This is a genomic window from Kitasatospora sp. NPDC004723 (genome assembly GCF_040609255.1).
In the GTDB taxonomy this organism is placed as follows: domain Bacteria; phylum Actinomycetota; class Actinomycetes; order Streptomycetales; family Streptomycetaceae; genus Kitasatospora.
The window spans coordinates 1-57,671 of the sequence record NZ_JBEXJT010000025.1 but is presented as its reverse complement, the minus strand read 5'-3'; the positions used below and the strand labels follow the sequence as shown (position 1 = coordinate 57,671).

General features: G+C 74.5%; 44 protein-coding genes (1 of these 44 running past the window's edge). 24 read left to right on the top strand and 20 right to left on the bottom strand.

Going from position 1 to position 57,671, the window contains the following annotated elements:
- A protein-coding gene (locus tag ABZW10_RS23115; protein WP_355368928.1) for an MFS transporter crosses the window boundary here: on the top strand, window positions 1–1,299 show its 3' portion. Its footprint begins 84 nt before the window's first position; only the last 1,299 of its 1,383 coding nucleotides appear in the window; its start codon lies beyond the left edge, outside the window; the stop codon is at window positions 1,297–1,299.
- A gap of 174 nt (window positions 1,300–1,473) precedes the next feature.
- Here the strand turns inward: ABZW10_RS23115 and ABZW10_RS23110 are convergent, their stop codons facing one another.
- Together ABZW10_RS23110 and ABZW10_RS23105 are read right to left on the bottom strand one after the other, a co-directional pair.
- Window positions 1,474–2,178, bottom strand: coding sequence for a DUF6629 family protein (locus ABZW10_RS23110; protein ID WP_355368926.1), 705 nt, complete (start codon window positions 2,176–2,178; stop codon window positions 1,474–1,476).
- An 18-nt stretch (window positions 2,179–2,196) separates the two neighbouring features.
- Window positions 2,197–3,171 (bottom strand): DMT family transporter, encoded by a 975-nt coding sequence (locus ABZW10_RS23105; RefSeq protein WP_355368924.1) that lies wholly within the window; start codon window positions 3,169–3,171, stop codon window positions 2,197–2,199.
- A 384-nt stretch (window positions 3,172–3,555) separates the two neighbouring features.
- Between ABZW10_RS23105 and ABZW10_RS23100 the strand changes: the two genes are divergently transcribed.
- On the top strand, window positions 3,556–3,819 hold the full coding sequence (locus ABZW10_RS23100; RefSeq protein WP_355368922.1) for a dsRBD fold-containing protein: 264 nt from the start codon (window positions 3,556–3,558) through the stop codon (window positions 3,817–3,819).
- On the opposite strand, the gene ABZW10_RS23095 is transcribed toward ABZW10_RS23100, so the two are convergent.
- Window positions 3,813–5,303, bottom strand: coding sequence for an MFS transporter (locus tag ABZW10_RS23095; protein ID WP_355368920.1), 1,491 nt, complete (start codon window positions 5,301–5,303; stop codon window positions 3,813–3,815). The two genes, ABZW10_RS23100 and ABZW10_RS23095, sit on opposite strands and share 7 nt — an antisense overlap.
- Window positions 5,304–5,410: 107 nt before the next feature.
- Here ABZW10_RS23095 and ABZW10_RS23090 point away from each other — a divergent pair, with 107 nt between their 5' ends.
- On the top strand, window positions 5,411–6,157 hold the full coding sequence (locus ABZW10_RS23090) for a helix-turn-helix domain-containing protein (protein ID WP_355368918.1): 747 nt from the start codon (window positions 5,411–5,413) through the stop codon (window positions 6,155–6,157).
- Window positions 6,158–6,447: 290 nt separating this feature from the next.
- Here ABZW10_RS23090 and ABZW10_RS23085 read toward each other — a convergent pair whose 3' ends face one another.
- Entirely contained in the window at window positions 6,448–7,359 is a 912-nt protein-coding gene (locus ABZW10_RS23085) for an alpha/beta hydrolase (RefSeq protein WP_355368916.1), read from the bottom strand.
- Between the two features lie 132 nt (window positions 7,360–7,491).
- Between ABZW10_RS23085 and ABZW10_RS23080 the strand changes: the two genes are divergently transcribed.
- The gene (locus tag ABZW10_RS23080; RefSeq protein ID WP_355369023.1) at window positions 7,492–7,926 is read left to right on the top strand and encodes a MarR family transcriptional regulator; all 435 of its coding nucleotides are present in this window, start codon (window positions 7,492–7,494) and stop codon (window positions 7,924–7,926) included.
- Between the two features lie 132 nt (window positions 7,927–8,058).
- Window positions 8,059–8,892, top strand: coding sequence for an SDR family NAD(P)-dependent oxidoreductase (locus tag ABZW10_RS23075; RefSeq protein WP_355368914.1), 834 nt, complete (start codon window positions 8,059–8,061; stop codon window positions 8,890–8,892).
- Window positions 8,893–8,911: 19 nt separating this feature from the next.
- Here the strand turns inward: ABZW10_RS23075 and ABZW10_RS23070 are convergent, their stop codons facing one another.
- Window positions 8,912–9,931, bottom strand: a complete 1,020-nt coding sequence (locus ABZW10_RS23070; RefSeq protein ID WP_355368912.1) for a hypothetical protein — start codon at window positions 9,929–9,931, stop codon at window positions 8,912–8,914.
- 263 nt (window positions 9,932–10,194) lie between these two features.
- On the opposite strand from ABZW10_RS23070, the gene ABZW10_RS23065 reads away from it, so the two are divergent.
- From ABZW10_RS23065 to ABZW10_RS23035, 7 genes are all read left to right on the top strand, one after another.
- Entirely contained in the window at window positions 10,195–11,781 is a 1,587-nt protein-coding gene (locus ABZW10_RS23065; RefSeq protein WP_355368910.1) for a DUF3604 domain-containing protein, read from the top strand.
- Between the two features lie 79 nt (window positions 11,782–11,860).
- Complete coding sequence (locus ABZW10_RS23060; RefSeq protein WP_355368908.1) at window positions 11,861–12,664, top strand: polysaccharide lyase; 804 nt, start codon at window positions 11,861–11,863, stop codon at window positions 12,662–12,664.
- Window positions 12,665–12,721: 57 nt separating this feature from the next.
- Entirely contained in the window at window positions 12,722–14,287 is a 1,566-nt protein-coding gene (locus tag ABZW10_RS23055) for an ABC transporter substrate-binding protein (protein WP_355368906.1), read from the top strand.
- A 156-nt stretch (window positions 14,288–14,443) separates the two neighbouring features.
- Complete coding sequence (locus ABZW10_RS23050; RefSeq protein ID WP_355368904.1) at window positions 14,444–15,403, top strand: ABC transporter permease; 960 nt, start codon at window positions 14,444–14,446, stop codon at window positions 15,401–15,403.
- Window positions 15,400–16,254 (top strand): ABC transporter permease subunit, encoded by an 855-nt coding sequence (locus ABZW10_RS23045; protein WP_355368902.1) that lies wholly within the window; start codon window positions 15,400–15,402, stop codon window positions 16,252–16,254. Before ABZW10_RS23050 ends, ABZW10_RS23045 begins: the two co-directional genes overlap by 4 nt.
- A complete protein-coding gene (locus ABZW10_RS23040; RefSeq protein ID WP_355368900.1) occupies window positions 16,251–18,191 on the top strand; it encodes an ABC transporter ATP-binding protein in 1,941 nt (646 codons plus the stop codon). The genes ABZW10_RS23045 and ABZW10_RS23040 overlap by 4 nt, the downstream gene beginning before the upstream one ends.
- 28 nt (window positions 18,192–18,219) lie before the next feature.
- Window positions 18,220–20,241, top strand: coding sequence for a hypothetical protein (locus ABZW10_RS23035; RefSeq protein ID WP_355368898.1), 2,022 nt, complete (start codon window positions 18,220–18,222; stop codon window positions 20,239–20,241).
- Between the two features lie 48 nt (window positions 20,242–20,289).
- On the opposite strand, the gene ABZW10_RS23030 is transcribed toward ABZW10_RS23035, so the two are convergent.
- Window positions 20,290–21,543: a GNAT family N-acetyltransferase gene (locus ABZW10_RS23030; RefSeq protein WP_355368896.1), complete on the bottom strand. Its 1,254-nt coding sequence runs from the start codon at window positions 21,541–21,543 to the stop codon at window positions 20,290–20,292.
- Between the two features lie 105 nt (window positions 21,544–21,648).
- Window positions 21,649–22,575: an AEC family transporter gene (locus tag ABZW10_RS23025; RefSeq protein ID WP_355368894.1), complete on the bottom strand. Its 927-nt coding sequence runs from the start codon at window positions 22,573–22,575 to the stop codon at window positions 21,649–21,651.
- A 136-nt stretch (window positions 22,576–22,711) separates the two neighbouring features.
- Here ABZW10_RS23025 and ABZW10_RS23020 point away from each other — a divergent pair, with 136 nt between their 5' ends.
- Window positions 22,712–23,167, top strand: a complete 456-nt coding sequence (locus ABZW10_RS23020) for an HD domain-containing protein (protein ID WP_355368892.1) — start codon at window positions 22,712–22,714, stop codon at window positions 23,165–23,167.
- 7 nt (window positions 23,168–23,174) lie between these two features.
- On the opposite strand, the gene ABZW10_RS23015 is transcribed toward ABZW10_RS23020, so the two are convergent.
- From ABZW10_RS23015 to ABZW10_RS22980, 8 genes are all read right to left on the bottom strand, one after another.
- A complete protein-coding gene (locus ABZW10_RS23015; protein WP_355368890.1) occupies window positions 23,175–24,467 on the bottom strand; it encodes a sulfatase-like hydrolase/transferase in 1,293 nt (430 codons plus the stop codon).
- Between the two features lie 3 nt (window positions 24,468–24,470).
- The gene (locus ABZW10_RS23010) at window positions 24,471–25,496 is read right to left on the bottom strand and encodes a hydroxyacid dehydrogenase (RefSeq protein ID WP_355368888.1); all 1,026 of its coding nucleotides are present in this window, start codon (window positions 25,494–25,496) and stop codon (window positions 24,471–24,473) included.
- A gap of 70 nt (window positions 25,497–25,566) precedes the next feature.
- Window positions 25,567–26,787: an ROK family transcriptional regulator gene (locus ABZW10_RS23005; protein WP_355368886.1), complete on the bottom strand. Its 1,221-nt coding sequence runs from the start codon at window positions 26,785–26,787 to the stop codon at window positions 25,567–25,569.
- A 270-nt stretch (window positions 26,788–27,057) separates the two neighbouring features.
- Window positions 27,058–27,432: a transglycosylase SLT domain-containing protein gene (locus ABZW10_RS23000; protein WP_355368884.1), complete on the bottom strand. Its 375-nt coding sequence runs from the start codon at window positions 27,430–27,432 to the stop codon at window positions 27,058–27,060.
- A 599-nt stretch (window positions 27,433–28,031) separates the two neighbouring features.
- Entirely contained in the window at window positions 28,032–34,622 is a 6,591-nt protein-coding gene (locus tag ABZW10_RS22995) for a hypothetical protein (RefSeq protein ID WP_355368882.1), read from the bottom strand.
- A 709-nt stretch (window positions 34,623–35,331) separates the two neighbouring features.
- Complete coding sequence (locus tag ABZW10_RS22990; protein WP_355368880.1) at window positions 35,332–36,831, bottom strand: carboxyl transferase domain-containing protein; 1,500 nt, start codon at window positions 36,829–36,831, stop codon at window positions 35,332–35,334.
- A gap of 182 nt (window positions 36,832–37,013) precedes the next feature.
- Window positions 37,014–37,757, bottom strand: a complete 744-nt coding sequence (locus ABZW10_RS22985) for a CbiX/SirB N-terminal domain-containing protein (protein ID WP_355368878.1) — start codon at window positions 37,755–37,757, stop codon at window positions 37,014–37,016.
- Window positions 37,757–38,902: a uroporphyrinogen-III synthase gene (locus ABZW10_RS22980; protein ID WP_355368876.1), complete on the bottom strand. Its 1,146-nt coding sequence runs from the start codon at window positions 38,900–38,902 to the stop codon at window positions 37,757–37,759. Before ABZW10_RS22980 ends, ABZW10_RS22985 begins: the two co-directional genes overlap by 1 nt.
- Before the next feature lie 364 nt (window positions 38,903–39,266).
- On the opposite strand from ABZW10_RS22980, the gene ABZW10_RS22975 reads away from it, so the two are divergent.
- From ABZW10_RS22975 to ABZW10_RS22955, 5 genes are read left to right on the top strand one after another with little or no spacing between them, the layout of a single operon-like run.
- The gene (locus ABZW10_RS22975; protein ID WP_355368874.1) at window positions 39,267–41,468 is read left to right on the top strand and encodes a molybdopterin oxidoreductase family protein; all 2,202 of its coding nucleotides are present in this window, start codon (window positions 39,267–39,269) and stop codon (window positions 41,466–41,468) included.
- Window positions 41,468–42,712 carry an FAD-dependent oxidoreductase gene (locus ABZW10_RS22970; RefSeq protein WP_355368872.1) on the top strand — a complete coding sequence of 415 codons (1,245 nt, stop codon included), beginning with the start codon at window positions 41,468–41,470 and terminating at the stop codon, window positions 42,710–42,712. Before ABZW10_RS22975 ends, ABZW10_RS22970 begins: the two co-directional genes overlap by 1 nt.
- A 42-nt stretch (window positions 42,713–42,754) precedes the next feature.
- Window positions 42,755–45,379 (top strand): nitrite reductase large subunit NirB, encoded by a 2,625-nt coding sequence (nirB, locus tag ABZW10_RS22965; RefSeq protein ID WP_355368870.1) that lies wholly within the window; start codon window positions 42,755–42,757, stop codon window positions 45,377–45,379.
- Between the two features lie 2 nt (window positions 45,380–45,381).
- On the top strand, window positions 45,382–45,741 hold the full coding sequence (gene nirD / locus ABZW10_RS22960) for a nitrite reductase small subunit NirD (protein ID WP_355369021.1): 360 nt from the start codon (window positions 45,382–45,384) through the stop codon (window positions 45,739–45,741).
- Entirely contained in the window at window positions 45,738–47,081 is a 1,344-nt protein-coding gene (locus ABZW10_RS22955) for an MFS transporter (protein WP_355368868.1), read from the top strand. Before nirD ends, ABZW10_RS22955 begins: the two co-directional genes overlap by 4 nt.
- A 60-nt stretch (window positions 47,082–47,141) precedes the next feature.
- On the opposite strand, the gene ABZW10_RS22950 is transcribed toward ABZW10_RS22955, so the two are convergent.
- Together ABZW10_RS22950 and ABZW10_RS22945 are read right to left on the bottom strand one after the other, a co-directional pair.
- Window positions 47,142–48,188: a substrate-binding domain-containing protein gene (locus ABZW10_RS22950; RefSeq protein ID WP_355368866.1), complete on the bottom strand. Its 1,047-nt coding sequence runs from the start codon at window positions 48,186–48,188 to the stop codon at window positions 47,142–47,144.
- Window positions 48,189–48,227: 39 nt separating this feature from the next.
- Complete coding sequence (locus ABZW10_RS22945) at window positions 48,228–49,283, bottom strand: hypothetical protein (RefSeq protein ID WP_355368864.1); 1,056 nt, start codon at window positions 49,281–49,283, stop codon at window positions 48,228–48,230.
- 263 nt (window positions 49,284–49,546) lie between these two features.
- Between ABZW10_RS22945 and ABZW10_RS22940 the strand changes: the two genes are divergently transcribed.
- From ABZW10_RS22940 to ABZW10_RS22925, 4 genes are all read left to right on the top strand, one after another.
- Window positions 49,547–50,275, top strand: coding sequence for a helix-turn-helix domain-containing protein (locus ABZW10_RS22940; RefSeq protein WP_355368862.1), 729 nt, complete (start codon window positions 49,547–49,549; stop codon window positions 50,273–50,275).
- Window positions 50,276–50,399: 124 nt separating this feature from the next.
- Window positions 50,400–50,972 (top strand): universal stress protein, encoded by a 573-nt coding sequence (locus tag ABZW10_RS22935; RefSeq protein WP_355368860.1) that lies wholly within the window; start codon window positions 50,400–50,402, stop codon window positions 50,970–50,972.
- Entirely contained in the window at window positions 50,969–51,376 is a 408-nt protein-coding gene (locus ABZW10_RS22930; protein ID WP_355368858.1) for a hypothetical protein, read from the top strand. Before ABZW10_RS22935 ends, ABZW10_RS22930 begins: the two co-directional genes overlap by 4 nt.
- A 40-nt stretch (window positions 51,377–51,416) precedes the next feature.
- The gene (locus tag ABZW10_RS22925; protein WP_355368856.1) at window positions 51,417–51,698 is read left to right on the top strand and encodes a hypothetical protein; all 282 of its coding nucleotides are present in this window, start codon (window positions 51,417–51,419) and stop codon (window positions 51,696–51,698) included.
- Here the strand turns inward: ABZW10_RS22925 and ABZW10_RS22920 are convergent.
- On the bottom strand, window positions 51,695–51,817 hold the full coding sequence (locus tag ABZW10_RS22920; protein WP_355368854.1) for a hypothetical protein: 123 nt from the start codon (window positions 51,815–51,817) through the stop codon (window positions 51,695–51,697). The two genes, ABZW10_RS22925 and ABZW10_RS22920, sit on opposite strands and share 4 nt — an antisense overlap.
- Window positions 51,818–51,820: 3 nt before the next feature.
- On the opposite strand from ABZW10_RS22920, the gene ABZW10_RS22915 reads away from it, so the two are divergent.
- Complete coding sequence (locus tag ABZW10_RS22915) at window positions 51,821–52,375, top strand: caspase family protein (RefSeq protein WP_355368852.1); 555 nt, start codon at window positions 51,821–51,823, stop codon at window positions 52,373–52,375.
- A gap of 355 nt (window positions 52,376–52,730) precedes the next feature.
- Here ABZW10_RS22915 and ABZW10_RS22910 read toward each other — a convergent pair whose 3' ends face one another.
- Complete coding sequence (locus tag ABZW10_RS22910; RefSeq protein WP_355368850.1) at window positions 52,731–54,389, bottom strand: alpha/beta hydrolase; 1,659 nt, start codon at window positions 54,387–54,389, stop codon at window positions 52,731–52,733.
- Between the two features lie 499 nt (window positions 54,390–54,888).
- Entirely contained in the window at window positions 54,889–55,725 is an 837-nt protein-coding gene (locus ABZW10_RS22905; RefSeq protein WP_355368848.1) for an IclR family transcriptional regulator, read from the bottom strand.
- Window positions 55,726–56,066: 341 nt separating this feature from the next.
- On the opposite strand from ABZW10_RS22905, the gene ABZW10_RS22900 reads away from it, so the two are divergent.
- Window positions 56,067–57,377, top strand: a complete 1,311-nt coding sequence (locus tag ABZW10_RS22900) for an extracellular solute-binding protein (RefSeq protein WP_355368846.1) — start codon at window positions 56,067–56,069, stop codon at window positions 57,375–57,377.
- The last annotated feature ends 294 nt before the right edge of the window (window positions 57,378–57,671 follow it).

Here is a 57,671-nt window from a genome sequence, read left to right as displayed (position 1 = left end):
ACGGCGATGGCGATCTCGCTGACCGGCACCCGGGTGTCGGCCATCGCCCTGCCGTGGTTCGTGCTCGCCACCACCGGCAGCGCCACGATGACCGGTGTGGTCGCGTTCGTCGAACTGGCGCCGTACGTGCTGGTCAAGGCCTTCACCGGCCCGGTGATCGACCGGCTCGGTCCACGGGTCGTCTCCTGGACCACGGACGCGGTGAGCGCCGTCGCCGCCGGCCTGGTGCCCCTGCTGCACGGCCTGGGGCTGCTTCCGTTCTGGCTGCTGCTGGTCATGGTCGCGGTGATCGGCGCCGCCCGCGGCCCGGGGGACCTCGCCAAGGAGGTCATGGTTCCCGAGGCGGCCGACCGGGCCCGCGTCCCGCTGGAGCGGGCCACCGGCCTGGCCGGCGTGATCGAGCGGCTGGCCACCACACTGGGCCCGGCCGTCGGCGGCGCGCTGGTCGCCCTGCTCGGCCCGATGGCCGGTCTGACGGCCAATGCGATCGGCTTTGCGCTCGGCTCGCTCGCCATCGCCGTCGCGCTGCCGCGTGGGACCGGCCGGGCCGCCGTCGCGGCCCCGGCCCCGGCCGAGGCCGGGGAGGGCGGGCCCGCCGCCGGATACTGGCAGCTCTTCCGAGAAGGCTTCACGTTCCTGCGGCGTGAACCGCTGCTGCTGACGATCATCGTGACGATCGCACTGACCAACCTCCTGGACGCGGCGTTCCTGACGGTGCTGGTCCCGGTCTGGGCCCGGGAGTCGGGCGGCGGCCCCGCCGCGATCGGCCTGACCGGGACGGCCTGGGGGGTCGCGGCGGTGGCCGGCAGCCTGATCGCGGCGGCCGTCGCCCACCGGCTCCGACGCCGCACCGTGTTCTTCGTCGGCTTTCTGCTCTGCGGGGCCCCGCGGTTCGTCGTCCTGGCCCTGGACGTGCCGATGAGCGTGGTGGTCGCCGTCTTCGTAGTGAGCGGTTTCGGCTCCGGATTCCTCAACCCGATCCTCGGCGCCGTCCTCTTCGAGCGGGTGCCGCGCCACCTGCTGGGGCGGGTCAACGCCCTCAGCGACTCCCTCGCCTGGGCCGGGATCCCGCTCGGCGGCCTGCTGGCCGGCGCCACCGTGACGACGATGGGGCTCATACCCGTGCTGCTCGTGTGCGGCGGCCTCTACTTCGTCATCACCACCCTGTCCGGCCTCCGACCGGAGTGGCGCGAGATGGACCGCACCCGTGGCCGCACCCCGGCCGCCACCACGAGCAGCGCCCCGGAAGAGAAGCGACCCACCCCGGCGGATGCGGCGGTGGCGGTCCCGGCGGAGTGACGGAGGCGACGGGAGAGGCGCGTGCGGGAGGCTGGTCGCTGGCTTCGGTTCCGGCACAGGCACAGGCACAGGCACGGGCACAGGCGCTGGCGCTGGCCGGCCGGTTGTGGCGGGAGCGGGTCGTGGAGCAGGCCGACGGGGAGGGCGAGGCCGATCCGGAGCGGCTCGCCCGGGTCACTCCCCTGGAGTGGCGGCGCCGCCCGGTGGGCCGAGGGCTCCCCGCCGGGGGTGGGTGGCGTGGGGGGTGGACGTCCAGTGGAGGAGGAGGACGGAGGCGAGGGCGGCGAGGGCGCACCAGGTGGAGATGAAGGCCAGCCGCCAGAGGAGGGCGCAGACGAGGGCGCCGGCACCGGTGACGACGCCGAGGCGGCGCAGTCGGCGGTCGCCGCTGACAAGCAGGGCGCCGACGGTGGCGAGGAGGTAGCCGACCAGGAGGAGGGCGGGATGCGGGACGCCGATGCGGTAGTCGAGGGTGTGGGCGTGGGCGGTGGCGTCGACCGGATGGGTGGCGACGGCGTGGGCCAGCGGCACGGCGACCAGCAGACCGAGCAGGACCAGCGCCGTGAGCAGCCGCCGTCGCGAGGGGCCGGCGTCGAGCGCCGCGCGGCGGACGCCGATGGGTACCAGAAGGGGGAGCACGGGCAGGGCGATCACCGCCCAGGCGGTACGGGCCCAGGTGGCCGGGGCGGCGGGCAGGTCACCGTCGGCGCCGAACCAGACGGCCGCCTCGATCAGCTGGTGCACGCCGAGCACCAGCGGGAGCGCGGCGAGCGGCAGGCGTTCGGACCGGCCGGAACGCCGGACGCGGACCAGGCAGAGCACACCGACGGCGGTCACCGCGCCGCCGACGGCGAGGTCCGCCCGGCCACTCCAGCACATCGGGGCTCCTGCGGTCGGTCAATCGGGGTCGGTCGGGTCGGTCGGGTCGGTGGGCCGGTCGGTGGTCGGGTCGGCGTCCGGGGCCCGCGCCGGGTCGTCCACGGCGTCGTCGGGGACTTCGCCGATGGACTCCAGCGTCTCGCCGACGGTGCCGGGCAGGGCCGGGTGGCGGCCGATGACCACCACGCCGATGACGATGGCCACCAGGCCGGCCGCCTGCCAGGCCAGCGCACCGGGGGTGACCCGGAGCCGGTCGCCGAGGAACCCGACCGCGCAGGCGATCCCGGTGATCGGCTGGGCGGCGGTCAGCGCGGGCAGGGACATCCGCAGCGGCGCGGCCTCGAAGGCGCTCTGCACCAGCAGCAGCCCGACCACCCCGGCCGCCACCACCGCGTACGGCTGCCAACTGCGCAGCACGGCGTCCAGCCCCTGGTGGTCGAGCCGCTGGGTGGTGGTGCGGGTGAGCGCGTCCTGCAGCCCGTAGAGCAGGCCGGCGGCCAGGGCGAGCACCGTCGCCTCCTCGAACAGCGGCAGCCGGCGGGCCGTGGAGATCAGCAGCAGCGTCAGCCCGACCACCGTGCCGACCACCAGCCAGTGCCGCAGTTCGCTCGCCGGGGCGCCGCCGCCGGTCGGGCGGCCGGCCACGATGAAAGCCGTCACGCCGAGCGCGAGCAGCAGCACCCCGGCCCAGCCGGAGCGCCCGAGCGTCTGGCGGGTCAGCACCCGGGCGAGCGCCATCGCGAAGATGAGGTTGGTGGCGAGCAGCGGTTCGACGAGCGAGACCTCGCCCTTGTTGAGGGCGAGCGCGGAGAGGATCAGCCCGGTGACCATGAAGGCGGTGCCGAGCAGCCACTCGGGCATCCGCAACAGGTCGAGCAGCAGCCGCCAGTGCAGCAGATCGGCACGCGGGGCCCGCTGCGCCGCGTGCTGCTGGAGGACGAATCCGAGGCCCAGGAAGCAGGCGGCGCTCAGAGCCAGGACGAAGACCGCCACGGAGGGACCACCCGAGGGTTGTTGACCGCACCGCACCACCGCCCGGTTTCCGGGGCGGCTCCGCTCCGGGGTGGCTCCTCGGACGGGTGGCGGCTCGGAAGGGTCCGCCCGTGCGGCCCGGCGATCCGGAGCGGGGTGTCCCGCGGCATCGGCGCGCGTTGCGGCCAGCCTACCGCCGGGGTGGGGCGCCGACCTGCGCAGCCGCGCCGTCCGGCGGGTCGCGCTCCGTAGCAGCGGCGTACGGGGTGGCGGCGTACGGGGTGGCCCGGTGCCCGGTTGCCGCCGTCGGGCCGGGGGGCGCACGCTGGTGTGAGCGGCCCGTCGCGGGCACCGCCCGTACCGGCCCGAGCAGGCGCGACGGGGACCGGCGCCAGGAGGTGTGGCATGCACAACCAGTGGGATGTGGAGCTGAGCTTCGAGGAGGACGGCGTCCACACCGGATGCCAGGCGAGGCTGACCGGCGCCCGGGCCCCGGGCCTCACCGCGCGCGGGGAGTCGACCCGGAGCGTGGACGACCGACCGCTCGCCAGGATCGGCGAGGAGGTCGCGGCCTCACGCGCGCTGGAGGCGCTGTCCCGAAAGCTGAAGGCCCAGGCCGACGGTGAGATCGAGGACGAGGGGCACCGGCCGGGATACCTGATCTACTGACGGACCGGCGTCTGCGGGCGGGACGGAACGAAGAACAGCGCGAGCAGGGCGGCCGACCCGAGCACCCCGGCGGTGACCACGAAGGCGTGGTCGTAGCCGGCGGCGAGGGCGGCCCGCGCGGCGTCCCCGTCCGCGGCGGCCCGGCGGGTGGCGGTGACCGCGACGGTCGACAGGACGGCGAGCCCGATGCTGCCCCCGCACTGGCGGCCGGCGTTGAGCAGCCCGCTGACCAGTCCGGCCTCGCGGGGATCGACGCCGGAGGTGCCCATCGCGGTGTTGGCGACCATGCAGACGCCGACGCCCACGCTGGTCACGATGGACGGTCCGACAAAGCCGGTCAGATAGTCGGAGTCCAGGCCGAGTCCGCCGAACCAGAGGATCCCCAGCGCGGCGAGCACAAGCGCGCCGGTGAGCGTGGCCCGGCCGCCGAAGCGGGCGACGATGCGTCCCGCGACCATGCTGCCCGCCGCGGTCCCGGCGCAGAACGGCAGGAACGCGGCGCCGGCCGCCAGCGGGCCGTAGCCGAGGACGTTCTGCAGGAACAGCGAGCAGAAGTAGAAGCCGACCAGCATGCCCGCGCCGAGCAGTGTGACCAGCAGGCTCGACACCCAGGCCGTCCGGGCCCGCAGCACTCCCAGCCGGACGATCGGCGCCCGGGCGATGCGCGCCTCCCAGACCAGGAAGAGGAGGCCGAGCAAGACGGCGGCGGCGAGCGTGCCGAGCGTCCGGACCGAACCCCACGGGTGGCGGTCGGTCTCCATCAGGCCGTAGACCAGGGCGGTCATCGCGCCGGTGCCGAGAACGGCGCCGAGCACGTCCGGGCGGCCGGCGAGCGGCGGTCGGACGGCGGGCACCGAACGGAGAGCCAGCACGAGGCCGGCGAGCACGATCGGCACGTTGACGAAGAACACCCAGCGCCAGTCGAGCAGGTCCGTCAGCACTCCGCCGAGCAGGACGCCCAGCGCGCTGCCGCCCGCCGTCACCATCGACCAGATGCCGACGGCCCGCGCCCTGGCGGCACCCTCGGCGAAGGTCACCATGATCAGCGTCAGCCCGATCGGGGCCAGGACGGCGGCCGCCACGCCTTGGCCGGCCCGCGCCGCGACAAGCTGGGCGGGGGTCTGCGCGAACCCGCCGAGCACCGAGGCGAGGCCGAACAGCACCAGGCCGGAAAGGACCGCGCGGCGGTGTCCGACGAGGTCGGCGATCCGGCCGCCGAGCAGTAGCAGTCCGCCGAAGGCCAGCGCGTAGGCGTTGACCACCCAGGGCAGGGCGCTGTCGGCGAAGCCCAGGGACTCGCCCATGGCGGGGAGCGCGATGTTCACGATGCTGGCGTCGAGGGTGACCATCAGCTGGCAGACGGAGACGGTGACCAGGACCAGGCCCGCGCGGGCGGCGGTGGGCCGGACGGTGGGTCGGGGAGTGCTGGACCCGGGTGGGGCGGCGGTAGCGGCGGTGGTGCGGGACGGCGCGGGCTCGGGCATGGCGACCTCCGATGCGAACATTGTTCGCGTAAGGTAAGCCTTACCTATTGAGTGGTGCAAGTGTCCAGGTCGGAGGCGGATTGGCGCAGGCATGGCAGGATGGCGGCGTGTCAGAACGGAGCAGCCGGCCGGGCGTCGGCGAGGACGAGGCGGACGGGGCGGACGGGGCGGCCGGGCCGGTCGGCCCGGAGCCGCCGGAGGCCGGGCGCGGCAAGTACGGCCGCAAGCGGCCCCGCCCCGGGCTGACCACGGCCGGGGTGGTCGCCGCCGGGCGCCGGGTGATCGAGCGCGACGGCATCGACGTGCTCACCATGCGGGCCGTCGCCACCGAGCTCGGCACGGCGCCCGCGTCGCTGTACCGGCACGTGACCGACCGGGAAGCGCTGCTGATCGCCGTCCTGGAGCAGATCGCGGAGGGCATGCCGGTCGACGTCCCGGGCGCGGGGCCGCAGGAGCGGCTGCTGCGCCGACTGCTCGGTGCCCACGACTACCTGGCCGGCCACGCCTGGGTGGTGACCGTGCTGGTCCGGGGCGAGCTGGTCGCCCGGAACGCGCTGGCGTTCAACGACGCCTGTCTCGCCGATCTCATGGCCGCCGGGCTGTCGCCCGAGCGGGCGCTGACCGCGTTCCGCGCCTGCTGGCAGCTGGTCCTCGGAGAGTTGCTCTCCGAACACCCCGTCAGTCCGCCCCGCGAACCGAGTCAGCGGCGGACCGTCATCGAGTCCGCGGACCGCGAGCGCCTGCCCGCGCTCGGCCGGGTGCTGGCGGAGGTCGGCTTCGTGGGCGTGGGCGAGCGCTGCGGTGACCTGGAGGTGGCCCTCGGCGCACTGATCGCCGGGCTGGCGGGGCGTTAGGTCGCGTACCGGGTGGCGGCCCCGCACCCTCCGGAAGGAGTGTGCGGGGCCGGCGGGTCGGCGTGCCCCGGCCGGCGAACCGCGGGACGTGGTCGTCGCAGCCCTCGTGGACGCCGCCGTGCCACGACCTGTCGTAGCGGGGGTGGACGGTCAGGGGCAGGTCGAGGCAGTAGCCGCTCTTGTGGGTGGCGAACTGGTCCAGGGGCGGCCCGTCGATGGTGCGCCGTCCGCTCCAGGTCCCACATCCGGTTGATTGCGCTGCCGAGAGGTTGCGGTGATCCAGGGCCCGGTCAGCGGCGGTCGGGGGTCAGGAAGGTGGTGAGGTGGCGGTTCAGCTCGTCGGGGTGGGCCGTCAGCAGGGTGTGGTGGGAGGCGCCGGGCACGACGGTGACGGTCGCGTCGGGCAGGGCCCGGCGGGCGTGGGCGGCCACCGTGTGGGCCTGGTGGGTGCGGCTGCGTTCGGCGAGCAGGACGAGGGTGGGGGCGGTCAGCGTGCGCAGTTCGGCCGCGCTCGGGCGGGGACCGGTGACCGGGCGGGCGGCGGGGAAGTCCGCGAAGCCGAGGGCGTAGAGCTCGCGCCAGGCCGGGTCGAGCCCGGTGCCACCGCTCTCCCGGTCGAGGTAGGCGCGGGCCTTGGCGGCGGTGCGCGGCGGCAGGAGGAGCGGCAGGACGCTCAGCAGGTAGCCGGGCCGGAAGCCGGTGAAGCACTGGGTCGGGTCGAGCAGGGCGAGCCGGCGGACCCGGGCGGGGGCGTGCAGGGCGTACCGCAGGGCGATCCATCCGCCGTACGAGTGGCCGGCCAGGTCGGCGGCGGGCACGCCCAGCCCGTCGAGCACGGCGTCGAGCCAGCCGAGCAGGTCGGGGAGGCCGCCGAGGCGGGGGCGGTCGAGGGTGCTGCGGCCCGGGTCGCCGACGAGGTCGACGGCGAGTACCCGGTGGCCGGCTCCGGCGAGGGCGGCGGCGGTGGCGGACCAGCAGGTGGCGGTGGCGCCGCCGCCGTGCAGCAGGACGAGCGGGCGGCCCTCGCGCGGACCGCAGGCGTTGACCCGGGTGGCGCCGTACGGGGTGGGGACGGTGAGCGTCTCGACCGGGAGCGGCCAGCGGGCGAGGGCTTCGTCGTAGGCGGCGAGGAAGGTGGCGAGGCGGGCGCCGGGGGGAACAGCGGGGGAGGGGTCGGGGCGGGCGGCAGGGTGTGCGGACATAGTCTTCCCCCAGGGTTCGAGGTACTCGGGGTTCGAGGTACTCACTCGGCGAGCATGTATCTCGCTCAGCGAGAGAATACGTCCAGGGAACCCCGGAGGGAAGGAGAAGCGGTGGAGCCGGAGCGGACGCCGATGCAGCTGGTCCATCTGCTGCGCGGGCTGACCGTCGAACTCGACCTGTTCGGGGCCGAGTTCGCCGCGCGGAACGGCCTGCACCCGACCGATCTGCGGGCGCTGATCCACCTGCTGGACGCCGCGCGGGCCGGGACGGTGGTCACACCGGGGCGGCTCGGCGAGGCGCTGGGGCTGAACTCGGCCGGGACGACCGGGCTGGTCGACCGGCTGGAGCGGCTCGGGCTGATCCGGCGCGAGCGCGATCCGGGGGACCGGCGCAAGGTGCGGCTGCTGGTGGAAGAGCGTGCGATCGAACTCGGCCAGGGCTTCTTCGGCGGGCTGATCGCCGATCTGGTCGCCGCGATGGGGGTGTTCGGGGACGCGGAGCTCGCGGTGGCCCGGCGGTTCCTGACGACGATGACCGAGGTGGTGGCCGCGGCCCGGGCGGAGTGAGCGGGAGCGGGGGAAGGCCGCGCGCGGGTGGCCTCCTGATGCGGGACCGCGGGGGTTCCGGTCTGATGGATCCGCCGGGACGGGCCGTCCGCGCCCGGCCGGCGACGGCAGACGACTCCCGGAGGTCCGGCGATGACCCCACCACCCGTACCGCCCCCGGCCGGAGGCGACGCCGCCGTCCCGGGCCTGGCCGGACAGGCCGTCGTGGTCACCGGGGCCGGGCGCGGCATCGGGCTCGCGATCACCGAGGCGTTCCTCGCGGCCGGATGCCATGTCGTCGCGGGGTCCCGCAGCCGCACCGAGGCCCTCGACGCGCACGTGCGGCGGGGCGCGGACCTCACCGTCGTGGAGGTCGACCTCGCGACACCCGACGGCCCGGCCGCGCTGGTCGCCGAGGCCGTCGCGCGGCACGGCGGTGTCGACGTGCTGGTGAACAACGTCGGGGCGGTGCGCCCACGGGTGGACGGCTTCCCGAGCGTGACGGACCAGGACTGGGAGTGGACCTTGACCGTCAACCTGATGTCCGCGGTCCGCGCGACCCGGGCCGCGCTGCCGCACCTGGTCGCCTCCGGCGGGGGCCGGATCGTCACCGTCTCCTCGGTCAACGCCCGGCTGCCGGACCCGCTGGTCATCGACTACGGCGCCGCCAAGGCCGCGCTGACCAACTTCTGCAAGGCCCTGTCCAAGGAGGTGGGGCCGCACGGCGTGCGGGTGAACACGATCGGCCCCGGCCCGGTGGCGACGGCGCTGTGGCAGGGCGAGGACGGCGTCGCCGCCGCGGTCGGGCGGTCCCGTGGCGTCGACCCCGGCGACGTGGTCCGCGCCGCCGGGGCCCGGTCGGTGACCGGCCGCTTCACCCGTCCGTCGGAGGTGGCGGACCTCGTGGTCTTCCTGGCCGGTCCCGGCGCGGCGAACATCACGGGCGCCGACTTCGTCGTCGACGGGGGCCTCGTGGACAGCCTGTGACCCGCTGAGTGACCAAGGCCTAGGGGCGCAGGCCGGCGAACTCGTCGAGGACGGCGACCCGCAGCTCGTGGGCGCCGTCCGGGCGGGTCCACTCGTAGTACAGGTACCAGCGGCCCCGGGCCGCCACCACGTCGGCGTAGCGGACGTCCAGCCACGGGCCGTCCGGCGTCAGGCGCTGCCAGTGGCGCAGATCGGCGGAGGCGGCGAGCCCGCACCGCTCCTCGTAGTTGCCGTCCGCGTCGGCCGAGCCGTCGTAGAGCGCGAGCCAGCCGCCGGAGCCGTCGGGCAGCACGGCGGTGATCCGTGACTCGTAGGCATCCCAGGCGCCGGCCGGGCCGACGTCGAGGACCTCGGCGGCCCGGCCGGGCGGGGCGGTGAACCGCAGGCCGTCGGGGGAGTCGGCGAGCGCGGTGGGCTGGACGGTCAGGCCGGTGGTGTGGATGTCGGCGGTGGCGTGGGCGCGGGCGCGTTCCCCGGCGGTGAAGGCGCGGGATCGCGAGACGGTCGCGAACAGCCGGACGCCGCCGTCGTGTTCGAGCAGGTACGGGTCCTTGACGCCCTCGGTGCCGGTGCCGGCGGCGGTGAGGACCGGGGTGCGGGTGGCGAGGTCGAAGGCCTCGGGGGTGTCGGCGCGCAGCGCGTCGATCCGCCAGCGCCGGTCGACGGGGTCGACGTAGCTGAGGTGGAGCAGGTAGTCGTCGTCTCGGCGCAGCAGGGCGAAGCGCTCCATCGAGGGCGAGCCGAGGTCGGCGCGTTCCACGGACCAGAGGTCGCGGAACTCCACGCCGTCCCGGCTCTCGGCCACGGCGCAGCGCCAGCCCCGGTCCTGGTCGGCGGCCCCGCCTGCTCCGCCCGAACCACCCGAACCACCCGCGCCGCGCGGGCGGCGTTCGCGGTAGGTGAGCAGGAAGCGATCGTGGTCGGGCTCGTAGCGCACGCTCGGGCAGCCCGCCCAGTAGCCGGGCTCGGGGCGTTCGGGCGCGCGGACCAGGGCGGAGCCGGAGAGGTCGGGCGCGGTGGGCAGGGTGGTGATCGGCATCGTCGGGGTGTCGTCCTCACGGGGCGGTGGCAGGATGTCCGCCACTTTCTATCAGATCGATAGAAAGTGGCGGAGCCTCTTTCAGGTGATGGAGAGGGCGCTGGCCTGCACCGCAAGCGGCATGTCACATGGGGTGGCTCTGTGAATCACATGTTTCCCCATGTGGCGATCGGACGACGCCGCTCGGCCCGGCCTTGACCCTCCCTCGAAGATCGGGAAAGACTTCTTCTCAGAGTCGATCAAACAGAGGAAGCCCCGAACCGATGACAGCCCCCACCACCGACGCACCCGGCTACGGCGGTCTCGGCCTCTACGTCGGCGACCTCCACAACCACTGCGGGATCAGCTACGGCCACGGCTCCATCGAGGACGCCTACGCCAACGCCCGCCTCCAGCTCGACTTCGCCAGCGTCACCGGCCACGGCTGGTGGCACGACCTGCCCGAGCGCACCCCCGAGCTGGCCGGTCTGGTCGACTACCACACCGAGGGCTTCGCCCGCCTCGCCGACCGCTGGGAGCACGTCCAGGAGGTCACCGCCGCCGCCCACCAGGACGGGCGCTTCGTCACCTTCCAGTCCTTCGAGTGGCACAGCCTCGCGTACGGCGACCACTGCGTGTACTTCGACGGCCCGCGCGGCGAGATCATCCGCGCCGCCGACCTGGACGGGCTGCGCGCCCGGCTGCGCGCGCTCGCCGCCGAGGGCGTGCGGACCTGGGCGCTCCCGCACCACATCGGCTACGGCACCGGGCGGCGCGGCATCAACTGGGACGCGTACACCGAGGAGTTCGCCCCGGTGGTCGAGGTGATGTCGATGCACGGCTGCGCCGAGTCCGACGAGGCGCCGCGAAACTACCTGCACACCATGGGGCCGCGCGACACCGCCGGCACCGCCGTGCACGGGCTGCGGCTCGGCCACCGGTTCGGGCTGATCGGTTCCACCGACCACCACAGCGCCTTCCCCGGCAGTCACGGTCACGGCCGACTCGCGGTCTGGGCGCCCGAGTTGACCCGGGAAGCGGTCTGGGGCGCCGTCCAGGCGCGCCGCACCTACGCGATCACCGGTGACCGCATCCTGCTCGCCGCCTCGGTCAACGGCGTGCCGATGGGCGGCGAGGCGCCGTCCGCCGACCGCCGCCGGATCCAGGTCACCGTGCGCGGCCGGGACGCCCTCGACCACGTCGAGGTGGTCCGCAACGGCGTGCCGATCCACCGCCTCTCCCGGCCCGAGATCCTCGCCGCCGCGGGCGGGGAGAAGGGCTTCGACGGCACGCTCGGCTTCGCCGTCGGCTGGGGGCGGCGCGAGGAGGCAGTGCGCTGGGACGTCGTCCTGCGCGTCGAGGGCGGTGAACTGCTCGATGTCCAGCCCCGGTTGCGCGGCTCGGAGACGGTGGCCCCGGCGGAGGCGGAGCCCGCGAGCTACCGGCCGCACGACTGGTGGCGCACCGGGCCGGGCGAGGTGCGGCTGCGGACCGTCACCGAGGGCAACCCGAACACCGCGACCGACGCCACCCAGGGCTTCTCGCTGGCCGTCTCCGGCGACGACCGGACCAGGCTGACGGCGCTCGTCAACGGCGTCGAAACCTCCTACAGCGTCGGCGAGTTGCGAGAGGGGCCGCGGACCGGCTTCATCGGCGGCTTCGTCTCGGGCGCCTACCGCTTCGACCGGGCGGTGCCCGGCCGCGAGCTCGCCGCCGACCTCGACCTGGTCGACGAACGGCCGGGCGGGGACGGCGACTTCTACCACGTACGGGTCCGGCAGCAGAACGACCAGTGGGCCTGGTCCAGCCCGGTCTGGGTGGGCCGCGCGGGGGCCGGCGGACCGGCGGCCTCCTGTCGACGGGCCGGCTGACGCCTGCCCACCGTCGTCGGCCGGCCGCCCCGGTCACCGCCCGCTGTTCCACCGACCCGTACCGATCGAGGAGTACCCCATGTCCGCCCTCACCTCCGCGCGCCGGGCCGCCGGCACCGTGCTGGCCGCCGCCCTGCTGACCGGCACCCTCGCCGCCCCGGCGGCCGTCGCGGACGGCACCGCCGCCGTCACGGCGGCCGGCACCACGACGGCCGGCACCGTGTTCGCCGACGACTTCGAGTCCGGCACCGTCTCCCACTGGACCCGCCAGCGCATCGACGGCAACGGCGCCATCACCGTCACCGGCGCGCCCGCCGGCGGCTCCGGCCTCGCCGCCCGCTTCAGCGTCCCCAACGACGGCGTGTCCTACCGCTCCGAGGTGGCCGTGAACGCCCTCGGCTGGGGCAGCTACCGCTTCGCCCTCGCCGACTACCTGCCCGCCGACTGGGTGCAGACCTCCACCGAGACGATCGTCGCCCAGTGGCACGGCTACCCGCTCGCCGACGGCAGCGACACCAAGCCGCCCATCGCCCTCACCGTCAAGGACGGCAGCTGGCGCCTCAAGGTGCACTGGCTCACCGACCCGACCACCGTCGCCGAGGCGGTGATCCCGCTCGGCAGCGTCCAGTTCGGACACTGGAACCAGTGGGCGTTCGACGTCACCTGGTCCACCGACAGCACGCCCGGCTCGATCACGGTGTACCGCGACGGCGTGCAGGTCGGCGCGCACAGCGGGCTCAACAACTACCACCAGAACCAGGCCCCGTACTTCAAGACCGGGATCTACCGGGCGAACTGGAACCCGGCCAAGGGCATCCCGTACCCGACCGGCGGACCCGACGTGGTGCTCTACAGCGACAGCGTGGTCGTCACCCAGTACTGAGCCGGCCGCCCGGCCCGCGTCCCGCAGAACCCCCAACCACCAAGAGGTAGCAGCACCATGAGCGAAGCGGCCCGTCACCACGGCCTGCCCCGAAGAGGCTTCCTCGGCCTGAGCGCCGGAGCGGCCCTGCTGGCGGCGGGCTGCCGCTCGGCCACCGACCCGGACGCGGGCGCCGCCCCCGGCGGCACCGCCGCGGCGTCCGCGCCCGACCTGCAGATCGTCTACGGCAGCGCGCCGGACCCCACCCAGCTGCTCCACCGCGGCCCGGACACCCCGGCGTTCGTCAACCTCGTCCTGGACCGGCTGGTCGACCTCGACCCGGCGACCCTCCAGCCGGTGCCCTGGCTGGCCACCTCCTGGGAGTGGAGCGCCGACCGGCTGAAGCTGGTGCTCAAGCTGCGCGAGGACGTCACCTTCCACGACGGGCGCGCGCTGGAGGCCGACGACGTCGTCTTCTCGCTGGTCGGCGCCACCAAGACCTCCCAGGTCAAGCCGTTGCTGGAGCGCCTCGCCGATGTGAAGGCCAGCGCGAGGAACGAGGTCACCCTCACCCTCGCCAAGCCCACCAGCAACCTGTTCGACGCGCTCGCCTTCAACCCGGTGGTGGACGCGCGGACGTACGTCGAGGGCCGGGCGAGCGACACCGTCAACGGCACCGGACCCTTCACCTGGCAGTCGTTCAAGGGCGGCAACCAGCTCGACCTCGTGCGCAACGAACGCTACTGGCAGAGCGGGCGCCCGCGCTTCGAGCGGATCACCGTCCGGTCGGTGACGAGCAGTCAGGCCGCGCTCTCCGCCCTGCAGTCCGGGCAGGGGCACCTGATCGGAGCGGTCCCCGGGCGTGACCTCAAGGTACTGGCGGGCAACCCCGGCTTCACCGTGCAGTCCGCCAAGGCCTCCTACCAGCAGGCGTTCCTCGGCGTGGTCGTCACCTCCAAGCCCTTCGACGACCTCCGGGTCCGCCAGGCGCTGCAGTACGCGGTGGACCGCGAGCGGATCGTCGACCAGGTCTACGGCGGCCACGCCGAGGCGAGCAGCCTGCCCTGGCCGTCCGCCACCCCCGGCGTCACCCCGGACCAGGTCACCCGCTACAAGCACGACCCGGAGAAGGCGCGCGGGCTGCTGCGCGAGGCCGGCGCGGAGGGCGCCCGGGTGCCGCTCACCGCCGCCAACTCGCCGGTGTTCAGCTCGCTCGTCGAACTGGTGAAGTACGACCTGGAGCAGGCCGGCTTCGGCGTCGACGTGCAGCTGCTGGACAACGCCGCCCTCCAGCCGAAGATCCAGCAGGGCACCCTGGAGGGCCTGTTCGTGGCCAACCACGGCATGGTCAGCGTCTCCCCGCTCAGCGGCATCACCGTCTCCGGGCCGCTGCAGGTCGGCCGGAACACCTCGCACGTCACCGACCCGGCCTACGCCGACCTCCAGGCCCGCGCCTTCGCGGCCGCCGACGAGCGGGCCCGGGCCGACGTCAACCACGAGCTGTCCGAGTACCTGCTCGCGCAGTCCTTCCACATCACCCTCGCGCACGCCTGGGAGACCTACGCCTTCGCCTCCTCGGTGCGGGAGGTGTCCACCAGCGCGCTGGGCTATCTGAAGCTGACCGACACCCGCCGGGACGCCTGAGCGCCGGCCGACCCGCTGCCGACCGCTGACCGCTGACCGCTGACCGCTGACCGCCGACCGCCGACCGCCGACCACCGACCGCCGTCCCCGGACGACCCCCACCGCCCGGGGACGGTGACCCCCCGCACGCCGCCCCGCCCACCCCCGGAGAACCCCGTGCCGTACTGGACCAGAAAGGCCGCCGGAGCCCTGGCCACCCTCTGGCTCGCCTCGGTGGCCGTCTTCCTGCTGCTCCGCCTGGCCCCCGGCGACCCGGTCTCCGCCGCGCTCGGCGCCGAGGCCGACCAGGAGCAGCGCGACCACCTCGGCCGCCAGCTCGGCGTGGACCGACCGCTGCCCGTCCAGTACGCCACCTGGCTGGGCGGGCTGCTCCGCGGCGACCCCGGGCTCTCCTTCCACTACCGCGAACCGGTCACCCGGATGATCGGCCAGAGCCTCGGCTCCACCGTCCAACTCGCCATCGCCGCGGGCCTGCTGATGCTCGTGCTCGGCCTGCTGCTGGGCGCCGCGCTGGCCGCCGAGCGGCGCGGCCGGCTGGCCCGGGCGCTCGACCCGCTCACCACCGCCGTGCTCGCCCTGCCGGTGTACGTCACGGCGGTGCTGTTCGTCTTCGTCTTCGCCGTGCTGCTGCGCGTCCTGCCGGCCGGCGGCGAGCGGGACCTCTTCACCGCGCCGGACCTGTCCGTGCAGTACCTGGCGCTGCCCGCCGTCGCCCTCGCCCTGCCCGGCTCGGTGGTGCTCGCCCGGCTGCTCGCCACCGAGCTGCGGCGCACCCGGCAGGAGGAGTTCGTGCTCACCGCGATCGCCAAGGGCGCCCCGCCCCGGCGGATCCTGCTGCGGCACGTGCTGCCCAACAGCCTCGCGCCGTTCTGCGTCGAGTTCGGGCTCAACCTGGGGGAGCTGCTCGGCGGCGCCGTCGTCGCCGAGCAGCTGTTCGCCCGGCACGGCCTCGGACAGCTGCTGCTCGACGCGATCAACCAGCGGGACTACCCGGTCGCGCAGACCCTGATCATGCTCGCGGTCGCGGTGGCCGTCACCGTGCAGCTCGGCTCCGAGCTGCTGGTCGGCCGGCTGGACCCGCGGATCGCCCGCGCCGGCGCCGGGGAGGCCCGATGAGCACCACGACCGTTCTCGCCGCGATCCGTCGCCGCGCCCTGCCCTCCGCCGTGCCCGCGGTGCTGCGCGACCGGCGCGGGCGGACCGGTGCGGTGCTGGTCGCCCTGGTGGTGCTGCTCGGGCTGCTCGGCCCGCTGCTGCTCCCCGCCGACCCCTACCAGCAGGGCCGCGAGGCGCTGGCCGGACCGTCCTGGTCCCACCCGCTCGGCACCGACGAGGTCGGCCGCGACCTGCTGGCCCGGGCGCTGTACGGGGTCCGGATCGAGCTGCTGGTCTGCCTGCTGGCCGTCCCCGCCGCCGCCGTGCTCGGCACCCTGCTCGGGCTGCTCGGCGGCCTGAACCGGCTGCTCGGCGAGGTCGTCCAGCGCCTGTTCGACCTGCTGCTCGGCTTCCACGGGCTGCTGCTGGGCCTGGCGATCGCGCTGATCGTGCGCCCCGGCCTCGGCAGCGTCGTGGTGACCGTCGTGCTCAGCGCGCTGCCCGCCTTCGGCCGGCAGGCCCGCGCCGCCCTGCTCGCCCAGCTCGCCCGCGACCACGTGGTGGCCGCCCGGGTGCTCGGCGTGCCGAGGGCGCGCACGCTGCGCCGGTACGTGCTGCCCAACGTCACCGACGCCGCCACCGCGCTGCTGGCCGTGGCGATGGCGCACGCCGCCAAGATCGAGGGCGGCCTGAGCGTGCTCGGCTTCGGTATCCAGCCGCCCACCCCCTCGCTCGGCACGATGATCAACACCGGTAGCAAGTACCTCTTCCTGCACCCGGGTTACGCCCTAGCGCCGGTGCTGCTGCTGGGCCTGCTGGTCTTCGGACTGACCCTGCTCGCCGACTCGTTCAACCGGGAGAAGCTGCGGTGACCGCGCCGACGACGAACACCCCGACGGCCGCGACGGCCCCGACGGCCCCGACGGCCCCGCCGGCCCCGACGAGCGCATCCCCGCTGCTGGACGTGGCCGGGCTGCGCGTCGAGGCCGGACCCCACCAGGTGGTCCACGGCGTCGACTTCACCATCCGCCCCGGCGAGATCCTCGGCCTGGTCGGCGAGTCCGGATCCGGCAAGACGCTCACCGCGCTCGCCGTCAACCGGATGCTGCCGCCCGGCTGCCGGACCACCGCCGGCACCGTCCGCCTGGACGGCACCGACCTGCTCACCCTCCCCGGACCCGCCGTCCGCGCCGTCCGCGGCCGGCGGATCGGCATGGTCTTCCAGGACCCGCTCGCCTACCTCAACCCCCGGATGCCGATCGGCCGCCAGCTCGCCGAGGCCGCCCTGGTGCACGGCGCGAGCCGGACCGACGCCCGTGGCCGCGCGCTCGAACTCCTCGACCTGGTCGGCATCCCCGAGCCGGCCCGCCGCTACCGCGACCGCCCGCACGAGTTCTCCGGCGGCATGCGCCAGCGCGTGCTGATCGCCATGGCGATGGTCAACCGGCCCGACCTGCTGATCGCCGACGAACCCACCACCGCCCTCGACCCGACCACCCAGGCCGGCATCCTCGACCTGCTGGTCCGGCTCCGCGACGAGACCGGCACCGCCGTCCTGCTGATCACCCACGACCTCGGCGTGGTCGCCCGCAGCTGCGACACCGTCCAGGTCATGTACGCCGGGCGGATCGCCGAACGTGCCCCGGTCGACCGGCTGCTGGCGGCGCCGCGGCACCGCTACACGGCCGGACTGCTGGCCGCCGTGCCCCGGCTGGACGGCCCGCGTGGGCTGCCGCTCGCCGTGATCGGCGGCCGTCCGCCCGCCGCCGGGGAGCCGCTGCCGGGCTGCGCGTTCGCGCCGCGCTGCGCCGCCGCGGTGGAGCGGTGCGGGCAGGAGGCACCCGGGTGGGCGACGGAGCCGGGGACGGGCGGGGAGCGCGGGTACGCCTGCCATGTGCCGGTGGCGCCGGGGGAGTCGGCCCCGGCCGCTCCCGCGGAACCCGCGGAACCCGCGGAACCCGCGGAACCCGCGGAACCCGCGGAGCCCAAGGAACCCAAGGCGCCCGCGGAGCCCGAGGTGTCCGCGAAGGCCGCGCCCGCCGCCGAGCCGGAGCCCGCCGCCGAACCGGTGCTGGTCGCCGAGAACCTCACCGTCCGCTACGGGCGCCGCCGCCGGGGCGCGCCCGCGCTCGACGGCGTCGGTCTGACCGCCGCGCCGGGCCGGGCCGTCGGGGTGATCGGCGAGTCCGGCTCCGGCAAGTCGACACTGGCCCGCGCCCTGCTCGGGCTGCTGCGTCCGAGCTCCGGCACCGTCCGGGTCGGCGGCCGTTCCTGGGAGGGGGCCACCGCGGCCGAGGAACGCGCGCTGCGCCGCCGGATCCAGTTCGTCTTCCAGGACCCGTACGCCTCGCTCAGCCCGCGGATGACCGTGCGCGAGGCACTCACCGAGCCGCTGCTCGCCCACGGGCTGCCACTCGGGCGGGTCGAGGAACTGGTCGGACTCGTCGGCCTTCCCGCCGAGTTGCTGGACGCCCTGCCGCACCGGCTGTCCGGCGGCCAGCGCCAGCGGGTGGCCATCGCCCGGGCGCTCGCCGTCGGACCGGAGGTCCTGGTGGCCGACGAGCCCACCTCGGCGCTGGACGTCTCGGTGCAGGCGCAGATCCTCAACCTGCTGCTCGACCTGCGCCACCGCACCGGCGTCGGCCTGGTGTTCATCTCGCACGACCTCGCGCTGGTCCGCCACCTCTGCGACGAGGTGCTGGTGATGCGGCACGGCCGGGTGGTCGAACAGGCCCCCGCCGAGCGGCTGTTCACCGCCCCCGAGCATCCGTACACCCGCGAGCTGCTCGCCGCCGCCGGGCAGCACTGAACCCGATCCGACTCCTCCGAGGAACCCCATGACGCCGTCCGCTCGACCGTCCCGCCGCCAACTCCTGCGCGGCGCGGCCTCCGTGACCGCCTTGACGGCGGCCGGCGCGCTCGGCGCCGGGCCCGCCCAGGCCGCGCCGCGCCGCCCGTCCGGCACCCCCGAGGTGACCGGACTCGGCCCGGGCAACGCCGACTTCCCGCTGATGAGCGCCACCCTGATCGGTGAGACGCTGTGGATCGGCTCGCGCAACCTGGCCCCGGCCAAGGTGGTCGGCTACCACGTGCCGACCGGCCGGGTCACCGGCACCGCCGTCCTGCCGACCGGCAACTTCGTGCAGGGCTCGGCCGCCCACGCCGGCGTGCTGTACCTCGGGGTGACGGACGCGCCGAAGGCCGTCAACCTCTACCGCTTCGACCCGGCCGACGGCAGTGTGCGCGGCCTCGCCGCCGTGCCCGGCGCGGACGTGCGGGACGTCGCGGTCGCCCCCGACGGCGTGCTGTTCGCCACCGGCCGGCAGAAGGGCCGGGCGGCCGGCCCCGGGCTGTACGCCTACGACCCCGCCACGGGTGTGCTCACCGAGGTCGCCTCGCCCGCGCCGGGCGCCACCCAGGGCCGGGCCGTCGAGGCCACCGCCACCCACGCCTACCTGGGCGTCGGCAGCAACCTCGCGGGCGGCGGCGGGGCCACCCTCGCCTCGCTGTTCGCGGTCGAGCGGGCCACCGGCCGGGTCACCGACATCACCCCGCCCGAACTCGCGGCCGACACCATCGTGCGCCAGATCACCGCCCTCGGCGACGACCTGCTCGCCGTCTCCACCGAGGGCAGGCCCGCCCACGTCGCCCTGCTGGACCCGGCCACCCATGCCGTGCTGCGCTCCTTCCCGGTGCCGGGCACCAAGAGCGTCACCAACTTCCAACGCCTCGGTGACACCGTCTGGTTCACCTCCACCGAGCACGGCACCGTCTGGCGCTACCGGCTCGGCGCGGACGCTCCGGAGGCCTTCGCGGTGCCCGTCCCCGACGGAAACTCCTGGGGCCTGGGCCGGATCGGTGACACCCTGGCCGGTGTCACCGAGGGCGGCACCGCCTGGACCCTTTCCACCGCGACGGCCGCCGTCACCACCACCGACCTGGTGGCCGCCGGCGCGCCCGCCGAGGCGCAGCTCGGCATGTCGGTGGCCGCCCGGTACGGCCGGGTGTACGTCGGCGGCAACGGCTCCCTCGCGCTGCACGACCTGAACGCCGGGACGGTGCGGAAGCTCCCCGTCCCCGGCGAGGCCAAGGACACCGTGGTCCTCGACGACGGCACGCTCTACCTGGGCGTCTACTCCTCGCAGGGGATCTGGCGGTACCGGCCGTGGGCCGACGAGGTGCCGGTCCAGGAAGCGAGGCTGCCGCAGGAGCAGAACCGCCCGCAGACCGTGCGCTGGGACGACGAGCACCGCCTGCTGCTGCTCGGCGTGCAGGCCGACACCACCGGCGGCGGCTCGTTCGTCACCTACCGCCCCGGCAGCGGGCAGCCCACCGTGCACGTCGACCCGCTCGGCCCGGAGCAGCTGGTGCGCGCCGTGGCGGCCGGGCACGGGCAGGCGTTCCTCGGCGGCGACAACGCCAAGACCGCCGGCCCGCGCGGAGACCTGGCGGCCTGGGACCCGGTGGCCGGGCGCGAACTGTGGCGCACCACCACCGACTTCGGCTCGGGCATCAGCAGCCTGGAGGTGCACGGACACCGGCTGTTCGGCATCACGGTGAACGGGCAGGCCTTCGCCGCCGACCTGCGCACCGCCCGGCCGGGCCGCGCCCCGGTGATCGACGTCCGCTCCGACCTGCGGGCGGTCACCTCGGCCAACCCGCGGCTGCTGGTGGCCCGCGGCCGGCTGTACGGGATCAGCGAGAAGACGCTCCTCCGCCTGGACCCCGTGACGCTGGCCGCCACCGTCCTCGTCCAGGTGGACGCCGAGTGGTACAGCGGCGCCAGGGTCGCGGTCGACGACGCCGGCGTGCTGTACACCCTGCGCGGCCGCGAGCTGATCGCCGTCCGGGACCGCTGAGGCCGGCCGCGCCCGCCCCGGTCGGGGCCGGGGCGGGCGCTGTCACGTTCAGTAGGCCGGGAAGGCCTTCCCGGCCGGGCAGAACGGCTCGCGCGCGCCCCGGAACGCCGTGCTGCAGGCGTCCAGCGCCCCCGGGCGCAACTCCGTCACCAGGCCGGCGGCGGCGAGCGAGACCAGCGTGGTGCCGCCGAGGTAGGCCGCGCCGAGCTCGGCCGCGGACAGCCGCAGGTCGGCCGGGGCGGTGGTGGGCTCGCAGGAGACCGTGTCGCCGTCGGCCACCAGCCGGTGGTGCCCGGTGTTCCACGGGCAGAAGTCGTCCCGGACGTCGAGCACGACGTCCAGCGGCGCGCCGTACCGGCGGGCGGCGAGCGCGCGGCCGACGTCCACCAACCGGACCCAGAGCCGGTCCACCGTACTGACCCGGGCGACGCGCGGGTCGGTGAGCAGGTGCACCAGCGGTTCGTCGGGCGCGCCCTCGTACTCCAGCCGGAAGAACAGGTCGATCCCGATGAGGTGGTCCCAGAGCGCCGCGTACGCCGGGACCGTCGCGGCGGTCAGCTCGACGACCCGGACCGCGCTGTTCTCGCCGTCGTCCTTGAGCCGGTACAGCGCATAGCCGTCGGGGGTGCCGTCGGCCGAGCGATGGACGGCGTGACGCAGGGCGGTGGCGCCGCCGCGCGAGCCCGGGGCGTCCCGGAGCCGGGCGTCCCAGAACAGCTCGGCGCGGTCCGGCCAGCCGGCCCGCTCGCGGCGCACCCGGTCGTAGACGGCGGCGACCAGCGGCCGGGCGCGCCCGGCGTCCAGGAGCCGGACGGTGCCGGTGCCGAGATCGGTGCCGGGGCGCAGCCGCAGGAGGCGCTTGTCGGCGTGGAACAGCGCGCCCCGGGTGGCCGGGCCGTAGCCGAAGCGGCCGTAGATGCCGGCCTCCGAGGCGCGCAGGGCGGCGATCGGCTCGGTGCCGCGAGCGTGCAGGTCGTCGAGCTGGCGGCGCATCAGGGCGGTGAGGACGCCCCGGCGGCGGTGGGTGGGCGAGACGCCGACCCAGGTGACGCCGGCGACGGGCAGTTCGGCGCCGGGCACGGTGAGCCGGCGGATGTGCGCGGCGGCTCCGCCGACCGGCTCGCCGTCCCCGTCGAACGCGGCGAGGGAGCGGCCGAGGTCGAGGACGGCGCGCTCGGCGGCGAGTTCCGCCTCGTCCGTGTCCTCCCCGTAGGTGTTGGTGAGGACCCGGGCCCAGCTGTCGAACTCGTGGGCCTCCAGCGGACGGATGATCGGGCGGAAGATCGTGCGCGCGTCGCTCATCCGGCTTTTCTAACCCGGCGGAGGTTCGGGCGCGACCGGTTTTCGCGGGCCGGTCTCCGCGGACCGGTCCTGTCCTCTCCGGCCGGTCCTCTCCGGCCGGTTCTCTCAGCCCGGGCCGAGGGCCCAGGCGACCAGGGACAGGGTGGCCATGGAGACCAGCGTCGAGGCGAGCACGGCGTCCCGGGCGAAGGCGGCTCCGTGACCGTACTCGCGCGCGTAGGTGAACGCGTTCTGCGCCGTCGGCAGGGCGGAGAACAGCACCACGGTGAGCAGTTGGTGCGCCGGCAGGTCGAGCACCAGCGCGCCGACCGCCCAGGCCGTCAGCGGCTGGACGACGGTCTTGAGCGCGACCGCCGTCCCGACCTCCAGGGAGCGGGAGGCGCCGGTGACGGCGGGCGGGTGGCAGAGCGAGAGGCCGAGCGCCACCAGGGCGGTCGGCACGGCCGCGCCGCCGAGCAGTTCGCAGGAACGGCTCAGCTCGGCGGGCGGATGCCACCCGGTCACCGACACCACGGCGCCCAGCCCCACGGCCAGCAGGATCGGGTTGCGCAGCGGCAGCGTGAGCGCGGCCCGCAGCCCGGCGCGCCGCGAGTCGAGGACGGTCAGCACCACGGGGGTGACCACCAGGATCTGGAACAGCACCACCGGGCCCACGAAGGAGGCGTCGCCGAGCACCTGCACCGCCACCGGGATGCCCAGGTTGGCCGAGTTGACGTAGCCGGCGGCCATCGCGCCGAGCGTCCGCTCCGGCACCCCGCGCCCGAACAGCCGGTGCGAGGCGAGCAGCCCGAGCCCGCCCGCGGCCACCGTGCCCGCGACGAACGCCGCCATCGACGGATTGGCGAACCGGTCCAGCGGCGTGCGGGCGATCATCAGGAACAGCGCGGCGGGCATGGCCGCGTGGAAGACGAATCGATTCAGCACCTGCTCCGCGTGCTCGCCGAGCAGACGGCTGCGGCCGAGCAGGTAGCCGACGCCGGTCAGCGCCCAGATCGGGGCGAAACCGGACAGCAGCGGATGCAGGCTGGGCATGACTCCCTCGGCGCGGTCGCGGGCGGGGCCCGGCAGGGCCTGGTGGGCGGGACGCCGGAAGTCAATCAGGCGGGCGCACGGCCGCCACCGGCAGGCCCCCGCGCGGCCCGCAGGGCCCTGTGCCTACCATGGCGGAGTGGAGTACCTGAGCCTGGCCGAGGTCGAGCGGATCGCCCGGAACGCGCACGCGGGGCAGACCGACAAGAACGGCCACCCCTACACCGAGCACCTGGCGGCGGTCGCCCACGGCGTCGCCGAGCGCGGCGGCAGCGAGGAGCAGATCGCGGCCGGCTGGCTGCACGACGCCGTCGAGGACGACGTGCTGACGCGTGAGTGGCTGGCCGGCGCCGCCCTCGGTGACACCACCAAGGCCATCGTGGACGCGCTCACCAAACGGCCCGGCGAGCCGCTGGAGGAGTACACCGCGCGCATCCTGGCCACCCCCGGCGCCCTCGTCGTCAAGCAGGCCGACCTCGCGCACAACTCCGCGCCGGCCCGGCTGGCGAGCCTGGACCCGGCCACCGCCGAACGCCTCGCCGCCAAGTACCGCCGCACCCGCGAACTGCTCGGCCTGGACCCCGAATCCGACTGACGGACCGTCACCGTCCGTCGGTGATCGGCACGAAGCGCGCGAACGGGTCGCCGGACCGGGCGCAGTGCCCGGCGAGCAGCGCGCGGAAGCGGTCCAGCAGCGCCGAATGCCGGGCGTCCACCGCCAGGTTGACCATCTCGCCCGGATCCCCGGTGAGATCGAACAGCTGCTCCCGGTGGTCCCCCCAGGCGTAGCAGACGTACTTGTGCCGCTCGTCCCGGATCATCCGGCCGAGCGCGTTGTTGAAGCCGGGCAGCTCCCAGCGGGTCTCCACCACCACGCTCTCCCGGGGCTCCGGTGCCCGCACGCTGCGCCCCGGCAGGCCGGGCGGCGCGGGGATCCCGGCGAGGTCGCACAGTGTGGGCAGCAGGTCCGGCCCGGTCGACACCAGCCGGTCGCTGACCGCACCGGGTGCGCTGCCGGGCCCACTGACCAGGAACGGTACCCGCACCGACTCCTCGAACAGCGCCCACTTCTGGTTCCACCCGTGCGCCCCGGCGCCGTCGCCGTGGTCGGAGGTGAACACCACGACGGTCTGCCGGCCGGTCGTCCGCTCGTGCTCGCGCAGGGCGTCCAGCACCGTGCCGAGGTTCGCGTCCACCCGCTCGACCAGCGCGTAGTAGGCCTGCCGGTAGCGGCGCCAGTCGTCCTCGCGCCACTCGGCGGTGGGGTGGGTGTGCGCCCAGGCGCGCTGGGCGAGCCGGGGGAGCCGTGCCTCGTACGGCGCGGGCGGGAAGTTGGCGGGAAGCGGCGGGCACTGTGCCGCGGGCGGCGGGGCGGGCAGCGGGCCGGTCCTCGGGTGCTGGCCGCGTGCCACCTCGCAGATGCCGTGCGGCTCCAGGAAGGACACCACCAGCAGGAACGGCCGGGGGCGGGGGCGGCGGAGGAAGGCGGCGGCGGCGCGGGCGAGTCCGGCGTCGTCGCCGGCCGGGTGGAGGCGGCGGAAGCCGCGGCCCTCGGGCAGGTCGAGTTCCGGCAGGTGCCACTTGCCGCCGTAGGCGCAGTCGTAGCCGGCCTCGGCGAACACCCGGCCCAGCAGCGGCTCCGGCGCGGTGCCGTCGGGCGCGGCGGCCTCGTTGCCGGTGACGCCGAGCGCGCTGGGCAGCTGCCCGGTGAGCAGGCTGGCCCGGGAGGGCGCGCACAGCGGCTGGGCGCAGTACGCCTGCCGGTAGCGGGTGCCGGCGGCGGCCAGCGCGTCCAGGTGCGGGGTGCTCAGGTGCGGGTTCCCGGCGGCGCCCATCGCATCGGAGGTCTGCTGGTCCGTCAGGACGACCAGTACGTCGGGTGGTTGGCTCGGCACGGGTCAGGCCATCCGTTCGTAGGCGCTGCGCTCCAGGGCGTGGCGGAGCGGTTCGCCGAGGGCCCACCGCTCGAACTCGCCGACCACCAGGTCGCCGAGGCGCCGCCGCTCCAGGCCCTGGCTGCCGGCCAGGTGCGGGGTGACCACGACGTTCGGCAGGGTGAACAACGGCGAGCCGGGCAGTGGTGGTTCGGGATCGGTGACGTCCAGCACGGCGAACAGGTCGGGCCGTTCGGCGAGCACGTCGAGCAGCGCCGGCTCGTCGAGGACGGCGCCGCGCGCGGTGTTGACCAGGGTGGCGCCGGGCTTCATCGAGGCGAGCAGGCGCCGGCCGACCAGCCCCCGGGTCTCCGGGACGAGCGGGGTGTGGACGCTCACCACGTCGGCGGTGGCGAAGAGTTCGTCCAGGCCGACCGCCCGCACCCCCGGCGGCGGCGCCGCGTACGGGTCGTGGGCGATCACCCGCAGGTCGTAGCCGCGCAGCCGCTCGCAGACCAGCCGCCCGGTCTCCCCGAGCGACAGCACGCCGACGGTGGCCCCGTACGCGCCGGGGGCCCGGCCGGACCGGACCGGCGCGCGGGCGGCGCGGGCGGCGAGCACGTGCCGCCAGCCGTCCTTGAGCGCGTAGACGATCTGCGCGACGGTGAACTCGGCGACCGGTACGGCGTTGGCGTGGGCGGCGGTGACGATCGGGATGCCGGCCGCCCAGAACTCCTCGGTGGCGATCCGCCGCACCGACCCGGCCGCGTACAGCACCAGGGCCAGCCGGGGCATCCGCTGCAGCGCCGCCGCGTCGAGCACGGGGCCGCCCCACCCGGTGAGCAGCACCTCGACCTCGCGCAGGGCGTCCGGCGCCGCGTCGAGCCGCTCGGGGCCCCAGACCCCGCCCGGTTCGGCCCGGTCCTCGACGACGTCCGCCCGTGCCAGCACCCGGGCGCGCGCCTCGGGGCCGTAGACATCGGGGAAGCGGACCGGGTCCATGGCGAAGGCGGCCGCGAACATCCGGATCTCCTTGGGTCGATGGGCCACGAGGAGTTTCTATCACATTGAGAAATAGTCGGGCGGAGCTGTGCCCGGGAGGCAGGGAGCCCGGGGCGGCTCAGCGCGTGATGAAGGTGGCCCCGTCGGCCAGCCGGACGGCCGCGGCGGCGGCGCCCACCAGCTCGGTGGTGGTCGAGTGCACCATCATCAGCCGCGGCAGCACCGGCACCCGCCCCTGCAGCCGGGACTCGATCGCGGGCAGCATCTCGCCACCGCTCTCCCAGAGGAGGCGCCCGCCCAGTGCGACGAGTTCGGGGCCGAGCACACTGGTCAGATTGGCCACCAGCACGGCCAGGTCGTCGGTGAACTCGTCCACCAGCCGCACCGCCGCCGGCACGCCCTCCCGGGCCAGCCGGAACAGCTCGGCGACCCGCTCGGCCGACGTCCCCGAGACGGTCAGCCCGGCCTCGGCGATCCGCCGGTCGACGGCGTGGTCGCCGATCCGCGCCTGGGTGTCGCCGGTGCGGCCCAGCGGGCGGTCCAGCGCCCGGCGGTCGCCCATCAGGTACCCCAGGGCCCCCGCCGACCCCAGCCGGCCCCGGTGCAGCCGGCCGTCCAGGACGATCCCGGCGCCGACCTCGATCCCCACCACCACGGCGGCGAGGTCGCTCACCCCGGCACCCGCCTCGCCGTGCTGCACGGCCAGTGCGACCAGGTCCACGTTGCTCTCGACCGCCACCGGGACACCGAGCCGCTCGTGCAGCAGCGCGCGCAGCCGCAGCCCGGGCCAGTCCAGCGCCGGGGCGAACTCCACCAGCCCGGTGCGGTCCCGGACCACCCCGGGCACCCCGACCACCAGCGCGCGCGGCGCGCCCGCGTGCCGGGCGGCCCATGCCCGCAGCCCGTCGACCAGCGCCAGCAGCGGTCCGGTGAGGTCCTCGGCGGACGGCTCGCCGCCGCGCTCCGGTCCGAGGCCCGCCGCCCAGTGGTGCTCGGCCTCGTGCAGCACGCTGCCGTGCAGGTCGGCGACCATCCCGACGATCCGGCGCGGACGCATCGCCACCGCGAGGACGGTCTGCGCCCCGGCGTTGTAGCGGATCAGCTGCGGCGGCCGGCCGCCGCTGGACGGCGCGCGCTCGGCCTCCACCACCACCTGGCCCGCCGCCCGCAGCACCTCGACCAGCCGGTGCACGGTCGCCGTCGACAACCCGCTCTCGGCCGCGAGCCGCTGCCGGGACAGCGAGCCGTGCCGGCGCAGCACCTCCAGCAGCACGGTCTGGTTGACCTGCGCCACGGTCTGGGTGGTGGCGGTCGCCGGGGTGCGGGGGGACTTGGGCACCGGGTGCTCCTCGGGCGGGGCCGGGCGGGGCCCGAACGGTGGCGGGACTTCGTCTCGGCCCGAATATATCCGAGCCTCCCGGCCTCGATTTTCGAGCCTCCCGGCCCGGATGTCCGAGCCTCCCGGACCCGACCGGCCCGGGAACGCCCGAAGGCCCGGCCGCGCGGATTGCGCGCGGCCGGGCCGTGGGTCACCCCGGTGATCCCTGTCCGACCCCGGGGTGAGGGGGGACAGATGGTCCGGTGAAGTCGAGTACCGCTACTGGTCGGCTTAGTACCAGTGGTGGGTCTGCCAGAACGCCCAGGCGTTGTTCGGGCTGCCGTAGCGCTCGTTCATGTAGTCCAGCGCCCAGCGGATCTGGGTGGTGGCGTTGGTCTTCCAGTCGGAGCCGTGCGAGGCCATCTTCGAACCCGGCAGCGCCTGCGCCAGGCCGTACGCGCCCGAGGACGGGTTGGTCGCGGTCACGTTCCAGCTGGACTCGTGGGCGATGATCTGGCTGAACGAGTTGAGCTGGTTCGCCGGGACGATCTGCGCGGCGATGGTCTGCGGCGACGGGGTCGCGGCGGAGGCGGCGGCGGGCACCAGGCCGGCACCCAGGGCGGTCACGGCGGCGGCACCGGCGAGAACGGCGGCAGAGGAACGCATACGAAGCTTGAAAGCGGGCATGAAGAACAAGACCTCAATCAGGTTGGGCCGGCGTTCGCCCCGCCCGGACCGTGGCCGGACAGGGGCCGAAACGGTCGCGGGGCGTATGCCGGACAGTCGTTGTGAAGAGCCGCACTCCGGTGGGACAGGTACCGGGTGCGGCTGGCGACGAGACCAATTGTTGCCAGACGGGTTTGCCCGCTGCCAAGGCCCCTCCGCTACGACGCCCCGTCGTAGCGGTCGCGCGCGCCGTCGATTCGAAGGCCCCCCGCCGACGCCCCTGACCTGCGGCTCCTTCACCCCCGCCCGGGTATCGGCCCGAGCACTACCGCCCGTCGTGCCGAGGGATTCCTTGTGAGCGCACTCACCGCCCGGCGCCCCCGTTCGTCACCCAGCGCCACCGGCGCCCCCGCATCGAGTCGCGGTTGATCTGAGACCGGCACCACAACGGGGCGGCGCCGGCGGGGACTTCGCGTGGCGGAGACCTCTCGCACCGGTGCCCCGCCGGGTGCCGCGGATGGATTCCGTGGCGCCCGACGGGGCACAGGTCACGCGATCCGGTCGGTCGACCGGCGGGAGCCGGTCAGCCGATCACGGGTTCAGTGGTTGCGGCGGCGCCTGCTGAGGCCGAGGGCGAGTCCGCCGACGACCAGCAGCGCGCCCGCGATCCCGGCCACCGCGAGGACGGCGGTGCCGGTCCGGGCGAGGATGCCGGTCGGTCCGGGCGCGGCGGGCTTGCCGGGCGTGCCGGGAGCCACCGGCTCGGGTTCGACCTTCACCGTGGCGGTGGCCTCGGAGGAGGTGGCGCCGGCGCCGGTGGCGGTGGCGGTGTTGACGACCCTGCCGCGCTGGGCGTCCTGCGCGGTGATGGTGTGCGGCTCGGTGGTGCACGTCATCGTCTCGCCCGGGGCCAGGCTGGTCCTGGGGCAGGTCACCGCACCGGCGGTGGGGTCGTCCACCTTGATGCCGGTGACGGTGGCGGTGCCCTGGTTGGCGACGGTGAGCTTCCAGTCGATGCGGTCGCCGGTGTCGGTCCTCCCGTTCCCGTTGACGTCGGTGACCTCGGCGCTCTTGGTGAGGCTGAGCGCGCCGTGTCCGTCGGATGGGACGGTGACCTCGGACGGGGGCGACACCGGCGGCTCGCCGCGCGGCGGGGTGCCGGTACCCGTGGCCGTGTTCCTGATCGTGCCGGCGTCGACGTCGGCCTGCGTGACCGTGTAGCCGGCGGTGCAGGTGACGGTGGCGCCGGGCGCCAGAGAAGCGGTCTCCTTCGGGCAGGTGACGGGGGAGAGCTTGCCGGTTCCGGTGAACTCGCCCTCGGTGACCTTCACGTCCTTGACGGTGACGTTGCCGGTGTTGGTGACGGCGAACCGGTACGTGATCTTCTCGCCGGCGACCAGCTTGCCGGGCTTCTCGGCCTCGGCGGACTTGACCACCGCGAGCGCGGGCTTCGGCGCCTGCGGCAGCTCCACCTCGGACGGCGGGGAGACCGGCGGCTCACCGCGCGGCGGGGTGCCGGTCGCCGTCGCGGTGTTCTTCACCGAGCCGGCGTCCACGTCGGCCTGGGTCACCGTGTAGCCGGCGGTGCAGGTGACGGTGGTGCCGGGGGCGAGGGTGGCGGCCTCCTTCGGGCAGGTGAGGGGGTCGAGCTTGCCGTGGCCGGTGAACTCGCCCTCGGTGATCTTGATGTCCTTGAGCGTCACGTTGCCGGTGTTGCGCACCGCGAAGCTGTAGGTGATCTTCTCGCCGGCGACGAGCTTGTCCTCCTTACCGCTGGTGGCGGACTTGAGCACGGACAGGCCGGGCTGGTCGGTCGTCGTGACGGTCGTCCCGGACGGCGGCGACACCGGGGGCTCACCCTTGGGCGGGGTGCCGGTGGCGGTCGCGGTGTTCTTCACCGAGCCGGCGTCCACGTCCGCCTGCGTCACGGTGTAGCCGGCGGTGCAGAGCACCGTCGCACCCGGCGCCAGCGAAGCGGCCTCCTTCGGGCAGACCACCGGGTCGAGCTTGCCGCCGCCGGTGAACTGGCCCTCGGTGATCTTGACGTCCTTGAGCGTCACGTTGCCGGTGTTGGTGACGGCGAACTTGTAGGTGATCCGCTCACCGGCGACGAGCGTGCCGGTGGAGGAGGTCTTCACGACCGCCAGCGCGGGCTTCTCCGGCGCCGGGACGATCGTCTCGGACGGCGGGGAGACCGGCGGCTCGCCGCGCGGCGGGGTGCCGGTGGCGGTGGCGGCGTTCTTGATCGAGCCGGCGTCGACGTCGGCCTGGGTGACGGTGTAGGTGGCGGTGCAGGTCATCGTCGCGCCGGGGGCCAGGGAGGCGGCCTCGGCGGCCGGGCAGGTGACCGGGGAGAGCGTGCCGGTGCCGGTGAACGCGGTCTCGTTGACCTTGACGTCCTTCAGCGTGACGTTGCCGGTGTTGGTGACCGTGAAGTCGTACCGGACCTGCTCACCGACCACCAGCTCGTCCGGCTTGCTGCTGTGGCCGGTCTTGACGACGGACAGGCCGGGCTGGTCGGTCGTCGTGATGGTCGTCCCGGTGGGCGGGGAGACCGGCGGCTCGCCGCGCGGCGGGGTGCCGGTACCGGTGGCGCTGTTCTTCACCGAGCCCGCGTCCACGTCGGCCTGGGTGACCGTGTAGGTGGCGGTGCAGGTGACGATCGCGCCCGGCGCGAGGGAGGCGGCCCCGTTCGGGCAGGTGACCGGCGACAGCGTGCCGCTGCCGGTAAACGCGCCCTCGGTGACCTTCACGTCCTTCAACGTGACGTTGCCGGTGTTCTTCACCTCGAACTTGTAGACGATCTCCTCACCCACGACCAGCGTGCCGGTCGAGGCCGACTTCACCACGGACAGACCGGGCTGGTCCTGGGTGGTCACCGTGACCTCGGACGGCGGCGAGACCGGCGGCGGGCCGCTCGGCGGGGTGCCGGTGGCGGTGGCGCTGTTCGTGACCGAGCCCGCGTCCACGTCGGCCTGGGTGACCGTGTAGGTGGCGGTGCAGGTGACGGTGGCGCCGGGCGCGAGCGAGGCGGCGCCGCTCGGGCAGGTGACGGGGGACAGCGTGCCGCTGCCGGAGAACCCGGCCTCGGTGACCTTCACGTCCTTCAGCGTGACATTGCCGGTGTTCTTGACGGCGAAGCTGTACGTGATCTGCTCACCGGCGACGAGGTTGCCGGTGGAGGCCGACTTGACGACCGTGAGCTTCGGGTCGTTCGGCGCCGGGACGGTCACCTCGCTGGGCGGGGAGACCGGTGGCGGTCCGGTCGGCGGGACGCCGGTCGCGGTGGCGCTGTTCCTGATCGAGCCGGCGTCGACGTCGGCCTGGGTGACGGTGTAGGTGGCGGTGCAGGTCATCTCCGCACCGGGCGCCAGCGAGGCGGCCTCGGCGGTCGGGCAGGCGAGCGGCGACAGCTCGCCGGTACCGGTGAAGTCGCCCTCGTTGACCGTGATGTCCGTGAGGGTGACGTTGCCGGTGTTCTTCACCGTGAACTTGTAGCTGATCGTCTCGCCGACGATCAGCTTGTCGGGCTGGCTGCTGGTCGCGGTCTTGGTCACGGTCAGCGCCGGCTCGTTCGGTGCCGGGACGGTCACCTCGGACGGCGGCGACACCGGCGGCGGGCCGCTCGGGGGCGTACCGGTCGCGGTCGCGGTGTTCCGGACGAAGCCCCGGTCCACGTCGGCCTGGGTGACGGTGTAGGTGGCGGTGCAGGTCATCGTCGCGCCCGGGGCCAGCGAGGCGGCCTCGGTGGCGGGGCAGGTGATGGCCGGCGGTGTGCCCGTGCCGGTGAACTCGCCCTCGGTGACCTTGACGTCCTTGAGGGTGACGTTGCCGGTGTTCTTCACCGCGAACTTGTAAGCGACCTTCTCGCCGACGATCAGCTTGTCGGGCTGGCTGCTGGTCGCGGTCTTGGCCACGGTCAGCGCCGGCTCCGACGGCCCGGGGACGGTCACCTCACCCGGAGGCGAGACGGGCGGCGGTCCGGTCGGCGGGGTGCCGGTCGTGGTGGCGCTGTTCTTGATGGAGCCGGCGTCGACGTCGGCCTGGGTGACGGTGTAGGTGGCGGTGCAGGTCATCTCCGCACCGGGCGCCAGCGAGGCCGCCTGGGCGGTGGGGCAGGTGACGGGGGACAGCGTGCCGGTGCCGGTGAACGCGGTCTCGTTGACCTTGACGTCCTTCAGCGTGACGTTGCCCGTGTTCTTGACGACGAAGCTGTAGGTGACCGTCTCGCCGACGATCAGCTTGTCGGGCCGGCTGCTGGTGGCGGACTTGACGACCGTCATCGCGGGAGCCGGAGGCTGGGTGATGGTCACCTCACCCGGAGGCGAGACCGGCGGCGGGCCGCTCGGCGGCGTACCGGTCGCGGTGGCGCTGTTCTTCACCGAGCCCGCGTCCACGTCCGCCTGCGTCACCGTGTAGCCGGCGGTGCAGGTGACGGTGGCGCCGGGCGCGAGCGAGGCGGCCTCCGCCGGGCAGACGACCGGGTCGAGCGTGCCGGTGCCGGTGAACGGGCCGTCGGTGACCTTGACGTCCTTGAGGGTGACGTTGCCGGTGTTGGTGACGCGGAAGCTGTAGGTGATCTTCTCGCCGGCCACCAGCTTCTCGGTGGAGGAGGTCTTGGCCACCGCGAGGGCGGGGGCCGGGGGTTCGGTGATGGTGACCTCGGACGGAGGCGACACCGGCGGCGGTCCGGTCGGCGGGGTGCCGGTGCCGGTGGCGGTGTTCTTGATCGAGCCGGCATCCACGTCGGCCTGGGTGACGGTGTAGGTGGCGGTGCAGATCATCGTCGCGCCGGGGGCCAGGGAGGCGGCCTCGGTGGCCGGGCAGGTGACCGGCGACAGGGTGCCGCTGCCGGTGAACGTGCCCTCGGTGACCTTCACGTCCTTGAGCGTGACGTTGCCGGTGTTCTTCACCTCGAACGTGTAGGTGATCGCCTCACCGGCGACGAGCTTGCCGGTCGAAGCCGACTTCACCACCGTGAGCTTCGGGTCGGACGGTGCCGGGACGGTCACCTCGCTGGGCGGGGAGACCGGCGGCGGTCCGGTCGGCGGCGTGCCGGTGCCGGTGGCGGTGTTCTTGATGGAGCCCGCGTCCACGTCGGCCTGGGTGACCGTGTACGTGGCGGTGCAGGTGACGGTGGCGCCAGGGGCCAGCGAAGCGGCTTCGGCACTCGGGCAGGTGACCGGCGACAGCGTGCCGCTGCCGGTGAACGCGCCCTCGGTGACCTTCACGTCCTTCAACGTGACGTTGCCGGTGTTCTTGACGGCGAAGCTGTAGGTGATCTGCTCACCGAGGACCAGCTTGTCGGGCCGGCTGCTGGTGGCGGACTTGACGACCGTCATCGCGGGGGCCGGGGGCTGGGTGATGGTCACCTCACTGGGCGGCGACACCGGAGGCGGTCCGGTCGGCGGGGTGCCGGTCGCGGTGGCGCTGTTCTTCACCGAGCCCGCGTCCACGTCGGCCTGCGTCACGGTGTACCCGGCGGTGCAGACCACGGAGGCGCCCGGAGCGAGCGAAGCGGCACCGCTCGGGCAGCTGACCGGGTCGAGCGTGCCGGTGCCGGTGAACGGGCCGTCGGTGACCTTGACGTCCTTCAGCGTGACGTTGCCGGTGTTGGTGACCCGGAAGCTGTACGTGATCTTCTCACCGGCGACCAGCTTGCCGGTGGAGGCGGACTTGACCACGGTCAGCGCCGGATCGGACGGTGCCGGGACGGTCACCTCGCTGGGCGGGGAGACCGGCGGCGGTCCGGTCGGCGGGTTGCCGGTGCCGGTGGCGGAGTTCTTGATCGAGCCGGCGTCCACGTCGGCCTGGGTCACCGTGTAGGTGGCGGTGCAGGTCGTCGAAGCACCGGGCGCCAGCGAGGCGGCCTCGGCGGTCGGGCAGGTGGCGACCGGCGGGGTACCGGTGCCGGTGAACCCGGTCTCGTTGACCTTGACGTCCTTCAGCGTGACGTTGCCGGTATTGGTGACCACGAAGCTGTACGCGATCTGCTCACCGAGGACCAGCTTGTCCGGCTGGCCGGTGACGGCGGACTTCCTGACCGACAGCGCCGGTGCCGGTGCCTGGGTGGGCACGGTGGCGGTGGAGGTGGCGGGCGGACTGACCATGCCGACGTCGTTGGTGCCGGTCGCGGTCGCGGTGTTCGTCACCGACCCGGTGTCCACGTCGGCCTGGGTCACGGTGTGGGTCGTCGTGGACGTGCAGGTGATCGAGGCGCCGGGAGCCAGGCCCGACGCCGGCGGCTTCGGGCAGGTCACGACACCGAGGGCCGGGTCGTTGACCGCCACCGACACGAGCGGTGTCGAACCGGTGTTGGTGACCGCGAACGAGTAGGTGATCGTGTCACCGGCCTTCGCGCCCGTCTGGTCGGCGGCCGGGGTGACCGTCGCGGTCTTCTTCAGTGACACCGAGGGGGCCGGGCACAGGACGCTCGGCCGGACCTGCGCGTCGAAACCCTCCGCGTTCGCACCGGACTTGATCTGCACGTCGATCGTGTTCAGGCCGGTCTGCCAGTTGTTCTTCAGTGTCGTCTGCGCGGCGTTCGCCGTCGTGAAGCCCGCGTAGTAGTAGATGCCGGTCATCTGCCCGGCCGGCGGCGGAGCGGTCAGCGTGGTCTGCGGGAGCCCGGTCGTCTTGGTGGACTGGGCGACACCGTTGACGTACACCTCGGCCACGGCATTGTCGGCGAGGAAGTTCATCGACAGCGCGAAGGCGGACGGACTGACGGACGGGGAGAGGTCGAACTGGTAGCGGTAGTACCAGTCACCGTTCGTCGGGCCTTGGTCCGGAGCCGCCTTGGTCTGCTGGGAGATCCACTGCGCGTTGTTGTAGGGGCTGGTGGCCCAGACGGTCGGGGCGAGGCTGCCCACGTTGGCTGCGGCGAACACCGCACCTCCCGGCGGTGGGGAGACCGCGGCCGTCGCCGGGAAGGGCCCGGCGACCTGCCAGTTCGCATCTTTGGAGTTGTCGGCGAGGACGCCACCGGTCGCCGCGTTGTACCCGGTGTTGAAGATGTTCGGGTTCGTCGTGCACGTGATTGTCGGCACGGCCGCCTGCGCGGGCGCCGGAGTCAACGCGGTGACCGCGAGGCCGAGCGTCGACGCCGTCAGCGCCAGCGCGCCGACCACCGCTCCCGATCGGAGCCGCCGTGCCCGGTGCCGTCCCGAGCCCGGCATCATGGCGGTCATTCAGCACCCCCCGGCGTCTGCGGCGATATGCCGCGGAGCGCGATCCGCGCTCGAAGCGGTGGCGCCGCGCCGAGCGGCCCCGGCCGGCTTGTCCCGCCCGCACCGGGCCGGGGCGCGGACACGCGCCCGCGCCCGTCGGCGGATGTTGGCTCCCGCTTTGACCAGTTCACTCCGGACATCCCTCCAGGTCGGAAGCTTCGGCACGCACGGCGTCAGACCTCCGTGTACGCACCGGAATCAGGGCCGTGGGGGCCTGATCTTGAGACGGGAGTAAAGCACCGAATCATCGAAATTTGTCGTATATGCGCACAAGTTATCCACGTGTCTGTTTTGGGAGGTTGATCCGGCATTTGGCCCGCCGCCGCAACGGTCGTCCGCGCCGGGCCCCCGCTCGTCACTCCACGTCACTTCGCTCTGTTCAAGCTGTGCTTGGCGGAGCGAAGCGGTGTGGATGCGAAGCAACTTGGCGTGTCCGCCTCGCGGGGGCCGCCGTCGGGTCGGCTCTCGGTGGAGCGCAGATCCCGGCTCCTGATCGACCTCGGCCGGGCGCACGCGCAGCGGTGGCGATTCGGTGAGGCCGTGGACGCCCTCCTCGGAGTGGAGGGGTTGGCGCCCGCGAGCGGGAGAGCGGTACCGGGTGGGGGCGCCGGCGCTGCGGGCTGGGGGAGTGGGACGTCGGATCGGCCGACTTCCCACTCCGGAGGGGGTGTCAGGGCAGGTCGAGGGTGTCGCCCAGGCGGCGGTGGCGGGTGGTGCGGGCGGTGAGGCGGGTGGGTTCGGGGGTGGTGGTGAGGGTGGCGAGGGTGCTGGCGATGGCGTGGCCGAGGCGGGCGCAGAAGGGGGCGGGCTCGTCGGCGGCGTCGGGGAGTTCGGGGATCACCGTGTCCACCAGGCCGACGGCGGCGAGGTCGTGGGCGGTGATGCCCTGGGAGCGGGCGAGGTCGGGGGCGTGGGTGCCGTCGTGGTGGACGATGGCGGAGGCGCCTTCCGGGGGGAGCGGGGCGAGCCAGGCGTTGGCGGCGGCGAGGACGTGGTCGGCGGGGAGCAGGGCCAGCGCGCCGCCACCGGAGCCCTGGCCGAGCAGGACGGCGAGCACGGGTGTGCGCAGCGAGAGCAGGGTGGTCAGGCAGTGGGCGATCTCGACGGCCACGCCGTCCAGTTCGGCCTGGGCGGAGAGCTCGGCGCCCGCCGTGTCGACCACCGTGATGAGGGGCAGGCCGAGCTGCTCGGCGAGGCGGGCGGTGCGGCGTACGGCGCGCAGGTCGGCGGCGGTGAAGGGACGTTCCCGGGTGCCGGCCCGGCGTTCCTGGCCGACGACCACGGCGGGCTGCCCGCCCAGTACGGCGAGCGCGCGGACGAGGGCGCCGTCCCGGCCGCCGGGGGAGTCGAGCAGCACCAGCTCCTCGGTGGTGCGGCGCAGCAGTTCGCGGGTGCCCGGGCGGTCGGGGCGGCGGGTGCGGAGGACGGCCTGCCAGGCGTCGGGGCGCTCGGCGGGCTCCGTGAGGGGAGCGACGGCGGAAGGGGCGGGCAGCGCCCGGCGGGTCAGTACCGCCAGCGAGCGGCGCAGCACCTCGCGCAGTTCCTCGGGCGCCACCACCGCGTCGACCAGACCGCGTTCGGCGAGCGTCTCGGCGCGCTGGACCTCGGGAGGCAGGGAGACGCCCCGCAGCTCCTCGTACACCCGCGGGCCGAGGAAGCCGAGCCGCGCGCCCGGTTCGGCGAGGACCAGCTGGCCGAGGGTGCCCCAGGAGGCGAACACCCCGCCCATGGTGGGATTGCGCAGGTAGGTGACGTACGGCAGGCCCGCCGCCCGGTGGGCCTGCACGGCGGCGGTGATCCGCAGCATGCAGAGGAAGGCGGCGGACCCCTCCTGCATCCGGGTGCCGCCGGAGACCGGGAGGGCGACCAGCGGGAGGCGATCGGCGGTGGCCCGCTCCACGGCGCGGGTGATCCGTTCGGCGGTGGCCACGCCGATGGACCCGCCGAGGAAGCCGAACTCGGAGGCGACCAGGGCCACCGGCTCCCCGCCGATCCGGCCGAGACCGGTGAGCACCGCCTCGTCCACGCCGGTGCGTTCCCGCGCGCGGGCCAGGCTCGCCCGGTAGCCGGGATCGACAGGCTCGCCGGTGCCCGGTTCGTCCCAGCTCCGGTAGCCGCCGGGGTCGACCAGCAGCCCGATCAGCTGGTGTGCCGTCAGGGAAACGCTCATCTGCTCCACCCCATCGCCCGATCCGGGTCCGCGCCGAGGAAGATCACCCTAGGCGGACGGTGGGGCGCGGAGGCGGATTGGGCGACGGGTGTGAGGAGGCCGACAGCCTCGGGGCCGACAGGTCGAGGCCCGGCTCGGCGCGGTGGCAGGGCGCACGGCCGGACCGTCGTGCCGCCGCGCCGCTACGTCAGCAGGGCTCTTCGTATGCCGCCGTCGGGGGCCGGGGCGCCGGCGCGGGCCTCGTCGTAGCGGAGGGCGACCAGGCGGGCGAGGGCGTCGTGGGTGCCGAGCGGGGCGCCCGTCCAGCGGGCGCCGGCGCCGCCGGCGCGGTCGGCGAAGAAGCCGGGCGCCAGCAGGTAGGGGGCGACGGCGACCCGGCGCTGTCCGGCCGCGTGCAGGGCGGCGACCGCCTGCCGGGGGGTGGGGCGGGCGGCGGACAGGTAGGCGGGGACGACCGGCCGGCCGTCGCCGAGGCGGTCGGCGAGCAGGGCGGCGGCGCGCGCGGTGTCGGCGTTGGCGGCCGGGTCGGAGGAGCCCGCGGCGGCGAGGACCACCGGGCCCGCGCCCGGCGGCCGGCCGGCGGCGGTGAGCCGGTCGGCGAGCGCGGCGGCGAGCAGCGGGTGCGGGCCGAGCGCGCGGGCGAGCGGGAGGTGGGCGAGGCCGGCGGCGGCGAGCGCGCGCGGCAGGTCGACGCGCAGGTGGTAGCCACCGCCGAGCAGCAGCGGGACGAGCACGGCGGCCCGGCCGTTCAGCGCGGCGAGCGCCTCGGGGAGGCCGGGGCGGGCGAGGTCGAGGAAGCAGCAGCGGACGTCGAGGCGGGGGCGCAGTGCGCGGACCCGCTGCAGCAGCGCGTGGTTCGCCGCGACCCCGGCGGCGAGGCGGCTGCCGTGCGCGACGGCGAGCAGGACCGGTCGGTGGTCGTCCATCAGGCCGCCGCCAGGCGGTAGCCGCGCTTGGGCACGGTGTGGATCAGCGTCCCGTACGGCCCGAGGGCCACCCGCAGCCGGCCGACCGCCGCCTCGACGGCGTGCTCGTCGGCGCCCGCGTCCGGCCAGGCGGTGCGCAGCAGGTCGGCGCGGCTGAGCACCCGGCCGGGGCGTTCGGCGAGGGCGCGCAGGACGGCGGCGCCGCGCGGGCTGAGCCAGCGGCTCTCGCCGTCGGCCAGGACGGCATTGCCCTGGAGGGTCAACGTGGCGTCCCCCAGGACGAGTTCACGACGCCCCCGGCCCGGCAGGGTCTGCGCGAGCAGGCGCACCATGGAGCCGAGCCGTCCGCGCTCGGGGAGCGCCGCCGCCACGCCGAGCTCGGTGAACGGCCGTGCGCAGAGGGCGCCGACGCAGACCACCAGGACGTCGGAGCGCAGTGCGTCGAGCAGCGGTTCGCGCTGCCTGTCGGCCTCGGCGATCGCGACGAAGGCGGTCACGGCGGGCGCGCTGGTGAAGGCGAGGGCGTGCACCTGGCGGCGGACGGTCTGCTCGACCAGCCGCCGTACCGGAGCCGGGTCGTCCGGAGGGCCCCAGCGGTAGACCGGGACGGAGATCACCTCGGCGCCGCGTCGGCGCAGCGCCGCCGCGAAGCCGGCCAGTGGCACCCCGTGCTCCTGGACGGCGATCCGCCGGCCGGCCAGCGGGCGGGCGAGCAGCCAGGTCAGCAGCTCGTCGGTGGCCTCGGAGTCGGGGGAGAAGCCCTCGCCGAGGCCGCTGGCCCGGACGGCGCCGGTGGCCTTGGGGCCCCGGGACAGGACGACGGCCCGTCGGCACGTCTCGGCGAGGGCCGCGCCCAGGCCCCAGCCGTCGGCGGCGCTCATCCAGCCGCGCCAGCCGACGCCGGTGGTGGCGACGACGTAGTCGAGCGGGGCGGCCAGGCAGGCCCCGGTGGCCTCGCGCAGGGCGAGGTCGTCGGCGAGCGGCATGATCCGCAGTGCGGGTGCCTCGACGACCTGGGCGCCGTACCGGGCGAGCAGAGCGGTCAGCTCGTCGCGGCGGCGGACGGCGGTCACCCCGATGGTGAAGCCGGTGAGTGGACCGGGCTGCGGGGTGGGACCCGGCCCGGTGGTGGTTGGTGTGGGCATGTCGGCAGCATGCGACGGGTTCGTTACGGGGGGATTGCCTGCCGGTCAAGTGCGAGTCATCGAACCGTCATCCAGGTCAAGGGCGGTGTGTCGCACACAGCGTGACGGAGCGTGTGAGCGAACCGTACCGTGCGCGCAACACGGCGGACCCGGCGCCGTAACGGGCCGGAGTGAGATTCTGGCCATGCGCCCCATCGTCCCAGCGACCGACCCCGTCCCAGCGAGCGACCCCGCTCCTACGTGCGACCCCGCCCCAACCGGTGGGCCCGTCCCGATGAGTGGTCCCGTACCAACGAGTGAACCCGGCCCGACCGGCGGCCCCGGCCCAGCGAGCGGCCCCGGCCCGACCAGCGGCGCCGCCCCGATGAGCGGCCCCGGTGCGGAGACCGCCACCCACTGCCCGTACTGCGCCCTCCAGTGCGGCATGCGGCTGCGCCCGACGGAGGCCTCCGGCCCCGGCGCGGTGCCGGTCGAGGTGACGGAGCGCCCGGACTTCCCGGTGAACCGGGGCGCGCTCTGCGGCAAGGGCCGCTCGGCGCCCGCGCTGCTAGCCAGGGGCGTGCGGCTGACCGGGCCGCTGGTGCGCGACCGCCCGGGCGGCCCGCTGCGCGCGGCCGGCTGGGACGAGGCGCTGGACCGGGTGGCCGCCGGGGTGCGGACGGCGCGCGAGCGGCACGGCGCGGACGCGGTCGGGGTGTTCGGCGGCGGCGGGCTCACCAACGAGAAGGCCTACCAGCTCGGCAAGTTCGCCCGGGTGGTGCTCGGCACCGCGAACATCGACTACAACGGCCGGTTCTGCATGTCCTCGGCCGCCGCCGCGCACCGCCGGGCGTTCGGCCTGGACCGCGGGCTGCCGTTCCCGCTGGCGGACGTCCCGCACACCGGCTGTCTGATCCTGGTCGGCGCCAACCCGGCCGACACGATGCCGCCCGCGCTCCGCTACTTCCGCGAACTGCGGGAGAACGGCGGTACGTTGATCGTCGTCGACCCGCGCCGCACGCGGACCGCCGAGCAGGCCGACCTGCACCTCCAGCCGCGCCCCGGCACCGATCTCGCGCTCGCCCTGGGCCTGCTCCACCTGGTGATCGCCGACGGCCTGGTGGACGAGGCGTTCGTCGCGGCCCGGACCACCGGCTACGAGCGCGCCCGGGCTGCCGCGATGGCGCACTGGCCGGACCGGGTGGAGCGGATCACCGGCATCCAGGTCTCCCAGCTCCGGCGTGCCGCCGAGCTGTTCGGCCACGCCGCGACCGGCATGGTGCTCACCGCGCGCGGCCCGGAGCAGCAGAGCAAGGGCACCGACACCGTCGGCGCCTGGATCGACCTCTGCCTCGCCACCGGCAACGCGGGCCGCCCGTACGCGGGTTACGGCTGCCTGACCGGGCAGGGCAACGGCCAGGGCGGCCGGGAGCACGGCCAGAAGGCCGACCAACTGCCCGGCTACCGCTCGATCGAGGACCCGGCCGCCCGCGCGCACGTCGCCGCCGTCTGGGGCGTGGACCCGGACGCGCTGCCCCGGGCCGGCCGCTCCGCCTACGAGCTGCTGGACGGCCTCGGCGGTCCGGACGGCGCCCGCGCGCTGCTGGTGATGGGCTCCAACCCGGTGGTCTCCGCGCCGAACGCCGCCCATGTCACCGCCCGGCTGCGCACCCTGGACCTGCTGGTCGTCGCCGATCTGGTGCTCTCCGAGACGGCCCGGCTGGCCGACGTCGTGCTGCCGGTCACGCAGTGGGCCGAGGAGGACGGCACCACCACCAACCTGGAGGGCCGGGTGATCCTGCGCCGGCGCGCCGTCGACCCGCCGGAGGGCGTGCGCGGCGAGCTGTGGCTGCTGGGCGAACTCGCCCGCCGGCTGGGCGTGGAGCGCGGCTTCCCGGCCGACGCCGAGCAGGTCTTCGACGAGCTGCGACGGGCCTCGGCGGGCGGCGCGGCCGACTACTCCGGCATCAGCTACCGGCGGATCGCGGCCGAGGACGGGGTGTTCTGGCCCTGCCCGGACCCGGCCCACCCGGGCACGCCGCGGCTGTTCCTGGACCGCTTCGCCACCCCGGACGGCCGCGCCCGCTTCGCCGCGGTGACCCACCGGCCGGCGGGCGAGGAGCCGGACCGGGAGTACCCGCTGTACCTGACCACCGGCCGGGTGCTCGCCCAGTACCAGAGCGGTGCGCAGACCCGCCGGGTGGCCGAGCTGAACGCGGCGGCTCCCGGGCCGTTCGTCGAACTGCACCCCCGGCTGGCCGAGCGGCTCGGCGTCGCCGACGGCGACCCGGTCGCCGTGGTGAGCCGCCGCGGCCGGGCGGTGGCACCGGCCAGGGTGAGCGCGGCGATCCGGCCGGACACGGTCTTCATGCCGTTCCACTGGCCCGGTGCCGGGCGGGCCAATAGCCTCACCAATCCGGCGCTGGACCCGGTCTCCCGGATGCCGGAGTTCAAGACCTGCGCGGTACGGGTCGAGCGGGCCGTGGCGGGGGAGCCGGCCGACCTGGCTGAGCGCGCCCATCGGGCGGAGCGGGCCGAACGGGCCGCCGCCCCCGGCCACACCGCCGACGAGCGGGCGGCGGGCTGATGGCCGGCGCGGGAGCGGACCGCCGGATCGCGGTGGTCGGCGGCGGTATGGCGGCCGCCCGGTTCGTCGAGCGGTACACCGCGCTGGGCGGTCCCGGCACCGTCACCGTCTACGCCGCCGAGGCACACGCCCCCTACAACCGGGTGCTGCTCGCCGACGTGCTCATCGGCCGGTACGCCGCCGGGGCGATCGCCCTGCCGCTCGGCTCCGCCCGGCTGCGCACCGGCTGCGAGGCGGTGGCCGTCGATCCGGCGGCCCGCAAACTCGTCCTGGCCGACGGGACGGTGGAGGCCTGGGACGAGCTCGTCCTGGCGACCGGCGCCGAGCCGGTGCTGCCGGCGATCCCCGGCCTGTACCGGTCCGGGGACGGCGGCGACCTCACCGGGGGCGTGCACACCCTGCGCTCGCTGGACGACTGCGCCCGGCTCGCCGAGCAGGCCCGCACCGCCCGCCGGGCCGTGGTGGTCGGCGGCGGCGTCCTCGGCGTCAGCACCGCCCGCGCGCTGGCCGTGCTCGGCGTGCGGACCGCGGTCGTGCACCGGTCGGCGCAGCTGGTCAGCCGCCAACTCGACGCCCGGGCAGGAGAGATGCTGCGCGAGCGGCTGGCCGCACTCGGCGTCGAGGTGCACTGCGGCAGCCCCGCCCCGGCGCTGGCGACGGAGTCCGGCCGGGTCATCGGGGTACGGCCGGCCGGCGGCCCGCTGCTCGACTGCGACCTGGTGGTGCTCGCCTGCGGCACCCGCCCGAGCACCACGCTCGCGAAGGCCGCCGGACTGCCGGTCGCCACCGGTGTCCTGGTCGACGACCGGCTCGCCGCCGGGGCCCCGCACGTGCACGCGATCGGCGACTGCGCCGAGCACCGCGGCACCGTGCACGGCCTGGCCGCCCCCGCCTGGGACCAGGCCGACGTCCTCGCCCGGCGACTGTCCGGCGCGGCCCCGCGGGCCCGCTACACCGGCTCCCGCCCGTCGTCCCGGCTCTCCACCGGCGGCCTGGAGTACGCGGCGTTCGGCGCTGTCGACGAGACCCTCGGCGAGGGCCTGGACGTGCTGCGGCTCACCGACGCCACCCGCGGCAGCTACAAGAAGCTGGTGCTGCGCGGGGACCGGCTGGTCGGCGCGATCCTGCTGGGCGACCTGACCGGTCTGGACGTGCTCACCGACGCCTGGGAGCGGGACGACCCGCTCACCGGCCACCCCCTCCACCTGCTGACGGCGGCCCTCCCCGCCGCCACCGCGGCCTGACGGCCGCCGCCCCGACCTCCCCACCCACCCGAGGAGTCACGCATGACGTCGTCGCACACGCCCGAGCGGCCGCCGGCCCTCGTCCTGGTCGGCCACGGCATGGTCGGCCAGCGCTTCCTGGAGGCCTGGACCGAGCAGCCCGGCACCGGCCACTGGCGGGTCACCGTGCTCGCCGAGGAGCCGCGCCCCGCCTACGACCGCGTCCACCTCAGCTCCCTGTTCGACGGCCGCACCCCCGAGGACCTCGCGCTCTGCCCGCCCGGCTTCCTCGCCGAGCACGGCATCGAGCTGCGCCTCGGCGACCCGGTCACGGCCGTCGACCGCGCCGCCCGCACCGTCACCACCCGCTCCGGCACCGAACTGGGCTACGACGCCCTGGTCCTGGCCACCGGCTCGATCCCGTTCGTGCCGCCCGTCCCGGGCCGGGACGCCGCCGGCTGCCACGTCTACCGCACCGTCGAGGACCTCGACGCGATCCGGGCCGACGCCGCGCACGCGCTGGCCGACGGCGGCGGCACCGGCGTGGTGGTCGGCGGCGGCCTGCTCGGCCTGGAGGCGGCCGGCGCGCTGCGGGCGATGGGCCTGGCCACCCATGTGGTCGAGTTCGCGCCCCGGCTGATGGCCGTCCAGGTCGACGAGGGCGGTGGCGCCATGCTCCGGCGCAAGATCGAGGACCTCGGCGTCAGGGTCCACACCGACGCCGCCGCGAGCGGCATCGCCACCGGAGCGGACGGCGCGGTGCGCGGCCTCGCCCTCTCCGACGGCCGTGAACTCCCCGCCGACCTGGTGGTGTTCTCGGCCGGAGTCCGCCCCCGTGACCAACTCGCCCGCGACTGCGGCCTACCGGTCGGACCGCGCGGCGGCATCGTCGTCGACGAGCGCTGCCGCACCGAGGACCCCGCCGTGCTCGCGGTCGGCGAGTGCGCCCTGGCCGCCGACGGCCGGGTCTACGGACTGGTCGCCCCCGGCTACCAGATGGCCGAGACCGCCGCCCGCGAACTCGCCGGCCGCCCCGGCCCCGGCTTCACCGGCGCCGACACCTCCACCGAGCTCAAGCTGCTCGGCGTCGACGTCGCCAGCTTCGGCGACCCGCACGGCAGCGCCGAGGGCGCGCTCGACGTGCTCTACAGCGACAGCCGGCTCGGCGTCTACCGCAAGCTGGTGATCGGCTCCGACGGCGCCCTGCTCGGCGGTGTCCTGGTCGGCGACACCGACGCCTACGGCACCCTGCGCCCGCTGGCGAAGGCCGGCCGCCCGCTCACCGTCCCACCCGAACAGCTGGTGCTGCCCGCCGGGTTCGCCGCCGCCGGGCCGATCGCCCTGCCCGACGACGCGGTGCTCTGCTCCTGCCACAACGTGACCCAGGGCGCCGTGCGCGCCGCCGTCCGCGACCAGGGCTGCGACGGCGTCACCGCGGTCAAGAAGTGCACCCGGGCCGGCACCGGCTGCGGCAGCTGCCTCAAGCAGCTCACCACCGTCGTCACCGAGGAACTCGCCGCCACCGGCGCCGAGGTGCGGACCGGGCTGTGCGAGCACTTCGCCCGGACCCGCGCCGAGCTGTACGAGATCGTCCGGGCCACCGGCATCACCACCTTCTCCGAACTGGTCGACCGGCACGGCACCGGCGAGGGCTGCGACATCTGCAAGCCGACCGTCGCCTCCATCCTGGCCAGCCTCTCCAACGGCCACATCCTGGACGGCGAACAGGCCGCCCTGCAGGACTCCAACGACCACTTCCTGGCCAACCTCCAGCGCAACGGCTCCTACTCGGTGGTGCCCCGGGTGCCCGGCGGCGAGATCACCCCCGAGGGCCTGATCGTGATCGGCGAGGTGGCCCGCGACTTCGGCCTCTACACCAAGATCACCGGCGGTCAGCGGATCGACCTCTTCGGCGCCAGCGTCGACCAGCTCCCCGCCATCTGGGGACGGCTGGTCGAAGCGGGCTTCGAGTCCGGGCACGCCTACGGCAAGGCGCTGCGCACCGTGAAGTCCTGCGTCGGCGAGACCTGGTGCCGCTACGGCATGCAGGACTCCGTCGCCCTCGCCATCGAACTGGAGCTGCGCTACCGGGGGTTGCGCTCCCCGCACAAGATCAAGTCGGCGGTGTCCGGCTGCGCCCGCGAGTGCGCCGAGGCGCGGAGCAAGGACTTCGGGGTCATCGCCACCTCGGCCGGCTGGAACCTCTACGTCGCCGGGAACGGCGGCATGACGCCCCGTCATGCCGACCTGCTCGCCGCCGACCTGGACCGCGGGACGCTGATCCGCACCATCGACCGCTACCTGATGTTCTACATCCGCACCGCCGACCGGCTGGAACGCACCTCGGTCTGGCTGGAGCGGCTCGACGGCGGCCTCGCCCACCTGCGCGCCGTCGTCCTCGACGACGCCCTCGGCATCGGCGCCGAACTCGACGCCCTGATGGCCCGTCACATCGGCTCCTACCAGGACGAATGGGCCGCCACCCTGGCCGACCCGGAGCGGCTGCGCCGCTTCGCCTCCTTCGTCAACGCCCCCGGCACCCCCGACCCGGCCGTCACCTTCGTCCCCGAACGCGGCCAGATCCGCCCGGCCCGCCCCGACGAGGACGGCCACGTCCTGACCGCAACCGCCCCCGACGCCGCCCCCGTCCTGGTGGCCGGCCCCCGACTGGAGGTGCTCGCCCCGTGACCGTGGAGATCCACGACGGAACCCACTGGCAGCCCGTCTGCGCCCTCGCCGACCTGCAGCCCGGCCGCGGCGTCGCCGTCCTGCTGGCCGACCACCAGGTCGCCCTCTTCCGCGACCGCTCCGGCGCCCTGCACGCCGTCGACAACCGCGACCCGTTCAGCGGCGCGTACGTGCTCTCCCGCGGCCTGCTCGGCAGCCGCGGCGACCGGCCGACACTCGCCTCACCGATGTACAAGCAGGTCTTCGACCTCACCGACGGCCGCTGCCTGGACGAGGACACCGCCCCCGACGGCAGCCCCGCCGTGCTCCGCCTCTGGCCGGTGCGCACCACCGCGCCCGCCCCGTCGGAGGAACCCGCATGACCACCGTCACCGGTCCGGCGCCCACCGGGGCCGACCACTGGGACCCGGAGGACCGCGCCTTCTGGGAGCGCACCGGCGCCCGGACCGCGCGCCGCAACCTCACCATGTCCGTGGTCTGCGAGCACCTCGGCTTCTCGGTGTGGAGCCTGTGGTCCGTCCTGGTGCTGTTCCTCGGCCCCGGCTACCACGTCGACCCGGCCGGGAAGTTCACCCTCACCGCCCTGCCCACCGCCCTCGGCGCCCTGCTCCGCCTCCCGTACGCCTTCGCCCTCACCCGCTTCGGCGGGCGCACCTGGACGGTCGTCAGCGTGCTGCTCCTGCTGGTCCCGACCGCGCTCGCCGCCCTCGTCCTGACCCCCGGCGTCTCCTACGGGACCCTGCTCGCGGTCGCCTGCGCCGCCGGCGTCGGCGGTGGCGGCTTCGCCTCCTCGATGGCCAACATCAACGCCTTCTACCCGCACCGCCTCAAGGGCTGGGCGCTCGGCGTCAACGCGGGCGGCGGCAACCTCGGCGTCCCCGGCGTGCAACTCCTCGGCCTGCTCGTGCTCGCCACCGCCGGCGCCGAGCACCCCCGGCTGCTGCCGCTGCTCTACCCGCCGCTCGTGCTCGCCGCCGCCGCCCTCGCCCGGCGCCGGATGGACGACCTGCCGCCCGCCGCCCGGGGGTCCGTCGCCGCCGGCTCGCTGCGCGAAGTCGCCCGCGACCGGTACGGCTGGGCCGTCTCCGCCCTCTACATCGGCACCTTCGGCTCGTTCATCGGCTTCGGCTTCGCCTTCGGGCAGGTCCTCCAGACGCAGTTCCACGACCGCTTCGACACCCCCGTCAAGGCCGCCGCGCTCACCTTCCTCGGCCCGCTGCTCGGCTCCCTGCTGCGCCCCGTCGGCGGCCGGCTCGCCGACCGCTTCGGCGGCCCCCGGGTCACCCTGGCCGCGTTCGCCGCGATGGGCGCCGGCGCCGCCACCGTCCTGGTCGCCTCCCGGGCCGGCTCGCTGCCGCTCTTCCTGGCCGGCTTCATCGCCCTGTTCGTCCTCAGCGGCCTCGGCAACGGCTCGACGTACAAGATGATCCCCGCCCACTACGAGGCCCGCGCCCGCGCCGCCGTCGCCGCAGGCACCGACCCGGCCGCCGCCGCGGCCGCCGCCCGCCGCCGCACCTCGGCCCTGATCGGCCTGGCCGGCACCATCGGCGCCTTCGGCGGCGTCCTGGTCAACCTGGCCTTCCGCGAGTCCTTCGCCGCCGGTGGCAACGGCGACACCGCCTACCTGGTCTTCCTCGCCGCCTACGTCTGCTGCGCCGCCCTCACCTGGACCGTCTGGCTGCGCCCGGGCGCCCGCCGCTGACCGGCCGGACCACCGCCGGCCCCGGGCGCGACAGGCGTCCAGGGCCGGCGGCGGGCGGCTTCAGGAGTGCATCGTGCTGCCACAGGCGAAGGAGTTCAGCGGCAGGAACCCGTAGTCGCGGATGAGGAGCTGACCGCTGTCGCTTCGGCAGATCCACCCGTTGTAGCCGAAGATGCCGCGCAGTGCCCGGCCGTGGGCGTCCGCGGCCGTCCAGTCGGCCTTGCGCACCGCGTTGAAGAGCACGTAGGAGAAATCCGTCGCGGCGAAGGACGGATCGATGGTGTGGCTGGCCGCGTCCACCGGTCGCACGCCGTCGATCGCGCGGGGGACCAGCGTGCCGGGTTCGTCGCCCGGGCGGGTGTGGCCGCCGTAGGCCTGGCCGATGTAGTGGCCGACGGAGTAGGGGACGAGGGCGTTGGGGTTGTGCAGGATCGTGTCCGTGCCCTGGTTCTCCGATTGCACGTTCGTCACGCACGGTCCGGCCGCGTCGGGCCGGCCCCAGCGGCCCAGCACCTGCAGGAAGGTCCGCCGCAGGTCCGAGCCGGGCGCCGGCAGGACCGGCAGGATGGTCGCGTCCGGCAGCGCCGGGTCGATCTGCCGCCAGTTGGTGACGGAGCAGCCGTAGATGTCGTTCAGCTGGACGCGGCTGAGACTGGTGGGGGCGTTGCCGCCCGTCGGAGCGGCCCAGCTCACCGCGTCGATCGCCATCGCGACGAACAGGGTGGTGGTCGGGTCCTCGGTCTGCGGGGCGCGGTTGCTGCGGGCGAAGTCGACGGTCGCGGCGGAGAAGTTGTTCAGCGTCGTGATCCCGCTGTTGGTGCCGTTCGGGCGGGTGATCGGGGTCGCCCCGGTCTTGGTGGTGATCGTGGAGGTGCCGGTGGAGTCCCAGCTGTAGAGGCGGGGCGAGGTGGTGTCCCCGGCGGCGGCGAGCGAGGCGTTGTACTCGGTGGAGAACCGGTTGAACAGCTGTTCCGTGACCGGCGCCCCCACACCGACGATGTCGGTGGCGGCGGGCTGGGGCGGGTCGGCGAGGGCGGGGGTGGTGGTGAGAGCGAGCGCGGAGGCGAGGGCGAGGGCCGAGGCGGCCCGGGCGGCGAGGCGGCGCATGGCGTGGACTCCCGTTCGGTGCGGTGGGCGGAGGGCGGTTCAGTTGTGCACGATCGAGCCGCAGGCGAAGGAGCTCAGCGGCAGGAAGCCGTAGCTGCGGGTGAGGGGCACGCCGCCGTTGGACCGGCAGATCCAGCCGGTCGAGCCGAAGATGCCGCGCAGGGCCGCACCGCGTGCGTCGGTGGCGTTCCACTCGGCGTCGCGGACCACGTTGTAGAGGATGCGACCGAACGCGCCGGACGCGAAGACGGGGCGGATGTTCGGACCGGACGGGTCCACCGGTGCGATCCCGCTGATGCCGCGCACGGTGAGTGCGCCCGGTTCGTCGCCGGGGCGGGTGTGGCCCCCGTAGGCCTGGCCGATGTAGTGGCCGACGGAGTAGGGGACGATCGCGTTGGGGTCGTGCAGGAGCGCGTCCGCGCCCTGGTTCTCCTGGAACACCCGGCGGACGCAGGGACCGTAGTCGAAGGGCGCGCCCTCGGCGGCCGCGCGCAGGAAGAAGTCGGAGGTGTCCGAGAGCGCTCCCCACGGGGTGGCGAGCACGGGGACGATGGTGGCGTCGGGCAGGGCCGGGTCGATCTGCCGCCAGTTGGTGATGGAGCAGCCGTAGATGAGCCGCAGTTCGTAGGGGGTGAGACTCGCCGGGGCGTTCCCGCCGGCCGGGGCCGCCCAGGAGACCGCGTCCCTGGCCATGGCGACGAACAGGTGGGTGGGGATGTCGGAGAACCTCGGGCCGCGGGTGGAGCGGGCGAAGTCGACGGTGCTCCTGGTGGTGATGTTCAACGCGACGATTCCGCTGCTGGAACCGTCCGGGCGGCCGATCGGGGTCGCGCCGGTCTTGGTGGTGATCGTGGAGGTGCCGGTGGAGTCCCAGCTGTAGAGGCGGGGCGAGGTGGTGTCCCCGGCGGCGGCGAGGGACGCGTTGTACTCGGTGGAGAACCGGTTGAACAGGCTCTCGGTGGCGCCCGCGCCGACGCCCACGATGTCGGTGGCGGCGGGCTGGGGCGGGTCGGCGAGGGCGGGGGTGGTGAGCGTGAGCGCCAGCGCGGAGGCGAGGGCGAGGGCCGAGGCGGCCCGGGCGGCGAGGCGGAGCATGAGGCGAACTCCCGGTCAGGGGACGGGCGGAGGGGTGCACCGGCATCCTCGGGCGCGTCCACCCGGCCGTGAAACCCCCAGCAACCTGGGATCCCCGGCGTCCTCGCAGGTCACCACAGCCTCGTCCGGACCCCGCCGCCACCTGTTCTTCCACCGGTGGCCCCCCGGCCACCGTCCCGCCGGGCACGCCCGGACCGGACCGGGCCGGTGGAGCACCGACGAGCCCGTCCGGCGGCGAACGCCCAGGTTGCTAGGGTCGGGGCATGGCAGCGAGCAGGACGAACGGCACCGGCGGCGGCCCCACCGGGGCGAACCCCCCGGCGCGGTTGCGGCGCGACGCGCAGCGCAACCGCGACCTGCTGCTCGCCACCGCCCGTGACCTCTTCGCCGCGCACGGGCTGGACGTGCCGCTCGACCAGATCGCCAAGGAGGCGGGCGTCGGCAACGCCACGCTCTACCGGCACTTCCCGACCCGCGAGGCACTGATCGGCGAGGTCTTCGCGGACGCCGCCCACCTGCTCGACGAGGCCGGGGCCGAGGCGCTCGCCACCGAGGACGCCTGGAGCGCCGTCGAACGCTACTTCGCGCGGATCTTCGAACTGGTCGCCGCCGACCGCGGCATCAACGACCTGGTCACCCAGGCCATCCCGGCCGTCCCCGGGATGATCGAGATCAGCCGCCGCAACGCCGTGACGGTCGGCGCGCTGGTCGCCCGCGCGCAGGAGCAGGGCACCATGCGCACCGACGTCGTCACCATGGACCTGCTGTTCATGCTCGGCCCGCTCTGCCGCGCCCTGCCCGCCGCCGCCGACCTGCGCCCCGACCTGTGGCGCCGCTACCTCGCCCTGCTGCTCGACGGCTTCCGCACCCGCGCCACCCACCCGCTGCCCGTCCCGCCGATCGGCGAGGAGCACCTGGACCGGATGTTCGCCGACCTCTGGGAGGCCGACGGGCCGGCCGGCGGGCCGGGCACCGGGCCGGGCACCGCCTGACCGGGGTCCACCGCGCGTCAGGAACCCGTACGGACCGGGCCCGTGCGCGTCAGAGCTCCGTCAACGAACCGCCCGCCCCCCTCCGCCACGGCTTGGCTGGACCCGACGACACCAGCCACCACCCGTGAGGACGGACAGCACCATGGCGGACGAGCCGACAGACCTCCCCGGCACACCCCGTTGCCCCGAGGACGACGGCCGAGGCCGCGTCGTCGTCGGCGTCAGCGGCTCGCTCGGCAGCCTCGCCGCCCTGCACCGCGCCGTCGCCGAGGCCCGCCGCCTCGACGCCGAGGTCCTCGCCGTGCACTGCTGGACCCCGGTCGGCGGCGAGTTCGGCTACCGCCGCTCACCCTGCCCGCCGCTGCTGACCGCCTGCCGCGACGCCGCCGCCACCCGGCTGCACGACGCCCTCGACCAGGCCTTCGCCGGCGCCGGGACGGGCGTCCGGCTGCGGGCCGTCGCCGTCCGCGGCGAGACCGGGCAGGCCCTGGTCCGCTGCGCCGACCGGCCGGACGACCTGCTCGTGCTCGGCGCGGGCGGGCGGGGCGCCCTCGCCCGCGTCCTGCACCCGTCGATCACCGCCTACTGCACGAGGCACGCCACCTGCCCGGTCCTCGCCGTCCCCAAACCGCCGCTCCAGCGCGAACTGGAGGCCCTGCGGCGCCACCCCGCTACCCGCCTGACGGTGACGGCGTGACCGCCCGCCTCAGCCCTCCGGCGGCGCTCGCCGTCGCCCTCACCGCCTCCGCCGCGCTGCTCCCCGTCCTCGCCGTCCTCGGCGAACTCCGCCCCACCTGGGTGGCCCTCACCGCCTACACCGCCCTCGCCGCCGCCGTCGGCCGCCACTCCCACCCGTCGGCCGCCCCGCTGATCGGCCTCGCCGGCTGGCTCTTCCACAACGGCTTCGTCGAACACCGCCACGGCACCCTCACCCTCACCGAACCCGCCGCCGAAGCCGCCCACCTCCTGCTCCTCACCACCGCCGCCCTCGCCCTCGCGCTGGGCGCCGCAGCCCGGCGCGGACCTCGCCGCGACCGCTCGGTTCCCCGGCGCCACGGGCGGGTGACGGTCGATCCGAAGCCCGGGCGGGTTTCCCCATGATGTGTCAACTCGACGACGCTCACATGAGGATGGGGACTCGGTGTTCGAGCAGCGCAAGGACGCGGACACGACCGTCGGTGCGGCGGGGGAGGGTGTTCACACCCTCGACTTCCTGATCTCGATCGACGACACCGGGCAGTCGTCCACGGTCGGCGAGAAGAGCCTGTTCGGCCGTCGGGACGGCACGGCGGGCGAGGCCTCGGTCCGCAGCATCCCGGTCGAGGTCCTCCGGGCCAACCTCCAGCGCACCGTCGACGGTCTCCAGGCCGTGCTCGGCGAGATCCGGGTCCCGGACGGCGGCATGCCGCTCAAGCAGGCCTAGATCGCGTTCGAGGTCACCGCGAGCGGGGGCGTCACCCTGGTCGGCACCTCGGCCCAGGTGGCGGCGAAGGGCGCCATCACGCTGACCTTCGGTTCCTGACCGGGCGGCCCGCTGCGCACACGATGAACGGATCCTTCCGGGCCCTGCTGATCGGCGTGCCCGAGTACCGCGACGCGGCGATCCCCGATCTGCCCTTCGTCACCGACGACATGGCCGAACTGGCGGGCGCACTGACCTCGGCCGGCTACGACGTGGCCGTCCACGAGCCCGGCGAGACGGACCGGGAGAGCATCGACGCGGCGATCGAGGGCTTCTTCCAGAGCGCGGCGGAGGGGGACACCCTCCTGCTGTGCCTGAGCGGACACGGAGTCCACCACGGCGACGTGGACTACCTCGTGCCCAAGGGAGCCCGCACGAGCGCCCACGACTTCCCCGGCAAGTGCCTGTCCCTCGACTTCGGCCCCTACGTCGAGCGGAGCCTCGCCGGTGACGTGGTGGTCTTCGTCGACGCCTGCCGGGAGGGCATCACGCTCAAGGAGATGTCCGTCACCAACGCCCACCGCTGGTCCGAAACGGACGTGAAGCGGATCGGCGAGCGGCACTACGGCTACGTCTACGCCTGCTCGAAGGGGGAGTCGGCGCAGTTCTTCTCGGACGAGGGCACGGCGTTCAGCTGAGGACCAGGTGATCCTCCGGACCGAGGAGGACGGCTGGCACACCCGGCCGTCGTCGCCGCGCGGCTGGAGGCGCTCGGTTTCACCCTCGCCACCGGGGTCCGCTACACGAGGCCCGACGGTGCGCGGGAGGGCCGGCGTCCCGACGAGCCCGCGCGGTCGGGGCAGGTGCTCTGACCTGGTAGTGTTCTTCCTGTCGCGAGGGAGATGATTCCTCGTCAGGCGTCAGTGGTGCTACCAGAGCACGTCCCACTTTCAGTGGGGAGAGTCCGTGCGACCCGGGCCTGGCGCTCCGAGCCGGAGGGGCCCGGCACCTGTTCGTTCAGGTGCCGGGCCCCTCCGCTTTTCCTTCCCTCCGTCAGCGGAGCGCGCCGAGGACGGCCTCCGGGTCGGTGGGCGACAGCGGGGCGGCGTCGGGTGAGCCGGCGGCTCCGGTGGCGGCCTTGGCGGTCGGCGGCGGGGTCACGTAGACCGGGTCGGGTTCGGCGCCGGCGGCGCAGGTCTTGGCGATCCGGCCCTTGCCGCTCGGCAGGCTGCCGTCGCGGAGGTAGGCGGTGAAGGTGTCGTCCAGACAGGCGTTGCCGCGGAACAGGATCCCGTGGAAGCTGCCGCCGTCCTGGACGACGAGCTTGGCATTGGGCAGTGCGTCGCGCATGGCGAGCCCGCCCTCGTACGGGGTGGCGCCGTCCTCGGTGGACTGAAAGAGCAGGGCGGGCGGCAGGCCCTTCCCGGTGATCTTCAGCCGGCCGGCCCGGTTGCCCTCGTGCGGCCAGAACATGCAGGCGGCGTTGTACCACATGTTGTTGTACGTGTAGAAGGGCGCGACGGCGTTGACCTCGGCCTGGTCCTTCTTCCAGTACTCCCAGTCGCGGGGCCAGGCGTTCTCGTTGCACTGGACGGCGTTGTACGCGGGGAAGGAGCCGTCGTTCCCGCTGGGCGCCGCGTAGCGGTTGTAGGCGATGGCGAGCGGCCGGGTGTCCTGCCGGGTCACGTACGCGGAGATCACCGTGGCCATCCGGGGCCAGCGCAGGAAGTTGTAGCCGCCGCCGTAGAAGGTGTCCTCGAACTCGGCCGGCCCGATCTTCCCGGGGGCCGGGGCGGCGTCCAGCGGGTCGGTCCGCAGGGCGGCCTCGACCTGGTCGTAGGCGCGCTTCACATCGGCCGGGTCGGTGCCGAGGTGGTAGACGGAGTCGGCCTTGGCGGTCCAGGCCGCGAAGGCGTCGAAGCGGCGCTGGTGCTCCTTGTCCTGGAGCTTGTTGTGCTCGTACCAGGAGATGGTGGGCCCGACGATGCTGTCGTAGACCATTCGGCGCACCCGCGAGGGGAACAGCTGCCCGTAGGTCGAGCCGAGCGTGGTGCCCCAGGAGGCGCCGTAGAAGTTGATCTTCGGCTCGCCGAGTGCCCGCCGGATGCTGTCCATGTCCCGCGCGCTGTCGACGGTGGTCATGTGCGGGAGCAGCCAGGACCACTCCGCGGCGCAGTCGGAGGCGTAGCCGGCGGCCTTCTTCAGCCAGGCCTTCGCGGTGCCCTGGCTCAGCTGGTAGTCGGGGCGCTCGGCCTCGAAGTAGTGGGCGTCGCAGAGGACATGGGGCTCACTGCCGTTGGTGCCGCGCGGGTCGAAGCCGATCCAGTCGTAGGTCGAGGCGACGTCGGCCGGGATCTGCCCGGCGATGGAGACGGGCATCCAGAGTCCGGAGCCCCCGGGGCCGCCGGGGTTGAGCAGGATCGGCCCCTGGCGCTTCTCCTTCGGCGCGGTGGCCGGGAGGCGGTTCAGCTTGATCTTGATCTTGCGCCCGCGCGGGTCGGAGTAGTCCACCGGCACGTCGAGCATCGCGCACTGGAGCGCGGGTGTGGCCGGATCCCCGCAGGAGCTCCAGGCCAGCGTTCCCTGCCCGGTGTCGGCCAGCACGCTCTCGGCGTCGATCCCTCCGGTCCCGGGTTCGGCCCCGACGGCGACGGCGCCGCCGAGCACGGCGATGGCGGTGGCGGTGGACAGTAAGGTGATGATTTTTCTCATGGGAAGCATGATGTGATATGTGCAATGTCACATCCATTCAACTGACGTGACGTTATGAAGCTGTGACGACAGTGGGGTTCGGTGGCGGCGACCGTTCGTGGTCCGGCGCACCCGCTCCGGCCTGGTAGTGTTCCTCCTGTCGCGAGGGAGATGATCTCTCGTCAGGCGTCAGTGGTGCTACCAGAGCACGTCCCACTCTCAGTGGGGAGAGTCCGTGCGACCCGGGCCTGGCGCTCCAGGATCGAACGGGCCCGGTACCTGAATTCACAGGTGCCGGGCCCGTTCGCATGTCACCCGGGGTTTTCCCGCGGTTCGGGCAGGTGTTCCGAGCTGGTAGTGTTCTTCCTGTCGCGAGGGAGATGATTCCTCGTCAGGCGTCAGTGGTGCTACCAGAGCACGTCCCACTTTCAGTGGGGAGAGTCCGTGCGACCCGGGCCTGGCGCTCCAAGGTCGGAAGGGTCCGGTACCTGTTCGTTCAGGTGCCGGACCCTTCCGCGTATTACGGGACCGGGCGGTCGGAGCCGAGTTCGCGGGAGATGCGCAGGCCGACCTGGGCGACGATCGGGCCGAGGGCGCGGACGCGGGCGGCGGTCATCCGGGAGGTGAGGCCGGAGACCGAGAGCGCGGCGGTCACCTCGCCGGTGTGGTCGAAGATCGGGGCGGCGACGCAGCGGACCTCGGGCTCGTTCTCGCGGTCGTCGATGGAGTAGCCGCGGGCGCGGATGCGGGCGAGGTCGGCACGCAGATGGGTCTCGTCGGAGATGGTCCACGCGGTGACCGGGCGCAGGCCGGCGGCGACGACCTCGGTGACCGCCTCCTCGGGGAGCCAGGCGAGGATCGCCTTCCCCGTCGCGGTGCAGTAGGCCGGGGCCCGGCTGCCGACCCGGGAGGCCATCCGGACGTTGGTCTCGTCCTCGACCTTGTCCAGGTAGACGATGCCCGGCGCCTGCCAGACGGTGAGGTGGACGGTCTCGCCGGCCTCGCGCTGGAGGCGGCGCAGGTGTTCGGCGGCGACGCTGCGCAGGTCGAGGGTGGTGAGGTAGGCCTGGCCGAGCCGCAGCGAGCCGTGGCCGAGCCGGAACCAGCCGGTCTCCCGGTCGCGGTCGAGCAGGTGCTCGTCCAGCAGCGGGCCGGTCAGCCGCAGCACGGTCGACTTGTTGAGGTCGAGCGCCTCGGCGAGCTGGGCGAGCGGGACGCCGCGCCCGTCGCCGTGGTCGCGGACGTAGCCGAGGACGGACAGCGCCCGGCGCAGCGAGGAGGACTGGTTGCGCTCGCCCGCCGCCTTCTTCGGTTTCGCGGTGGTGGAGGTGGCCGAGCTGGCCTCCTGCTCCGTCATCGGTCCGGTTCCCCTCTCGTTCCGCCGCCGGACGGCAGCGGTTGTCGAACCGTACCCCGTTCGGGGGTGGCCGCCGCTTTTTCGATACAGCGTTGTGCAGTGCAAAACTTCGCGAACCGGGTCTTGTTGGGCGCGAGCGCCCGCGCCTAACGTCCCTGGCATCGAGCAGGCGACGCAGCCCACCCGAGCGGTCGCTCTGCCGTACCCGCGTAGCACCACCCCCACATCCACGCGTTCACGTACGCACCCATCACCGGCCCCGGTCAGGGCCTGCTTCGACGTGCCCGTCCCCAGCGGCGCACGTCTCGGCGGCAGCTGTCGGGAGGGGAGGCTCCACACCCATGCGCATCGTCAGACGGACCACCGCGGCCGCCGTTCTCGCCGCCACCTGCCTCGCTGCCGCCGCCTGCTCGCCCGGCACCGCCGTGCCGGCCGGCGACAAGGCCGCCGACGACAAGACCGGCACGCTGCAGGTCTGGCTGTACAACGAGGCCGGCAACGCCGCGAAGGAGGCGGTGATCAGCAAGGCGGTCACCGAGTTCCAGGCCTCCCACCAGGGCGTCACCGTCAACGTCAGTTACATCGACACCGACGCCTCGGCCCGTGCGGCCAAGATGAAGGGCGCGTTCAACGACCCGAACAGCGCCCCGGACCTGGTCGAGTTCGGCAACACCGACCTGCCCGGCTACGTCGCGGCCGGCGGTCTCGCCGAGATCGGCGCCGACCTCGACAAGTGGAAGGACAAGGGCGACCTCGACCCGGCGATCGCCGCGACCGCCGTGCTCGACGGCAAGACCTACGGCCTGCCGTGGTGGGTCGGCGTGCGCGCGCTGTACTACCGCACCGACATGTTCACCGAGGCGGGCCTGGCCGCGCCGACCTCCTACGCCGACCTGGTCGCCGCCACCGAGAAGATCCACTCCGCGCACCCGGACACCTTCGGCATCGCCGTCGGCGGCAAGTACACCTTCGGCGCGCTGCCCTTCGTCTGGGACGCGGGCGGCGACATCGCCGTCAAGGAGGGCGACAAGTACAAGGCGGCGATCAGCTCGCCCGCCTCGCAGGCCGGCCTCAAGCGCTACACGGACCTGTTCAACGAGAACGGCTGCCCGGTCCAGCAGTGCGCCGACCTCACCGGCGGCAAGACCGTCGACCTCTTCGCGGCCGGCAAGGCGGCGATGGCGATCCTGCCGAACTCCAGCCGCAGCAAGGTGGACGCGGGCGCGGCCAAGGACAAGTACGCGGTCGTCCCGCTGCCCGGCGAGAAGGCCGGCTCGATCGCCCCGGCGTTCGCCGGCGGCAACAACCTCGGCGTGATGAAGGCGGCCAAGCACCGCACCCTGGCCGTGGAGTTCGCCGAGCTGCTGGCGAGCCCGGCGTACCAGGAGCAGATGTACGACGCCATGGGCAACCTGCCGACGCTGAAGTCGGTCAACACCAAGGTCGCCGCCAAGGACGCGTTCCTGAAGCCCTTCACCGACACCATCGCGGCCGGCACCAAGTTCGTGCCGCTGGACCAGGCCTGGGCGCAGATCGACGCGCAGGCCGTCATCCCGACGATGCTCCAGCAGGTCGTCACGGGCAAGGCGGACGTCGCGAAGGCCTCGGGCGACGCCGCCACCCAGATCACCTCGGCCTTCGCCGCCCACTGAGCGAAGGCCCAGCAGGTCCAGGTCGACAGCCCAGGCCGGCTGAACCCGGGTCCGGCGGTGGCTCCCCGCCGCCGGACCCGGGCCCGCCGGGCATCCAGAGAGCAGGTCCCGTACGTGTCCGCATCCACCACGACCGCCCCGGCGGCGCCGCCTTCCCCGAGCGGGTGGCGCCGGGGCAGGGCGTCGGCCGCGCCCCCCCCCCCCCCCCGGCCCACCCCCCGCCGGGTCCTGCAGGCCGCCCCCGGCCAAAAAATCACCCCGGTGGCCAACCCCGCCAAACACCTCACCCAGCAC

Coding starts and splice junctions, on each gene's coding strand:
- ABZW10_RS22940 (WP_355368862.1), top strand. CDS start 49,547: ATGGCAGCGAGCAGGACGAACGGCACCGGCGGCGGCCCCACCGGGGCG.
- ABZW10_RS22905 (WP_355368848.1), bottom strand. CDS start 55,725: ATGACGGAGCAGGAGGCCAGCTCGGCCACCTCCACCACCGCGAAACCG.
- ABZW10_RS23030 (WP_355368896.1), bottom strand. CDS start 21,543: ATGAGCGACGCGCGCACGATCTTCCGCCCGATCATCCGTCCGCTGGAG.
- ABZW10_RS22945 (WP_355368864.1), bottom strand. CDS start 49,283: ATGCTCCGCCTCGCCGCCCGGGCCGCCTCGGCCCTCGCCCTCGCCTCC.
- ABZW10_RS22900 (WP_355368846.1), top strand. CDS start 56,067: ATGCGCATCGTCAGACGGACCACCGCGGCCGCCGTTCTCGCCGCCACC.
- ABZW10_RS23035 (WP_355368898.1), top strand. CDS start 18,220: ATGACGCCGTCCGCTCGACCGTCCCGCCGCCAACTCCTGCGCGGCGCG.
- ABZW10_RS22980 (WP_355368876.1), bottom strand. CDS start 38,902: ATGCCCACACCAACCACCACCGGGCCGGGTCCCACCCCGCAGCCCGGT.
- ABZW10_RS22990 (WP_355368880.1), bottom strand. CDS start 36,831: ATGAGCGTTTCCCTGACGGCACACCAGCTGATCGGGCTGCTGGTCGAC.
- ABZW10_RS23065 (WP_355368910.1), top strand. CDS start 10,195: ATGACAGCCCCCACCACCGACGCACCCGGCTACGGCGGTCTCGGCCTC.
- ABZW10_RS22995 (WP_355368882.1), bottom strand. CDS start 34,622: ATGACCGCCATGATGCCGGGCTCGGGACGGCACCGGGCACGGCGGCTC.
- ABZW10_RS23095 (WP_355368920.1), bottom strand. CDS start 5,303: ATGCCCGAGCCCGCGCCGTCCCGCACCACCGCCGCTACCGCCGCCCCA.
- ABZW10_RS23085 (WP_355368916.1), bottom strand. CDS start 7,359: ATGTCCGCACACCCTGCCGCCCGCCCCGACCCCTCCCCCGCTGTTCCC.
- ABZW10_RS23100 (WP_355368922.1), top strand. CDS start 3,556: ATGCACAACCAGTGGGATGTGGAGCTGAGCTTCGAGGAGGACGGCGTC.
- ABZW10_RS23045 (WP_355368902.1), top strand. CDS start 15,400: ATGAGCACCACGACCGTTCTCGCCGCGATCCGTCGCCGCGCCCTGCCC.
- ABZW10_RS23025 (WP_355368894.1), bottom strand. CDS start 22,575: ATGCCCAGCCTGCATCCGCTGCTGTCCGGTTTCGCCCCGATCTGGGCG.
- ABZW10_RS23075 (WP_355368914.1), top strand. CDS start 8,059: ATGACCCCACCACCCGTACCGCCCCCGGCCGGAGGCGACGCCGCCGTC.
- ABZW10_RS22910 (WP_355368850.1), bottom strand. CDS start 54,389: ATGAGAAAAATCATCACCTTACTGTCCACCGCCACCGCCATCGCCGTG.
- ABZW10_RS22950 (WP_355368866.1), bottom strand. CDS start 48,188: ATGCGCCGCCTCGCCGCCCGGGCCGCCTCGGCCCTCGCCCTCGCCTCC.
- ABZW10_RS22970 (WP_355368872.1), top strand. CDS start 41,468: ATGGCCGGCGCGGGAGCGGACCGCCGGATCGCGGTGGTCGGCGGCGGT.
- ABZW10_RS22985 (WP_355368878.1), bottom strand. CDS start 37,757: ATGGACGACCACCGACCGGTCCTGCTCGCCGTCGCGCACGGCAGCCGC.
- ABZW10_RS23060 (WP_355368908.1), top strand. CDS start 11,861: ATGTCCGCCCTCACCTCCGCGCGCCGGGCCGCCGGCACCGTGCTGGCC.
- ABZW10_RS23000 (WP_355368884.1), bottom strand. CDS start 27,432: ATGCGTTCCTCTGCCGCCGTTCTCGCCGGTGCCGCCGCCGTGACCGCC.
- ABZW10_RS22975 (WP_355368874.1), top strand. CDS start 39,267: ATGAGCGGCCCCGGTGCGGAGACCGCCACCCACTGCCCGTACTGCGCC.
- ABZW10_RS22955 (WP_355368868.1), top strand. CDS start 45,738: ATGACCACCGTCACCGGTCCGGCGCCCACCGGGGCCGACCACTGGGAC.
- ABZW10_RS22915 (WP_355368852.1), top strand. CDS start 51,821: ATGAACGGATCCTTCCGGGCCCTGCTGATCGGCGTGCCCGAGTACCGC.
- ABZW10_RS23080 (WP_355369023.1), top strand. CDS start 7,492: ATGCAGCTGGTCCATCTGCTGCGCGGGCTGACCGTCGAACTCGACCTG.
- nirB (WP_355368870.1), top strand. CDS start 42,755: ATGACGTCGTCGCACACGCCCGAGCGGCCGCCGGCCCTCGTCCTGGTC.
- ABZW10_RS23070 (WP_355368912.1), bottom strand. CDS start 9,931: ATGCCGATCACCACCCTGCCCACCGCGCCCGACCTCTCCGGCTCCGCC.
- ABZW10_RS23110 (WP_355368926.1), bottom strand. CDS start 2,178: ATGTGCTGGAGTGGCCGGGCGGACCTCGCCGTCGGCGGCGCGGTGACC.
- ABZW10_RS23055 (WP_355368906.1), top strand. CDS start 12,722: ATGAGCGAAGCGGCCCGTCACCACGGCCTGCCCCGAAGAGGCTTCCTC.